Source organism: Pseudomonas sp. Root401 (assembly GCF_001425105.1).
Lineage (GTDB): Bacteria > Pseudomonadota > Gammaproteobacteria > Pseudomonadales > Pseudomonadaceae > Aquipseudomonas > Aquipseudomonas brassicacearum.
The window spans coordinates 459,428-517,098 of the sequence record NZ_LMDO01000001.1 but is presented as its reverse complement, the minus strand read 5'-3'; the positions used below and the strand labels follow the sequence as shown (position 1 = coordinate 517,098).

The window sequence follows — 57,671 nt, the reverse complement described above, 5'->3', positions numbered from 1 at the left end:
GTGTCTTCGAATCCGGCTCGATCCTGTTGTACCTGGCGGAAAAATTCGGCGCCTTCCTGCCCACCGACCTGGCAGGCCGCACCGAAACACTGAACTGGCTGTTCTGGCAGATGGGCTCTGCCCCCTACCTGGGTGGCGGCTTCGGGCATTTCTACGCCTATGCGCCGGAGAAACTCGAATACCCGATCAATCGCTTCACCATGGAAGCCAAGCGTCAACTCGACGTCCTCGATCGCCGCCTCGGCGAAAGCCAATACCTGGCAGGCGATGACTACACCATCGCCGACATCGCGGTCTGGCCCTGGTATGGCCAACTGGTGCGCAACAACGTGTACGGCGCCGCCGAATTCCTGAGTGCCCACGAATACACCCATGTGCAGCGCTGGGCCGAAGAGATTGCCAAGCGCCCCGCCGTCCTGCGCGGACAGCGGGTCAACCGCACGTGGGGTGACGAAGCGAGCCAAGTGCCGGAGCGGCATGAGGCTGGGGATTTGGGCTGAGGGCAGGTCCCATGCCGGATCGCTGGTAAACCCCGGCTTTTTTTGACCAGCACAGCCCCCCTGTGGGAGCGAGCTTGCTCGCGATGGCGGTGGGTCAGTTGGCATCGATGCTGAATGTGCCGACGTCATCGCGAGCAGGCTCGCTCCCACCGTTTCTTGCGGTCCGCGATAACCTGCTCGGTTTCTTACAGGCATCCAACACCGTCGCCTTATGGGCAATACCGTATGCCTTGGCCCCCCTGCGCCATCAACCCGCAGTTAGTTGACAGTCATAGTCTTCAAACCAAACGCAAGAACCCGGGCATCATCGCCCAAGCCGAGCTGCTGCGGACTTATCGCATCCGCAAATTGCAAATGCATCCTCAAGAAGCCCTGATCCGCAATGCGTTGCTGCATCGAGGGTGTAACAGGTATTTCGAGGATGTTGCCTTCCGACTTTTCAAGCGTATGGGTCGATGCCGGCAGACCATTGATCAGAACGGTGACTTTCTGCTGCGTATGCCCCGGCACAACAAAGGCTGAGGCTTCCAAGCGAATGGAATGCACGAGGGTCGTCACTCGCCATACAAGTTCCGCATCGCTTCCCTCGGTCCAGGTGCCCCATTGCTCCGCGTCCGCCCACCCCTTCGCCAAATACGCAGTACCTGAATCACGTTGATCGAATCGCACGGTATGCCCAAGCTCAAGTGGGGCAGCTGTCGGCGCCTGTTCATGTGTCAACTGAGGGCATTCGCTACACCGCTTCCAACCAGGCGCAAGCACGGTAAAGCCATCGATTCTGGCGAAAAGATCAACGGAGGTATCCACGGTGCCCAACGCACGCAACATAGCCCGGTTGTCCATCAAATACAGCGAATCCGGTTCGTACTTTCCCGAGGCTAAGACCAGGGTGGCTTTTTCGTCAGCCTGTAGCCATTGCTTCATACTCATCCGCCCAAGGTAGGGGGCATCCGTGGACAAATGATGGAGGCCTGCAAAAGCTGAAACAGAAAGCCAATGCGGGGAGAGATTCTGCGGCACTATCCATCGAACTTTCTGGTAATGAGATGCAGCGCTCTTCCAAAATGGATCGACAAAGGGTGTCGCCCATTCGGATGCCGGCTTGACCATGAATTTCTTTCTGACGTCCGACCAGCCACTGTGAGTGTCGAAAACTTGTATCAGCAGCGCCATTCCCAGTAGACACGCGGCGACTCTTGACGTGTGGGCGCGAACGATCAGGAAAATAATGACAAAGATCACAACGTAGTAAATCGGCCAGAACATTCGCCCTGAGGCACGGAAGATGTTCGCAATGGAAATCACTTGAGGGGGCAAGGAATAACCAAGCTCGAACGAACCGATTGCGACATGGTTCGAGAACGAGAAAATGGTCAGACCGATCAACGCCAGCCCTAGCATCGGCCGTTTATACAGCGCGGACCCAAGCCCTGTATTACCGCGCAACCATCCTGCAAAGGCACAAATCGATAAAACAATCAGGCCCGTCCCCAGGAAAGCGAAACCGTCACTGTCCCCCGGTACACCCGGGAGATTTTTCAACGCATACGACCAGTTCTGGGGATTGAACAGCGTCAAGACGTTTGCCCGGTACAGACCGAATCCGGCAGAAGTAACGCCTGCGCGCTCGACGGTGAAATAACCGGCCTGCCAGCAACAGGCGGTGACTAGGGAAAACAACACCCCCAACTCAACGACCGCGGAGCCAAGGGACAGCCGGCGTTTAAAGTATTTAGCGGCAACATCGGCCAACCAGATCAGCGCAATCATCGCCAGAAAGTAGGCATGGATCAGCGCAGCCGCCGCCAACAATGCCCCCCAGGCCATACGTCTTCTGCGTAAGGCTGGGTGCAGGTTCAGGTACAACGCCGCAAGGACCAAAAAATGCCCGCCCAAAGACAGATGTACGGTCATGCGCAGGATCATGGGAGGCACAAAGAGGAACAGCGCCGCGCCGAGGGCTCGGATAGCAATACTGGGCGTAATCAATCCCACCAGTTTCCAGGCAAACCATGCCTGAAGCATGAAACAAGCCAGCAGCCAGAGACCAAAATACTGAAAAGGTTCAGGCAGCAACGACGCGAAGGGTTTGAATACAAAGGCCAGGAGCGGATTGGAATCCGAAAAGATGATGCTGTTGCTCAGTTCAAGCCCGTAGGATGGATTCAGACCGATAGGAAACGACCAGGGCGATTGCCTGAAGAACAACCAACCTAAGTAATGAGTGGCCGGATCGCCATTTCCCAACCAGGCGATATTTCGCGGGTCCAACACACGCGGCCCGATGACCATGAAAAATGCCAATGCGCCAATCAACAAAGGCAGCAGGTTCAATATCCTGCCCTGGCCTAGCGGCTTCATTGCCTCGCCTGCGGCGCGATACAACACAGCGATCAAATTGCGGTTTACAAGTGGTCGTGGCGTCCAAGTGCGCCTAGTTTGCGTACCGTGCTGATGAGTCAATTGTTTTACTCTTTTTATAGTGTTTTTTAACAATCCGCCGATCCACGGTAGCCGCCGCAGCCGGCTTTTTCACCGGTGATCCAGCACCTCGCTCCACCGATGCTACCAGCTATCCCCGGCCATTAATCTTGCATGGCTTATCCGAATGTTTTTCAACGACGAGTAGGTTCGTCTCACGTCAAGGATGGCTGTGGAGGGCACAGAGAGTAGCAAGAGGCCATCACCAAAGCACAGCGGTGTCTTTTTTTGTCCAGCGTCAGGGACTGTTTTTTCATTGACCTACTTGGGACCGATACGAAAGTCGCTAACCAACAGACGTAGTAAACCCCAACCAAAAGCCCTGTGTATTGCCCCCGCAAATAGCACAAGCTCACGCCCATACAAGCCCCCAGCCGTGACCACTACAGAGAAAGGACTCCGCACGCATACCTCGTACGCGTCACGTCGCGCTCAACCGAGTCCAGCCATGAACCTACTGAACCTCTTCGACACTGCCCGAGCCCGCACTCAAGGGGCTGTAAGCGTGGCCTGCACCTCTGCTGAGCTGGACCAGGCGTTGGCCGACGCACGTATCACCCCAGTATTGATCACCGGGTTCGTCTCCCCCCACCTGGACATCGATCAGGTCGCCGCCAAGATCAAGAAGCGCTTCGCCCACAGCACCATCAGCCTGTGCACGACGTCAGGTGAGCTGTGCAACGCTGCAAACACGCTGTATTGCCAGACCGGCGAGACCTGGGACCGGGTGGTGCTGCAGCTGTTTGACGCCAGTGTGATTGTGTCGGCCGAGGTGGTGATGGTGCCGCTGGAGTGCGAGGACATTCGCGGTGGCGGCAAGCGCTTGGCCATGCGTGAGCGAATCGCCAGGTTGGTGACTAACATCAAGCAGGCGCAAGTGAGCACGCCCATTGACCACCGCGATACCTTGGCCTACGTGGTGTTCGATGGGCTTTCGGCTTCCGAGTCGTTCTTCATGGAGGCGCTCTATGAGTCGGGACGTTTCCCTTGCCTGTTCGTCGGCGGCTCGGCCGGTGGCAAGACGGATTTCAAAAAGACCCTGATCAGTGATGGGCAGCGCAGTTATCAGAACCACGCGCAGATTGTCTTCCTGAAAACCGCGGCGGACGTGCGCTTCGGGGTGTTCAAGAGCCAGAACTTCCAACCTGCCGGGCTGACGTTCAGCGTGCTGACCGCGTCGGTCGAAGACCGCACCATCGACCAGGTCATCGACAGCCGTGGCAACATCAAGAGCATGGTCCAGGCGCTGTGCGAGGCATTCGAGTGCAGTGCCCAGGCACTGGAAAAGAAGCTGGCCGATTATTCATTCGCCATCCGTGTGGGCGATGAGCTGTTCGTCCGCTCCATTGCCCGTATCGACTATCAGCAGCAAATCATCCAGCTGTTCTGCGACGTGGCGCCCGGCGAAGAGCTGGTGATGGTCAAGCGCACGCCCCTTCGCGAGGCGACCCGCCTCGACTACGAGAAATTCCTCAAGGGTAAAGGGGGTCGACCGGTGGCCGCTATCCTCAACGACTGCATCCTGCGCCGGCTCAACAACAGCAGCGACCTGGGCAGCATGGCCGGTATTTTCGGGGATGTGCCTTTGGCCGGTTTCTCGACGTTTGGTGAAATCCTCGGCCTGAACCTTAACCAGACGCTCACGGCGATTTTCTTCTTCCGAGTCACCAAGGGCGCCGGTTTTGTCGATGAGTATGTCGACAACTTCATCGCCCACTATGGCGAGTTCAAGGCGTTTTTCCTGCGCCGCCAGATCAAGAAGCTGGCGGGCCTGAACCATGTTGTGGTCAAGCAGATCATGGCGTTCAAGATGAATGACTTCAGCAGCGCCCTGGACACTCGCGGCCTGGACAACACCATCCTGCCGGTGTTCGACGGCCTGACGGACCTGGGTCAGGTATTGGCCCAGGCCAGCCAGCAGCAAGCGCTGATGGCGACGCAAATCAAGCATTACTCAGGTGAGCTACACCTGTCGATGGATGACCTGACGGGCACGATCGACCGGCAAAACAGCGTCGCCGAGCAGGCCGGCACGACCGTCGAACAGCTTGCCACCCAAGCGGGTGAAGCGGTGGTCGGCGCCCGTGCGCTCGCCAGTTCGAGCTTGCGTATTCAGTCGATCGTACAGGTCATCCAGCAAATTGCAGGGCAGACCAACCTGTTGGCCCTTAACGCGGCCATCGAAGCAGCGCGTGCCGGTGAGATGGGCAGAGGGTTTGCGGTGGTGGCTGATGAGGTCCGCAAGCTCGCGGAAATCACCCGCAAGAATGCCGCGGAAATCGGCGTGGACATTGACCTGCTCTCGACGGAGATCCAAGGCGTCGCCCAACAGATCGAAGACCAGTCCGTCGCCGTCAGCGCCCTGCGCGAGATGCTCGATGCCCTGGAAGACTCGAGCCGCACCACCGAAGGTACGGCGCAACGCACGAAGGCCATCGCGGACACCCTGACGGGGCTGACCCACGCCAGTGCTTGAGTAACTGCCACAGGGTTTGGTGTTGAATCCGGATGCTGTGGGCGCCCGCAATCCCTTGTGGGAGTGGGCTTGCTCGCGATAGCGGTGGGTCTGCTTGTGGTGATGTTGGATGTGCCGCCGTCTTCGCGAGCAAGCTCGCTCCCACAGGGGGGCCGGGGTGATCAGGGGGCCGGCGTTCGCCACAAATCCCTGTGGGAGCTGAGCTTGCTCGCGATGGCGGTGGGTCTGCTTGTGGTGAGGTTGGATGTGCCGACGCCTTCGCGAGCAAGCTCGCTCCCACAGGGGGGCCGGGGTGATCARGGGGCCGGCGTTCGCCACAAATCCCTGTGGGAGCTGAGCTTGCTCGCGATGGCGGCGGGTCTGCTTGTGGTGATGTTGAATGTGCCGCCGTCTTCGCGAGCAGGCTCGCTCCCACAGGGGGGCCGGGGTGATCAGGGGGCCGGCGTTCGCCACAAATCCCTGTGGGAGCTGAGCTTGCTCGCGATAGCGGTGGGTCTGCTTGTGGTGATGTTGGATGTGCCGGCGCCTTCGCGAGCAAGCTCGTTCCCACAGGGTTTGGTGTTGTGTCTGGATGCGGGTTCGGACCTGGATGATCAGCCTGCGGGGTGCTCGTTGATTGTGCTCGCGGCCTGGAACAGGATTTTCGCGACGAAATCGATTTCCTGTTCGGTGATGATCAGCGGCGGCAGGAAGCGTACGGTCGCGCCGTGGCGTCCGCCCAGTTCAACGATCAAGCCGTGCTTCAGGCAAGCCTGCTGGAACGCCTTGGCCCGGGCCGTGTCCACCGGCGGATGGCCCTGTACGTCTGGGGTGCCTTGCGGGTCGACGATTTCCATGCCGAGCATCAGGCCGCGTCCACGCACATCGCCGATCCAGGCGAACTCGTTTTGCAGCGCCTGCAATTGTTTTTGCAGGTGGGCACCCACCGTTTCGGCGTGCTGGACCAGGCCTTGATCACGGATAAAACGCAAGGTCGCGGTACCCGCCGCCATCGCCAGTTGATTGCCGCGGAATGTGCCGGCGTGGGCACCCGGCTGCCAGACGTCCAGCGACTCGTGATAGACCATGACCGACAGCGGCAACCCGCCGCCGATGGCTTTGGACAGGGTGATGACATCCGGCGTGATGCCCGATTGCTCGAAGCCGAACATCCGTCCACTGCGGGCAATGCCGCACTGGATCTCGTCGACGATCAGCGGAATGCCATGGGCCTGGGTCAACCGGCGCAACTCCTGCAGCCAGCGGTCCGGTGCGGCAATCACCCCGCCCTCGCCCTGGATCGGCTCCAGGATCATCGCCGCCGGTGCGGTCACCCCGCTTTCCGGGTCGTTGAGCAAGTGCTCGAGGTAGCGCACGTTCAAGGTGACCGCCTGATCGCCGGCCACCCCGAACGGGCAACGATAGTCGTGGGGGAACGGCAGGCGCTGCACGCCTGGCATCAATGCACCGAGGGCATTTTTCGGCGACAGGTTGCCGCTGATGGCCAGCGTGCCCAGGGTCATCCCGTGATAGGCCCCTTCGAATGCCAGGACCGAATGCCGTCCGGTGGCGGTACGGGTCAGCTTGAGCGCGGCCTCGACCGCATCGGCCCCACTCGGGCCGCAGAACTGGATGCGTGCATGGCGAGCGAACTCGCTGGGCAGGCAAGCGAAAATCTCTTGGACGAAGGCGTCCTTCACGGGGGTCATGAGGTCCAGGGTGTGCATCGGCACACCGGCTGCCATGACCTGGGTGATGGCTTCGATGATCACCGGGTGGTTGTGCCCCAGCGCCAGGGTCCCGGCACCGGCCAGGCAATCGATGAACACTTGCCCTCGGCTGTCCTGCACATAAATGCCATGGGCCCTTTCAAGCACCAGGGGAATGCGTCGCGGGTAACTGCGGGCGTTGGATTCCTGCTGTTGCTGACGTTCCAGCAGTGGTGTCGAATCGAGGCAGTAAGGATTCGACAGACCGGTGTGCAACAGGCGTAGCTGTTGCGCGCCACCCGCTGTGACATTCGAAAAAGCACTCATGATTTCCTCCATGGAGGCTGGGTTTGGAAGGGAACGAACAGCCTGGAAACAAACATCCGAAACGTTGCAGGACAGACGCGGGGAGATTGCCTCCCCGCGCCCGTGGTTTTTTTTACATGTCGTAGCGCAGGATCATCCCCACCGTGCGCGGTGCGCCGACGTCGATGATGTCGTCGTTGCGATTGTTGGTGACGTACTCCTTGTCGAACGCATTCTTCACGTAGGCGGACACTGCGACGTTCTTGGTGACTTTGTACTCGGTGTTGAAATTCACCAGCACATAGGCATCGCTCTTACGCTCACCAGTGACTTTGCCGTTTGAGTCGAACTCGTACTCCGAAGGCGCGGTGCTCTGATAGACAATGTCCGTGCCGAATATCAGGCGATCGTCGAAGCGATAGACACCACCCACCGAGGCCTTGTATTTAGGCGAGTAGAGGAACGACTCGCCGCTCCTGTCCTGACCATTGTCAACGACGAAGTCCTTGTATTTGCTATCGGTAATGGCGCCGCCGACGTTCAAGGTCAGTTGTTCGGTGATGTCTTTTTCGACGAAGACTTCCAGGCCCTTGATCTCACTGCGACCAGCGTTGTAGATATCAATGACGGTGCTACCGGGCTGCCGCACGCTGACCTGCTGATCTTTCCAGTCGGTGTAGTACAGGTTGGCGCGGGTACGCAGGGTCTTGTCGAAGAACGAACCGCGATAGGACAGCTCGTAGTTGGTGGTGTATTCCGGGTCGTAGGCTTGGTGACCGCTACCGGAACGCAGGTTGACACCGCCACCGCGATAGCCCTTCTGCACCGTGAAACCGAGGTACTGGTCCGTTGCCAGTTCGTAGTCGATGCCGAGTTTCGGCAGCACGGCATCAAACGACTTTTTGATTTTCTCGGGCACGAAGCGGCCATCTGCTTCGATGTCGGTATCGTTCGTCTCGTGGTCGTAACGCAGGCCGGTGATCAAGGTCCAGCGCGGCGCGAACGTCCAGTTCACTTCACCGAACACCGCCTTGTTTTCAATCTTGGTATCACCTTTGACGGTGCGAACCAGTACGTCATCGAACAACAACCGGTCGTGGAAGGCGTTGGTGTTGTGGCCATAGTAGGCGCCGACGAAACTCTTCACCGTGTCCGAGTCGTAATTCAGACGCAGTTCCTGACTGAACAGGTTGCCGTCTTGTTTACGCAGAACGACCTCGTTGTCCACCGCTGTCTGGTCAAAGTCCAGGCGGTTGCTGTAGTCCGTACTGGTATTGGCGGTCATGCTCGTCAGCGACCAGGCATCGTTCAGGCGGTAGTCCACCTTGGCGCTGAAAGTGTCTTGCTTGAGGTTGTCGAAGGCCTCGGTATTGGACGCGATGTCGTAATAGCTCGGCTTGCCATCGGCGCCGCGCATCGTCGAGCGGTCACCCTGGCGATGTTCGTTATGGGCATAAGTCAGCAAGACGTCAGTGTCGTCATTGGGCAGGATCAGCAATTTACCGCGGACGTTGCTGGTGCGATGCGGGTTGGCGTCTTTATCGAGCGTGGTGTTGCGGATGTAGCCGTCACCGTCGGAATAATCCACGGCGATACGCCCGGCGATCTTGTCATCGACGATGGCCCCGCCACCCGCCACGGCCGCACCGTGCTCACCGTAGTTGCCCACGCTGGTCTGCGCCGAGAAGCTCGGTTCGAAGGTTGGGTTCTTGGTTCGGATAACCACCGCGCCGGCCAGGGAGTTACGGCCCTGAGTGGTGGATTGCGGGCCAAGGAAAACCTCGACCTGCTCGGCATCCCAGAGCGGGACCGGGCTGAGGGTCAGCGCGCGGTTGGGCTGCACGGCACCGTCGACATACACCGACACGGCCCCGTTGAGGGCCGCCGGGCCCTGGTCGTCAAAGCCGGACACCGGCACGCCACGAATACCCCAGTTCTCATTGCCGGCCTGGCTATAGACGCCGGGCGTGCGGGCAAATACATCCACCAGGTCCTTGTCGCCGTGTTCACGCAGGTTCTTGTCGGTGACGACCACGACGCTGGACTGGGTCTTATCGAGAGGACGGTCGATTTTTTCACCCGTCACGGTGATCGGAGCGATCTCCATCTTGCCGGCTTCTTCAGCCGCCCATGCGCCGTTGCTCAGGCCGATGGCCGACCCTACAGCCAACGCAATTGTGTTCTTTTTGAAATTCACGCCCCGCTCCCCTGCGACAGATATTTTTAGGTTTTTTGAGCTGGCCGAAGGCTGCTTGGCGCCAGCGGAGCGGAGTCTAATCCAAAAAAAAAATTAAATAAATAGTATTGATAATCCATCTCATTTGTACCTAGTATGTCGTCTTGTATCACCTTACATACATTACAGACGAGTCCTACATCGCTGACCGCTGCCCTGCTTTCATGGTCTTGTGACTGGTCGAAGAAGCTATAAGAGGATGCACAAGGATGACCTCAATCGAACACCTGAACGGGCGTTCCGAGCTGTTTTCAATGGCGCCCACGGATGCAAGCGCCCAATCGCTACCCGTGCTGGTGCAGGGGACATCGGGGCAGTCGATCCACGATCTGGACACCTCGATCCGCGACAGCCTGGCCCATCTCCTGAGCACCGTTGGTGGCGTGTTGTTTCGCGGTTTCACCGTCGCCACGCCCATTGATTTCAAGCGCTTCGCTGCCAGCTTCAGTGCACCGCTGGCCAGTTACGAATTCGGCTCCACACCGCGCAGCAAAGTCTTCGCCGGGGTCTATAGCTCCACCGAGTACCCCGCCCATCAATTCATCCCGCTGCACAACGAACAGGCCTACACCCGACCCTGGCCTTCGCGCATCTGGTTCCACTGCATCAAGGCCAGCGAAACCGGTGGCGAGACCCCGATTGCCGACAGCCGCCTGATCTACCAGCGCATGCCTGGCGAGATTCGCGAGCTGTTCGCCAGCCGCGAGTTGCTCTACGTGCGCAACTACAGCGGCGCCCTGGACCTGCCCTGGGAAAAAGTCTTCAACACCCAGGACCGCGCCCAGGTCGAACGCTACTGCCAGGACAACGACATCGAGTGGGAGTGGAAAGCCGATGGCGACCTGCGCACCCGCCAGCGTTGCGCCGCCGTGCAGCAGCATCCCGATACCGGTGAATGGGTCTGGTTCAACCAGGCGCACCTGTTCCATGTCTCGGCCATCGAACCGAGCGTACGCGCCAGCCTGCTGGCGGCGGTGGGTGAAGAGAACCTGCCGCGCCATGTCTATTTCGGCGATGGCTCGCCGATTGCCGACGGCATGCTCGACACCGTGCGCGAGGTCTACCGCGAGACTGCCATCAGTTTCCCCTGGCAGCCCGGCGATATCCTGATGCTCGATAACCGACTGGTCGCACACGGTCGCAATCCTTTCACCGGTGACCGCAAAGTCATCGTGGCCATGGCGTGAATTGCACATGTTTTCATTCGAACACTGGATCGACGTGCTGGAAGCCAACGCCCAGCACTTCCCTCAGCGCGCGGCCCTGAATTTTCTGCCGGACGGCGTAGAGATCGGCGAAACCCTGACCTTTGCCCAGTTGCACGAGCAATCCCAATCCCTGGCGGCCGCGCTGCAAGCACGTTATGCACCGGGTGATCGGGTGCTGTTGATGTTGCCCAGCAGCCTCGACTACGCCCGCACTTTCTGTGCCTGCCTGTATGCGGGGCTGATTGCCGTGCCGTTGTTTCCACCGCCGTCGCGCAAGCCGCGCCACCTCGATCGCGTCCGTAACGTGGTGGTGGATGCCGAACCGGCGCTGATTCTTGCACCGGCAGATTATTGCGAAGGCTTGCTGGAACTGGTGGAGGGCCGCGTCGATGTGCTGACCGTCCAGGACCTGGGCACGCCAGCGGCCAGCCAGTGGCAACGCCCGGCCATCGACGGTTCTACCGTGGCCTTCCTGCAATACACCTCCGGCTCTACCGGTTCGCCAAAAGGTGTCGAGGTGCGTCAACGCAACCTGATCGCCAACGTCGAACTGATGCGCCAGGCGTACGCTTTCGACGAGCACGGCGCCATGGTCAACTGGCTGCCGCTGTACCACGACATGGGCCTGATCGGCGGCATGCTGGCCCCGCTCTACAGCGGCATGCCCTGCTACCTGATGGCGTCCCAGACGTTCGTCAATGCGCCGTCGACCTGGTTGCAGGCGTTGAGTCGCTACCGCGCCACCGCCAGTTTCGCCCCCAACTTCGCCTATGCCCTGTGCAACCGCGTGGTCAGCGACAACCTGATCGCGCAGCTCGACCTGAGCGCCTGGAAACACGCGATCAACGGCGCCGAACCGATCCACCCTGGCACCCTGGAAGCTTTCGCCCAGCGCTTTGCCGCCTGTGGCCTGAACCCGTTGGCCATCAGCCCCGGGTATGGCCAGGCCGAAGCGACCCTGTGCGTCAGCGCCACGCCGGCCGATGCACTGCCAGTGGTGCTGCGCCTGGACAAAGCCGTGCTGGAGACCGGTCGCGTGGCCCTGGCGACGGCCGATGCCGCCGCCGTGGAGTTCGTCGCCTGTGGTTACCCGCAAGCCTTGCACAGCATCGCCATCGTCGACCCGCACACCTTCGAACGCTGCGCCGCCGACCGCATCGGCGAAGTCTGGCTCAAGGGCCCGAGCAACGCCGAATCCTACTGGAAGAACCCCGAAGCCACTCGTGAAGCCTTTGAAGCACGGGTTGTCGGTTCATCGGAGCATTACCTGCGCTCCGGCGACCTGGGCTTCATCCACGAAGGCCAGGTGGTGATCTGCGGACGCCTCAAGGACCTGCTGATTCTCAACGGACGCAACCTCTATCCCCACGACATCGAATTCGCCATCACCGACGCCGAGCCGGGCATCCGTACCGGACGCATCGCTGCTTTCTCGGAAATGGACCCGGCCCTGGGCCGCGAGAAACTGGTGATCGTCGCCGAGCCGCAACGCAAGTTCGTCGACCCGGCCCATCACCCAGCGCTGTTCGCGTCGATGCAAAACGCCGTGCGCGAAGCCGCCGACTGCGGCATCGACCAGATTGTGCTGGTGCAAGCCGGTACCATCCCGATGACCACCAGCGGCAAGATCGCCCGTCAAGGCGCACGCAAACAACTGGCCGCGGGCACGTTGAGCATCATCGCCCAGAGCGGTGGCCAGCATGCCTCGAACGGCGAGACCCTTGACCTTGCCCAGTTCAAGCGCCTGGTGGCCGAGACGCCGCAACAGGCCCAGGTCGCCTGCCGCCAATGGCTGGAACAGACGCTGCACGCGGTCAACCCGTATCTGTCCGCCCATTTCGAACGCAGCCTGATCGGCCAGGGCCTGGACTCCATCGGCGTGGCCGACTTCGCTGCGCGCCTGCACCGGGACCTGGGCTGGAACCTCGAGACCCAGGACTTGTTCGGGGAAATCACCCTGGGGCAATGGGCGCTGGCGCTGCAAGACTTCATGCATCAGCCGGCACTGACGGTCGAGATCTCAACCGAGCAGGCCAACCTCAGCCAGGGCCATCAATCGTTCGCCCAACGTCGCCTGTGGTTCCTGCGCCAACTGAACCCGGACGACACCCGCCATAACCTGGTGCTGCATCTGCGCCTGCAAGGGCCGTTGGACATCGAGACGCTGGCCCTGCGCTTGAACACGCTGGTCGAGCGGCATGGTGTGTTGCGCACGGTATACCGCGACGGTGTCGATGGCCCGCAACAACAGGTGTTGCCGGCCACGGCGATAGCGCTGATCCATCATGATTTGCGTGAACAGCATGAAGCGCAGCAAAAGCAGGCGCTGAGTGAGCACCTGGCCCACGAACACGCCACCCCTGTCGATCTGCAAGCCGGCCCGCTGCTGCGAGCGCAGTTGCTTAGCCGAGATGACCAACAGCATGACCTGCTGCTGACCCTGCACCACATCGCCTTCGACGGCCGCTCGGCGCAAATATTGCTGGCGGAACTGGCGGGTTCGGCGGACGCCGCACTCCCGGGGCAATACCTCGATTTCGCCCAATGGGAAGCCCGGCACTGGAGCGAACAGCGGATCGCCACCGAGCAGGACTTCTGGCGCGGACACCTGGCCGGCATGCCGCAAACATTGGAACTCGGTGGCAGCGGCCAGGCCCCGGGCGAACACAGCCTGGACTTCAACGTGCCCCAGATCAGCTGCGAACGGCTGGCAGCACTGGCCCGCGAGCAAGGCATGACCTTGTTCATGCTGTTGCTGGCCAGCTACCAACTGGTGCTCAAGCAACTGGGCGGCCAGCAGCAGTTCCTGCTGGGCACCGACGTCAGCGGCCGGCCACTGGCTGAGCACAACGACGTCATCGGTTTCTTCGTCAACCAGTTGACCCTGCGCTGTGACTTGCGCGGCGAACCGAGCCTGGCCGGTTTCCTTGAGCGGGTTCGTGATGAAGCGCGCCTGGCCTATGCCCATCAAGGCCTGCCTTTCGACCTGGTGGTCTCGGCCCTCGCGCCGCAACGCCGTCCCGGTCACTCGCCGCTGTTCCAGGTCAAGCTCAACTATCAACCGTCACGGGTGACCCCGACCGCCATCGCCGGCGCGCAGCTGTCCGCGCTGGACGTGGCCCAGGCACCGGGAGATTTCCACCTGGTGCTCGACCTCGTGCACGGCAGCGAAGGCCTCGCCGCGACCCTCAAGTATCGCGGCGAATACTTCGACCAGCAGCGTGCCCTGCGTCTGCAACACCTGTGGACGGGCCTGCTGGAACAGCTACACACCCTGTTGGACGAGCCGCTGCCGGCATTGGCCGAGCGCATCGACAACTGGGACCAGGCCTTTGCCCGTGAGCGACAACAGTCCCAGGCGCTGGCCGGTCGCAGCCAGATGATGCAAGCCAAACGTCGCTCCTTGTCCCTTTAACCGAGTCGGATGCCGTTATGTCTATCGTGCCCCCATCGCCACGCGCCCTCGGCGCCGTGCGTCGCAAAGCCATGAACGTCTCGGAACAACAGTTGGTCACCGAGCGCCTGCTCAGCCCGGACCACGCCCTGCCCCTGGTGATCGAGCCGGCGGTCAGTGGCGTCGACCTGATCGCCTGGGCCACCCGGGAACGCGAGTCGCTGGAAAAGAAACTGCTGGAGTACGGCGCCCTGCTGTTTCGCGGCTTCAACGTCGCGTCCGTCGAGCAGTTCGACCAAGTGATCGCCGCCCTCTCCCCCGGCGCTCTGGAATACATGTTCCGCGCCTCGCCCCGGACACGGGTCGGCGGCAACATCTACACATCGACCGACTACCCGGCCGACCAGATGATATTCCCCCACAACGAGCACTCCTATTCGCCGCGCTTTCCGCTGCGGCTGTTCTTCTACTGCCAACTGCCGTCGGAAACCGGTGGTGAAACACCGATTGGCTCGACCCGCGCCGTGAAGGCCAGGATCAGCCCGCAGATCGAAGCGCGGTTCCGGGATAAAGGCGTGCTGTACGTGCGCAACTACGGCGACGGTTTCGGCCTGCCATGGCAGACCGTGTTCCAGTCCGAAGACCGCGGCGAAGTGGAGGCCTACTGCGCCAGCGTCGGCATCGAAGTGGAATGGAAAGACAACAATCGCCTGCGCACCCGCCAACGCGGGCCGGCCGTGGTGCGCCACCCGCGCACCGGCGAAGAGGTCTGGTTCAACCACGCCACGTTCTTCCACATCAGCACCCTGCCTGAGCGAATCCGCGATTCGCTGCAAAGCAACTTCAACGACCTCGACCTGCCCACCAACACCTTTTATGGCGATGGCGAACCGATCGAGCCGCACGTACTGCAATCGCTGCGTGCGGCCTACCTCGATTCGCTGGTGCGGTTCAGTTGGCGACAGGGAGACGTGTTGTTCATCGACAACATGCTCGCCGTGCACGGTCGCGAACCCTTTACCGGCAAGCGCGCCATCATGACCGGCATGGCTGAAGCCCTGCTGTCGAGCGACGTTGCCGTCTGACATTCAACGGGTCCACCCGCCGTTCGCAGGAGGCTTGCCTGACACGTGTCCAGCAAGCCCCGACGTCTGTGCGGTGATCCAGGCTCAAGCCCTTTTCCAGTCGAGATGAACATGAGCGGACTTCAAGGTTTTCGTATTTCGCCGCAACAGGCATCGGTTTACCCCCACATCAACGGCGCGGCGGAGCACCCGTTCAGCTGCCATCTGCAATGGTCGCTGTCACAGCCGCTGGACGTCGCTGCACTGAACAACCGCTTGCAAGCCCTGGTGGCCGGCAGCGAAATCCTGCGCACGCGCCTGATGCCCGTGCCCGGCCTGCGCCACCCGGTGCAGGTGATTGACGAAGCCGGCTCGCTGGCGGTGAATCTCCAGGACTTGCGCCAGCACAGCCGCGTCGACCAGGACGCCGCGCTGGCCCGGCTCGCCGACCAGCCCCGTGACTGGACAACCCCACTGTGCGTGACCCTGGTGCGCCTGTCCGATGAACAAGCGATCCTGGACCTGGCGGCGGCCAGCAGCCACTTCGACCTCGTCAGCCTGAAATGGCTGGCCGGCGCACTGCTGCAAGACAACCCCACGGACCTGTCCGACACCTTGCAGTACGCCGACTACGCCGAATGGCGCTGGAGCCTGGTTGAAGACGCACCGGACCATCCGGGCGTGAGCTTCTGGAAACCCTCAGGCGAAACCGAACAGGCCACCTTGCAGCTGCCGCTCGAAGTGGCCCTCGATGGCGGGTTCGCGCCGACCCGGCTGGACCTGACCCTGCCGAGTGACCTCGCCCGTCACTCGGCCCTGACCCCGGAGCTGCTGCTGGCGGCATGGGCAGCAGTGCTGGGACGATTGGCCGGCCAGCAACAGGTGCCGCTCACCCTGATCCATGAAAGTCGCGGCGCGGAACTGGAAAGCACCCTGGGCCTGTTCGAGCAGTGCCTGCCCGTGAGCATCGAACTGGATGCCCAGGCGACCCTGCTGGAACAAAGCACGCAAGTGGCCGCCACCCTGGAACGGGCCGTCGGCTGGCAAGACTATTACACCGGCCACCTCAATGCCGGATACGCCTTTGCCTGGCGCTCGGGCGATGCCCGGGAACGCCATGCCAGCGCGGTGATGAACCCGCTGAAGGCGTGCCTGAACATCCGCCAGTTGCCCGACAGCCTTCGCGCGCAACTGGTCTACGACCGCCACGCCCTCAGCGCCGAAGCCGCGGGTTGCCTCGCCGAGCAATGGCTGCGACTGCTGCAAGGCGCCGTGGCTGAACCGCAACGGGCCTGGGCCCAACTGCCCCTGGGTGGAACGCTGCAATCGCAGTTGATCGGCACCCGCACGAGCGCGCCGGCCATCGAACCGGTGACGCTGGTGGAATTGATTGCCCGTCAGGTTCGCCAGCAACCGAACGCCATCGCCCTCAGCGACCAGAACGGTGACCTGAGCTACAGCCACCTCGACGCCTGCGCCACGCAACTGGCCCATCGACTGGTCGCGGCCGGAATCGGTCCTGGCGTGCCCGTCGGCATCCTGTTCGCCCGCAGCAACGCGGCCATTGTCGCCATGCTCGCCGTGTTGAAAGCCGGCGGCGCCTACGTGCCGATCGACCCGACCTACCCAGCCGACCGTCGCGCCTACATGCTCGCCGACAGCGCCATTGCCCACATCGTGGTCAGCAGCGAACTGGCCGACAGCGTGCCGGCCACCCTGCAACGCTTCGTGCTGGATGACCTGGCAGCGCCGGACCTCGGCGATTGGCCGGCGCTGCCGTTGCCGGACGCGAACGACCTCGCCTACTTGATCTACACCTCGGGCTCTACCGGTGCGCCAAAGGCCGTGGAAATCAGCCACGGCGCACTGAGCTTCTCGACCCAGGTGCGCATGGCCGCCTATGAGACTCCGGTGCGCGCCTACCTGCTGCTGTCGTCGTTCGCCTTCGACAGTTCGGTCGCCGGGATTTTCTGGACCCTGGCCCAAGGCGGACGCCTGGTCTTGCCCGCCCCGGGTGAAGAGCTGGAAATGTCCCGCCTGGCGCAACTGATTGCCCAGCATCAGGTCAGCCACGGGCTGTCGCTGCCGTCGCTGTACCAGGCCCTGCTCGATCAATTGCAGCGCAGCGCAGGCACCGACAGCCTCGCCTGCTGGATCGTCGCCGGTGAAGCCTGCCCGCCATCGCTGATCGCGCAACACAGCAAGACCCTGCCCCACGCCCGGCTGGTGAACGAATACGGTCCCACCGAAGCCACCGTCTGGGCCACCTATGAGGTGTTGGAGCCAAACCGCAACGTCAGCATTGGCCGCCCCATCGCCGGCATGGACCTGCGCCTGCTGAACGAGTTCGACACTGCCTGCGGCATTGGCGAGCCAGGGGAAATCGTCCTCGCCGGCCCGACCCTGGCCCGCGGCTATCGCCACAAACCCGAAGAAACCGCCAAGGCCTTCGTCACCCTGGCCGACGACACTCGCGCCTACCGTACGGGCGACTTGGCGTGCTGGTTGGCCGACGGGCGCCTGGCGTTCCTGGGGCGCAAGGACCATCAGGTCAAGGTGCGCGGCTACCGCATCGAGCTGGGTGAAATCGAACGCCAGTTGTGCAGCCACAGCGACGTGCGCGAAGCCGCGGTGATCGTCCAGGAACACGCCGCCGGCAAGCGCCTGCTCGCCTACATCCTCGCCGCCCACGGCTACGCACCAGACTCCGAGGCGATCAAGCGCTTCCTCGGCGAACGCCTGCCGTCATACATGGTGCCGGCCCTGGTGCTGACCCTGGCGAGCTTTCCGCGCACGCCCAACGGCAAGCTCGACACCCGCCAATTGCCCGACCCTGACTCGTTCGATGAAAGCGCCCACGTGGCGCCGCGCAACGCCATGGAAACCGCCCTGCAAGCCATCGTCGCCAAGGTCTTGAAGCTCTCGACGGTGAGCGTCACCGACAACTTCTTCGCCATCGGCGGCGACTCGATCCTGAGCCTGCAAGTGGTGGCCCAGGCCCACGAGCAAGGCATCGCGCTTTCGGCCAAGCAAGTCTTCGAACGCCAGACCATCGCGGCCATGGCCGAGGTCGCGCAACCGCTGGCGCCGAGCGCCGCCGAGCCGCAAGCCGAGAGCACCGAGTTCAGCGCCTCGGGCCTGTCCGATGACGAAATGCAAGCGCTGATGGCCGAACTGGACGAGGCCGACCTGTGAGTGGCTCGTCCCATCGCCCCGCCATCACCGTTGCCCCTTTTTACGCAGGACGCTTTCAATGACCACCGAAAAAACCACCGGTAACCCGATCGAAGACATTTACCCGCTGTCGCCGCTGCAGCAAGGGATGCTGTTCCACTCCCTGCTGCACGAAGACTCCGGCGTGTACCTGATGCAGGATCGCTACCGCATCGGCGGGGCCATCGATGAAGGGGCGTTCCTCGAATCGTGGCGCCAGGTGGTGGCGCTGCACCCTTCCCTGCGCGCCAGTTTCCAATGGAAAAGCCAGAAGCAACCGGTGCAGGTGATCCATCGCCAGGTCAAGGTACCGCTGGACACCCTCGACCTGCGCGGGCTCGCCCCCCATGAACAGGAAGCGCGAATCCGCACGCTGCTGGAAGACGAGCAGAAAGTCGGCTTCAACCTGTCGAAGCCACCGCTGATTCGCTTCCGGCTGGTCCGCCTGGGCGATGAGTCCTACGAATTCATTCGCAGCTTCCACCACATCCTGATGGACGCCTGGTGCATTTCCCTGGTGACCGTGGACTTCCTCAAAGTCTACGAAGCGCTGTGCAACGACCGCACGCCGGAGCTGAAAAGCCCTCGGCCGTTTCGCGATTACATCCAGTGGCTGCAACGCCAGGACGCGGGCAAGGCCGAACAGTTCTGGCGCGGCCAGTTGCAAGGTCTCAATGCTCCCACGCCGCTGACCGTGGACAACGGCGTGACCCGCGACCGCTACACCGATGCGGTGCTGGTGGACGACCAACTGATTCACCTCGACGAACAGGAAACCCAGGCACTGGCGGCGTTCTGCCGCAGTCGCCGGATCACCCCGAACACGTTCTTCCAGGGCGTCTGGTCGCTGCTGCTGTCACGCTACAGCGGGCAACAGGACGTGGTCTTCGGCGTCACCGTGGCCGGGCGCCCGGCCGACCTGACTGGCGTCGCACAAATGATCGGCCTGTTCATCAACACCTTGCCGCTGCGGGTTTCGGTGGACCCGAACGCCTCGCTCGGCAGTTGGCTGGGCGACCTACAAAAACTCAACGTCGACATGCGCGACTTCGAGCACACGCCCTTGACCGATATCCAGGGCTGGAGCGATTTCCCCCGGGGCGAGACCCTGTTCGACAGCATCCTGGTATTTGAAAACGCCCCCATCGACGAACAGATCCTCGAAGGCGGTTTCCAGTTCAGCCTCGAAGGCATGGACCACAGCGTGCACACCCACTACGGCTTGACCGTGGTGATCCTGCCGGGCGAACAGCTGGGCATCCGCGTTTCCTATGACCGCGAACGTTTCGAAGCCGCCACCGTGCAACGCCTGCTGGGCCACATCGCCAGCCTGGTGCGCAGCATGCTCGCCGCACCCGAGGCGCCGCTGGCCAGCTTCGAGCTGCTGGCCGCCGAGGAACGCCAGCAGTTGCTGGGCGAGTGGGCGCGCAACCCGCATGATTTTCCGCTGGATCAAAGCTACGCCGAGCTGTTTGCCGCCCAGGTCGCTCAGCGCGGCGAACAGATCGCCGCGACCTGCGACGGGGAGTCGCTGACCTACGCCGAGCTGGACCTGCGCTCCACGCGCCTGGCCCACGCCCTGCGCGAGGCCGGCGCCGCTGAAGACCAACTGGTCGCGCTGGTGGCCCCCCGTGGCCTGGCGCTGTTGAGCATGATGCTGGCGGTGTTCAAGGCCGGTGCGGCGATGCTGCCCCTTGAAGTCAATCACCCGCCCGAGCGCCTGCGGGAAATCCTCGGGCTGTCCCGCGCCCCGCTCCTGGTCGCCAGCGAAACCTGCAGCGGCCTGCTCGATCAACTGCTCAGCGGCCTCGACCAGGCACCCGAGGCGCTGTTCGCCGAAGCCTGCTGGACGTCCGGCAACGACACGCCACTGCCGGTGCTCGCCAGCCCCGACAGCCTGGCCTACGTGCTGTTCACCTCGGGTTCGACCGGCACGCCGAAGGGCGTGATGATCGAACAGCGCGGCATGCTCAACAACATCTTCGGCAAAGTACCGGCCCTGGGGCTCAGCGCCGCCGACCGGATTCCCCAGACCGCCTCGGTGGCGTTCGACATTTCGGTGTGGCAGTTCCTCGCCGCGCCAGTGCTCGGCGCCACCGTGCACATTCTTCCGGATGAAGTCGCCCACGACCCGCAACGCCTGTTGCAAGTGCTCGCCAGCGAGCGCCTGAACGTGCTGGAAATCGTCCCGAGCCTGATGCGCACCTTGCTCGCGCTGTGCCCGTGCGACTTGCAACTGCCGGACCTGCGCTGGGTGTTGCCTACCGGCGAAGCCCTGCCGCCGACCGTGGCCCGCGACTGGTTCGCACGGTTCCCCGACATCGCCCTGATGAACGCCTACGGACCGGCCGAATGCGCCGACGACGTGGCCTTCCAACCGATCCTCAAAGCACCGGGGGCCGAGGTCAGCCACATGCCCATCGGCCAGCCGACCGCCAACAACCGCCTGTATGTGCTGGACGAATCCCTGCGCCCAGTGCCGGTGGGCGTGGCCGGGGAAATCTGCGTCGGTGGCGTCGGCGTTGGCCGCGGTTACCTGCTCGACCCGCAGCGCACCGCTGACGCGTTTATCGACCACCCTCAACTCGAAGGTCGCCTGTACCGCACCGGTGACCTGGGACGCTGGCGTGCAGACGGGGTGATCGAATACCTCGGCCGCCGCGACCAGCAGGTAAAACTGCGCGGGCACCGGATCGAACTGACGGAAATCGAACACCGTCTCGCCCAGCACCCCAACGTACGCGAAGCCGCCGTCCTGCTGCGGGAAAACACCGTCGGCGAAGCCTGGCTGGTGGCGTACTGGTCGGCCCATGACGAAACCCTGGGCAGCGACGACCTGAGCGAACACCTGCGCACGCAACTGCCGCCGTACATGGTGCCGGCGGCCTTCGTCTGCCTGGACAAACTGCCCCTGAACAACAACGGCAAGGTCGATCGCAAAGCCCTGGCCGCCCGGGAGCTGGACTGGCAGGCCGACACCCAGCAAAGCATCGCCCCGCGCAACGCGCTGGAAACCACCGTCGCGTCGATCTGGGCCGAGGTCCTGGGACGCGACACGGTGGGCGTGGAAGACAACTTTTTCACCCTCGGCGGACACTCGCTGCTGGCAACCCAGATCGTTGCCCGCCTGCGCACCCAGTTCAAGCTCGACCTGCCGTTGCGGGTGCTGTTCGAACAGCCGACCGTGGCCTCGCTGGCCGTGGCCATCGCCGCACGCCAGGCCGAGGCCGCCGCGCCGCAAGCCAGCGCGATCAGCGTGCCCAAGGCCCAGCCACGCCCGGCGCTGCTGCCACTGTCGTTCTCGCAACAACGCCTGTGGTTCATCGAGCAACTGACGCCGGGCACCACCCTGTTCAACATCCCGTTCGCCCTGCACCTCAAGGGTGAACTCAATGTCGAGGCGCTGCACGCCAGCCTCAACGATCTGCTGCTGCGCCACGAAATCCTGCGCACCGGCATCCACAGCACCGACGGCGCGCCGTGCCAGCGCATCAGCCCAGCGCTGGACATCGCGCTGCCCTTCGAAGACTTGTCGGGCCTGACCGCCACCGCTCGCGCCGGCGCGCAGTTCAATGCCCTGCAAGACACCTTCGAGCAGCCGTTCGACCTGACCTGTCCACCGCTGCTGCGTGCGCGTTTGCTGCGCCTGGCGCCGGACGAGCACGTACTCGGCATCGCCCTGCATCACTTGGTCTCGGACGCCTGGTCGGCCACCATCGCCCTGCGCGAATTGGCCCTGGGTTATGAAGCCCGTTGCAACGGCGTCCCCGCCGAACTGCCGGCCCTGCCGCTGCAATACGCCGACTTCGCCCTCTGGCAGCGCGAGCACCTGCAAGGCGCCGAACTCAAGCGCCAACTCGACTACTGGACCACCACCCTCGACCGGCGCGACAGCGACGCCAGCCCGCTGCTGGCCTTGCCCACCGATCATCCACGGCCGTCGGTGCAAAGCTACCGCGCCGGCATCGTGCAGCGTGAACTCAGCGCCGACCTCAGCGCCCGGGTACAGGCCTTTGCCAGTCGCCTCGGCACCACGCCGTTCACCGTCCTGTTCGCCGGCTTCGCCGTGCTGATGCACCGTTTGAGCGGCGATGCCACGGTGCTGGTCGGCACCCCGGTCACCCATCGTGAACAGCCGGGCACTGAAGGCCTGCTGGGCATTCTGCTGAACAACCTGGCGATCCGCGCGGACTTCGAGCCGCAAACCGGTTTCACTGCCCTGGTCAAACAAGTGGCCGAGCGTCTGCGCAGTGGCCTGCTGCACCAGGACCTGCCCTTCGAGCAACTGGTGGACAGCCTGCAACTGCCACGCAGCCTCAGCCATGCGCCGCTGTACCAAGTGATGGTCGCCCAGCAACTGGCCATGGAATCGCGGTTGCGCTTCCCCGGGCTGGCATTCGAAGCCCTGGACACACCGCTGCGGCACTCCGAATGCGATCTGGATCTGCACGTGCTGTGCCCGGCCAACGCACCGATCCAGCTGAATCTGTTGTTCGCGCTGGATTTGTTCTCTGCCGACAGCGCCCGCCAAATGTTGGCGCGTCTGGAGCAGTTACTTGAGGGGATGATCGCAACACCACAACGGCCAATCGCCGAGTTGCCTCTGCTCAGCGCTGCGGAGCATCAGCGCACGCTGATTGATTGGAACGCCACCGACCGTCACTACAGCGGCCCAACCAACCTGCACACCGCCCTGAGCCAGCAAGCCGCCCTGAGCCCCAACGCCCCGGCGCTGGTGTTCGAAGGCCAGCGCCTGAGCTACGCCGAGCTGGACCAGCGGGCGCAAGCCGTCGCCCGTGCCCTGCGCGCCGCCGGTATAGGCACCGACAACATCGTGCCGCTGTGCATGGAGCGCTCGGTGGAAATGGTTGTGGCCTTGCTCGGCATCGTCCATGCCGGCGCCGCGTGGCTGCCGCTGGATCCCGAACTGCCTGCCGCGCGCCTGGCATTCCTGATCGAAGACGCCGACGCCCGGGTCACCTTGACCCAGGCGCNGGCGCCGCGTGGCTGCCGCTGGATCCCGAACTGCCTGCCGCGCGCCTGGCATTCCTGATCGAAGACGCCGACGCCCGGGTCACCTTGACCCAGGCGCAGTGGCTGTCGCGCCTGCCCATTGGGCATGATGCCTGGACGCTGGATGCGTTGCCGAACGCTGAAGCCGGAGAGCCGATCAACGTCGAAGCCAATGACCTGGCCTACGTGCTCTACACCTCCGGCTCCACCGGCCAACCCAAAGGCGTGATGAACCAACACGGCGCCTTGATGAACCGCCTGCACTGGATGCAGGACGCCTTCCCGATTGGCCCGAACGACCGTGTGCTGCAGAAAACCCCGTACAACTTCGACGTGTCGGTGTGGGAGTTCTTCTGGCCGCTGATCACTGGCGCGACCCTGGTGGTTGCCCGCCCGGACGGGCATCGCGACCCGGCCTACCTCAGCCAGTTGATCCAGCAGGAGCAGGTCACAACGTTGCACTTCGTGCCGTCGATGCTGCGTGCCTTTGTCGAGGAGCCGAGCCTGGTCAACTGCCACAGCCTGCGCCAGGTGTTCGCCAGTGGCGAAGCCTTGCCGATGGACCTGGTGCGGCGCTTCATGGGCCAGCACCCGGCAGCGCTGGTCAACCTGTATGGCCCGACCGAAGCGGCCATTGACGTCTCGGTCTGGCGTTGCTCGGCGGACGATGTGATCGTGCCAATCGGCAAGCCCATCGCCAACCTGCGCTTGTACATCCTCGACGAGGCCATGCAGCCATTGCCGATTGGCAGCATCGGCGAGCTGTACATCGGCGGCGTCGGTGTGGCCCGGGGTTACCTGAAACGCCCGGACCTGACCGAGGAACGCTTCCTCGCCAGCCCGTTCGTGGCCGGTGACCGCCTGTACCGCACCGGTGACCGTTGTCGCTTCCTGGCCGACGGCAACATCGAATACCTGGGACGTCTCGACCATCAGGTGAAGTTGCGCGGCCAGCGTATCGAACTGGGGGAAATCGACGCTGCGCTGCTGGCGCAGGCCGGTGTTCGCGACGCCGCCACTGGACCAGCGTCTGGTGAGTTTCTGGTGCGGTGACGCCGATGAGGTCACCCTGCGTGCCGACTTGAGTGACAGCCTGCCCGCGCACATGCAGCCAAGCCTTTTCGTGCAGCTCGATAACCTGCCGCTCAACAGCAACGGCAAGCTCGACCGCAAGGCCCTGGCGGCTACCGCACTGCCAAACATCGACGACAGCCAACCTCATGTGGCACCGCGTAACGCCACCGAAGCGGTACTGAGTAGGCTGTTCTGCGAAGTGTTGGAACGCCCGGATGTCAGCGTCCACGATAATTTCTTCAGCCTTGGCGGTCACTCGCTGTTGGCCGCGATGCTGTTTACCCGCTTGCGTCAACGGTTCACTCGGGTACCCCCACTGCGTAGTCTTTTTGAAAACCCGACACTGTCTGCCTTCGCGAGCCAGCTCGGCGATCCTTTGGATGCTCCGGCCTCCACTTGGACCGGAGTGCCAAGACCCAGCCGCCTGCCGCTGTCGTTCGAACAGCAACGCTTGTGGTTCCTTGAACAACTGAGCACCGGCGGTGGCGAGTACAACGTGGTCAGCGCCGTGCAACTGGACGGCGCACTCAACGTCCAGGCCCTGCGCACGGCCCTGAACAGCGTGGTCCAACGCCACGAGATCCTGCGCAGCCGCATCGTGCGCGATAGCGACGGCGAGTTGGCGCTGGTGATCGAACCCCAGGTCGATATCAGCCTGCAGGTGACGGCACTGCATGCGACCAGCGACGAGCAATGGCAGCAACTGACCGACGCGGCGATCCACGCAGAAACCGGCCGCCGCTTCGACCTCGCTGCCGAAGTACCCGTCCGTGCCACGCTATTGCAACGCAGCGGCGCAGCCCAGTCGCTGCTGTTGCTCAACGTGCACCACTGCGCCACCGACGACGCCTCCAGCCAGAACCTGCTGGATGAACTGCGACAGCTCTACACCGCCCAGTGCCAGGGCGCCCCGGCAGCACTGCCAGAGCTGGCGCTGCAATACCCCGATTACGCCCTCTGGCAGCGCGAGCCCGGTCAACAGACCGCGTTCAGCAGCCAACTGGAATACTGGCGCGACCAACTGGAGGACGGCGACTACCTGCTGGACCTGCCAACCGAACAGGGCCGGCCAAACCAGCTCGCCCCGGCGGCCGGCGCGGTCCAACTGCAATTGCCGACCGCCCTGGTGGAACGCCTGCGACAGTTCGCCCAGCAGCGCGGTGCCACGCTGTACATGCTCATGCTCGGCGCCGCGCAGTTGCTCTTGGGCCGCTACGCCAACCAGCGTGATGTGCGAGTTGGCAGCCCGGTGGCCCAGCGTCCATTCGCCGAACTGCAGCCGCTGATCGGCTGCTTCGTCAACACCGTGGTCATGCGTGCCGACCTCGATCCGGTGATGGACTTCGAAGGTTTGCTCGACCAGGTGCGCAACCGTGTACTGGATGCCCAGCAGCATCAGGACGTGCCGTTCGACCAGGTCGTCGAGCATTTGAAGCCTTCGCGCAGCCTCGGCCAGACGCCGCTGTTCCAAGTGCTGTTCGCCATGCAGAACGCCGACTCGTCGAGCCAGCCATGGCCGCAGTTGCAGGTCAGCGAACGCGCCGTGACCGCCCAGGCCACCAAGTACGACCTGAACTGGGAAGTGCATGACGGCGAGGTGCTGTCGGTGTTGCTGGAATACCGCGCCGCGCTGTTCAGCGAAACCACGGCCCGGCGTTGGCTGGAACAATGGCAACAACTGCTGGAAGCCATGCTCGAAGCGCCACAAACCCGCCTCAGGGATTGGACACCGTTGCCGGCGGCCGAGCGTCATCGCCAGTTGATCGAGTGGAATGCCACTGAGCGTCACTACAGCGGCCCGACCAACCTGCACACCGCCCTGAGCCAGCAAGCGGCCCTGAGTCCCAACGCCCCGGCGCTGGTGTTCGAAGGCCAGCGCCTGAGCTATGCCGAGCTGGACCAACGAGCACAAGCCGTCGCCCGTGCCCTGCGCGCCGCTGGCGTGGGCAGCGACAGCATCGTGCCGCTGTGCATGGAGCGTTCGGTGGAGATGGTCGTGGCCTTGCTCGGCATCGTCCATGCCGGCGCCGCGTGGCTGCCGCTGGATCCCGAACTGCCTGCCGCGCGCCTGGCATTCCTGATCGAAGACGCCGACCGGCGCCGCGTGGCTGCCGCTGGATCCCGAACTGCCTGCCGCGCGCCTGGCATTCCTGATCGAAGACGCCGACGCCCGGGTCACCTTGACCCAGGCGCAATGGCTGTCACGCTTGCCGGTCGGGCATAACGCCTGGACGCTGGATGCGTTGCCGAACGCTGAAGCCTTCGAACCGATCAACGTCGAAGCCAATGACCTGGCCTACGTGCTCTACACCTCCGGTTCCACCGGCCAACCCAAGGGCGTGATGAACCAACACGGCGCCTTGATGAACCGCCTGCACTGGATGCAGGACGCCTTCCCGATTGGCCCGAACGACCGTGTGCTGCAAAAGACCCCGTACAGCTTCGACGTGTCGGTGTGGGAGTTCTTCTGGCCGCTGATCACCGGTGCGACCCTGGTGGTTGCCCGTCCGGATGGTCATCGCGACCCGGCCTACCTCAGCCAGTTGATCCAGCAGGAACGGGTCACGACCTTGCACTTCGTCCCGTCGATGCTGCGTGCCTTTGTCGAAGAGCCNGATCACCGGTGCGACCCTGGTGGTTGCCCGTCCGGATGGGCATCGCGACCCGGCCTACCTCAGCCAGTTGATCCAGCAGGAACGGGTCACGACCTTGCACTTCGTCCCGTCGATGCTGCGTGCCTTTGTCGAAGAGCCGAGCCTGGTCAACTGCCACAGCCTGCGCCAGGTGTTCGCCAGTGGCGAAGCCTTGCCGGTGGACCTGGTGCGGCGCTTCATGGGCCAACACCCGGCGGCGCTGGTCAACCTGTACGGCCCGACCGAAGCGGCCATCGACGTCTCGGTCTGGCGCTGCTCGGCGGACGATGTGATCGTGCCGATCGGCAAGCCCATCGCCAACCTGCGCTTGTACATCCTCGATGAGGCCCTGCAGCCGTTGCCGATTGGCAGCATCGGCGAGTTGTACATCGGTGGCGTCGGTGTGGCCCGGGGTTACCTGAAACGCCCGGACCTGACCGAAGAACGCTTCCTTGCCAGCCCGTTCTTGGCCGGGGATCGCCTGTACCGCACCGGCGACCGTTGCCGCTTCCTGGCTGACGGCAACATCGAATACCTGGGGCGTCTCGACCATCAGGTGAAGTTGCGCGGCCAGCGTATCGAACTGGGGGAAATCGACGCTGCGCTGCTGGCGCAGGCCGGTGTTCGCGACGCCGCCACNCGTCTCGACCATCAGGTGAAGTTGCGCGGCCAGCGTATCGAACTGGGGGAAATCGACGCTGCGCTGCTGGCGCAGGCCGGTGTTCGCGACGCCGCCACTTTGTTGCTGGACCAGCGTCTGGTGAGTTTCTGGTGCGGTGACGCCGATGAGGTCACCCTGCGTGCCGACTTGAGTGACAGCCTGCCCGCGCACATGCAGCCAAGCCTNGACCAGCGTCTGGTGAGTTTCTGGTGCGGTGACGCCGATGAGGTCACCCTGCGTGCCGACTTGAGTGACAGCCTGCCCGCGCACATGCAGCCAAGCCTGTTCGTGCAGCTCGACCACCTGCCGCTCAACAGCAACGGCAAGCTCGACCGCAAGGCATTGGCCGCCACGCCGCTGCCACAGAGCCAAAGCGAGCAGCCGCGCACCGCGCCGCGCACGGTCACTGAAACCGTGCTCTGCGAACTGTTCAGCGAAGTGCTGGGTGGTTCGGAAGTCGGCATCGAGGACAACTTTTTCCAACTCGGCGGCCATTCCTTGCTGGCCACCCGCCTGGTCAGCCGGGTCCGTGAGCGCCTGGGGGTTTCCCTGCCCTTGCCGCTGGTGTTCGCCCAACCGACGGTCGCGGCCCTGGCCGAGCATCTGCGCGCGGCCATGCCCGGTGAGTCGATCAGCGCACAACCGCGCCCGGCGCAATTACCGCTGGGCCTGGCTCAACGCCGGTTCTGGATGCTCAGCCGCCTGGTGCCGGAGTCCCGCGAGTACCACATGCCATTCGCCCTGACCTTGCGCGGCGAGTTGCAGGTCGAGGTCTTGCGCGAGGCCTTCGAGCAGGTCAGCCAGCGCCACCTGGTGCTGCGCAGCCGTATCGTCGAAATCGACGGCGAGCCGCAATTGCTGATCGACGACCACGGCCCGGCGCTCGCGGTCACATCCGTTGCGACCCAGGACTGGGCAGCGACCTGCGCCAACGCCCAGGACGAACTGATGACGCCGTTCGACCTCGCCGCCGCAGCGCCTTGGCGTGCGCACCTGTTGCAACGCCAGGGCAGTGACGAAAACCTGCTGCTGGTGTGCCTGCATCACAGCGCCACCGACGGCTGGGCCATGCAGTTGCTCATCGACGAACTGACCCAGGCCTACGCCGCCGGCCTGAACGGGCAGTCGCCCGCCTGGACCCCGCTGGAGATCGACTACGTCGATTTCGCCCTGTGGCAACAGCACCCGGACACCCAGGCCCGGCGCAATGACAGCCTGGACTACTGGAAAAACCACCTGGGCCAGGACGACTACCAACTCGACCTGCCCATCGACCATCCACGCAGCGCCGAAGCCAATCGCCGCGCCCGGCAACTCAGCGTGCGCCTTGGCACCCAGCGCGCCGAAGCCATCCGCCAGTTCGCCCGTCAGCGCGGCACGACCACCTACGTGGTGCTGGCCACGGCCCTGAGCGCGCTGCTGGCCCGCTACAGCGGTCAGCGGGAGATTCGTCTCGGCACCCCGGCGGACCAGCGTGACCATGGGCAAACCCAGACGTTGCTGGCCTGCCTGGTCAACACCCTGGTGATCCGCAGCGACGTCGACCAACGGGCCCCGGTCGAGCAACTGCTGGCCAGCCTCGAGGCCGACCTGCGTGCAGCCCAAGCCCATGCTGACCTGCCCTTCGCCACCCTGGTCGGCGCTATCGCACAAAACCGCGACTTGAACCGTACGCCGCTGTTCCAAGTGCTGTTCTCCCTCAACTACGGCCGCATCGACAGCAGCCAATGGCCGGGGCTGAACGTCGAAGAACAGATGCTGCCGGTGATCGACGCCAAGTTTGAACAGAGCTGGGAAGTCCAGGACGACGGCAGCGACATGACGCTGGCGCTGGAATACCAATCGGCTTTGTACGACGAAGCGACGATGCAACGCTGGAGCGCGCAGTGGTGCGCGCTGCTTGACGCCCTGGTGGCAAGCCCTGGACGCACCCTGGTCGAACTGTTCCCGCAACAGCAGGATCAGCAGCAACTGGACCGCTGGAACGCCACCGACCGTCACTACAGCGGCCCGACCAACCTGCACACCGCCCTGAGCCAGCAAGCGGCCCTGAGCCCCAACGCCCCGGCACTGGTGTTCGAAGGCCAGCGCCTGAGCTACGCCGAGCTGGACCAGCGGGCACAAGCCGTCGCCCGCGCCCTGCGCGCCGCTGGCGTGGGCAGCGACAGCATCGTGCCGCTGTGCATGGAGCGCTCGGTGGAAATGGTTGTGGCCTTGCTCGGCATCGTCCATGCCGGCGCCGCGTGGCTGCCGCTGGATCCGGAACTGCCTGCCGCGCGCCTGGCGTTCCTGATCGAAGACGCCGACGCCAAGGTCACCTTGACCCAGGCGCAATGGCTGTCACGCCTGCCCGCCGGGCATCAGGCTTGGACCCTCGACGCCCTGCCCCAAGCACCCGCCTTCGAACCGATCAATGTCGAAGCCCACGACCTGGCCTACGTGCTCTACACCTCCGGTTCCACCGGCCAACCCAAAGGCGTGATGAACGAACACGGCGCCTTGATGAACCGCCTGCACTGGATGCAGGACGCCTTCCCGATTGGCCCGAACGACCGTGTGCTGCAGAAAACCCCGTACAGCTTCGACGTGTCGGTGTGGGAGTTCTTCTGGCCGCTGATCACTGGTGCGACCCTGGTGGTTGCCCGTCCAGACGGGCATCGCGACCCGGCCTACCTCAGCCAGTTGATCCAGCAGGAACGGGTCACGACCTTGCACTTCGTCCCGTCGATGCTGCGTGCCTTTGTCGAAGAGCCGAGCCTGGTCGNCGGCCTACCTCAGCCAGTTGATCCAGCAGGAACGGGTCACGACCTTGCACTTCGTCCCGTCGATGCTGCGTGCCTTTGTCGAAGAGCCGAGCCTGGTCGATTGCCAGAGCCTGCGCCAGGTGTTCGCCAGTGGCGAAGTCTTGCCGGTGGACCTGGTGCGACGCTTCATGGGCCAACATCCGGCGGCGCTGATCAACCTGTACGGCCCGACCGAAGCGGCCATTGACGTCTCGGTCTGGCGCTGCTCGGCGGACGATGTGATCGTGCCGATCGGCAAGCCCATCGCCAACCTGCGCTTGTACATCCTCGACGAGGCCATGCAGCCATTGCCGATTGGCAGCATCGGCGAGCTGTACATCGGCGGCGTNGATCGGCAAGCCCATCGCCAACCTGCGCTTGTACATCCTCGACGAGGCCATGCAGCCATTGCCGATTGGCAGCATCGGCGAGCTGTACATCGGCGGCGTCGGTGTGGCCCGGGGTTACCTGAAACGCCCGGACCTGACCGAAGAACGCTTCCTTGCCAGCCCGTTCGTAACCGGGGATCGCCTGTACCGTACCGGCGACCGTTGCCGCTTCCTGGCCGATGGCAACATCGAATACCTGGGGCGTCTCGACCATCAGGTGAAGCTGCGCGGTCAACGCATCGAGCTGGGGGAAATCGACTCAGCCCTGCTGAACCTGCCTGCCATCACCGGTGCCTGCACCTTGGTCATCGACAACCGCCTGGTGGCGTTCTACAGCAGCAGCACCGCGCAATCGGACCTCGACACCCAGCTCGCGGCCGAGCTGCCAGCCTACATGGTGCCGGCGGTGTGGGTGCAGATCCCGGCCCTGCCCCTGAGCACCAACGGCAAGATCGACCGCAAGGCCCTGGCCGCCCTGCCGCTGCCGAACACCCAGAAGGACTACGCGGCACCGCGCAACGACCTGGAACGCCTGCTCTGCCAGTTGTTCGGCGAACTGCTCGGCGAAACCTTGACCGGCGGCCGTGAAGTCGGCACCTCGGACAGTTTCTTCGCCCTGGGCGGTGACTCGATCCTCGGCCTGAAACTGATCTCGCGCTTGCGTGAACAAGGCTATTCGCTCACCCCACGGGACTTGTTCCGTTCGCCGACCCCGGCGGCCCTGGCCCATGTGACCACGGCGCTGCTGACCCAGGCCGAACAAGGTGACGTGACCGGACCGATGCCGCTGATGCCATTGCACCAGTGGTTCTTCGACCAGCAGCAGGTCCAGGTCGCGCACTGGAACCAATCGGTGCTGGCCGACAGCGACCGTCGCCTGGAGCCGGCCATCGTGCAAGCCACGCTGGATCGACTGGTCGCCCACCACGACGCCCTGCGCTTGCGTTTCACTGACGTCGACGGCCAATGGCAGGCGCACATCGCGCCGGTGGCTCCGGCGCAACTGACCTGCTGCGAGTACCCGGAACAACTGCTGCAAGTCGCCCAGGGCCTGGACCTGCAACACGGCCCACTGTTTGCCGCGGCGCTGCTGGAAGGCACGCCGCAGCGCCTGTACCTGGTGGCTCATCACCTGGTGGTCGATGCGGTGTCCTGGACGCCGCTGCTGGAAGATTTCCAACAGCTGTACCCGGCACTGGAGCGTGGCGAGAACCCGACGTTGCCAGCGAAAACCACCTCGTATCGTCAATGGGCCGAACACCTGCAAGCCCATGCCGCCAAGGTTACTGCCGAGCATCGCTACTGGAGTGCCCAGATCGGCGCAAACCAGCCGCCCATGGCCACGGTCGCCGAGCGCCAGACACTGTCGGCCCGCTGGGACGCCAGCCGCACGCACCAATGGCTGACCGAATCCCATGCGGCTTACCGCACGCAACCGGAAGAACTGCTGATCGCCGCCCTCGCCGCGACCCTGGCCGAGGTCGAACAGCGCAGCGACATCGTCGTGGACCTGGAGCGCCACGGGCGTGACGCACCGTTTGCCGGGCTGGACGTCGGCCGCACCGTCGGCTGGTTCACCACCCTCTACCCACTGCGCGTGAATGCCAGCGGCGCCGCGGGCGATCAGGTGCGCAACGCCAAGCAAGCCTTGCGTGACGTACCCGGCCTGGGCCTCGGCTACGGCTTGCTGCGCCAGCGCGGCGAGTTGCCGGGTAGCCATGGTGATGTGCTGTTCAACTACCTGGGGCATGAGCAAACGCCAGAGGGCTGGTTGCGCGCCAGCAGCCTGACCCCGCCGCCGAACGTGGCCCCGGCGAACCGAGTGACCCACGCCCGTGAAGTGGTGGCCTGGCTGGAGGACGGCGTGTTGCGTGTCGAGTGGCACAGCGTCACGCCAAACGCCGACAGCCGCTTGCCCGCTCGCCTGCTGGAACGCTTGCAGGCGCTGGTCGAACACTGCCTCGACCCGCAGGCCGGTTCGCTGATGCCCGCGGACTTCCCGCTGGCCAAGGCGCTGAACCAGAAATCCCTGGACAAGCTGCTGGGCAAGCTCAAGACCAAACCCAATTCCCAAAGCTAGCGAGCGGTGCGGCGCCGGCGCAGGTCTGAGACCTGCGCGGCGCCTTGATCGACTCACTTGAGTTTTCAAGACTTTGAAATGGACCAAGCAAGCATGAACAACATCGAAGACATCTACTCCCTTTCGCCGACCCAGCACGGTCTGTTGTTCCACAGCGTCTATGAGCCGGATTCGCGGGTTTATTACCAGCAACTGAGCCTGGACATGAACGGCCCGCTGCAACTGAGCGCGTTTCGCGCTGCCTGGCAGGCGCTGATGCAGCGCCACGCGGTGTTGCGCAGTGCGTTTCTCTGGGAAGAATTGGACGATGCCTATCAGGTGGTGCAACAGGAAGTGCCATTGCCCCTGACCGAACTGGACTGGCAAGACCGCGCCGCGCCACAGGCCGCGCTGGAACAGTTGGCGCTGGAACAGCGGGCGCAACCCCTGGAGCTGAATGACTCGCCGCTGATGCGCGTGTGCCTGGTGCGCCTGGCCCCCGAGCGCTGGCACCTGATCTGGACCTTCCATCACATCCTCATGGACGGCTGGAGCGTCGGCATCGCCGTCCAGGAGTGGCTGGCGCTGTACTACGAACAAGCCCATGGCCGTCCCGCCGACCTGGCGCCGACCCGCCCTTATCGCGATTACATCGCCTGGCTGGCGGAGCAGGACATGGCCGCCACCGAAGGCTTCTGGCGCGAGCAGTTGCAGGACGTCAGCGAGCCGACCCCGCTGCCCACCTTCGCCGTACGCCAGGCAGCACCGGCAGGGGCGCCATTCGCCGAACGGGAAAGTCTGCTGGCGGCCAGCGAAACCGAGCAACTGGCGCACTTCGCCCGCCAGAACGACCTGACCATCAACACCCTGATCCAGGGCGCCTGGGCGCTGCTGCTGGGCCAACACGCCGGGCGTGACGACGTGGTCTATGGCGTCACCGTCGCCGGGCGGCCGGAGAACCTGGCGGCGGTGGACAGCACCGTCGGGCTGTTCATCAATACACTGCCGTTGCGTGTGCAATGGGCTGACGAGCCGACGCTGGTGACCTGGCTGCAACACTTGCAGCAAGCCAACAGCGATCTGCGTCACCACGCCTATTTGCCGCTGGGCAAGCTCAAGTCGATGACGCGCATCGCCGCCGAACAGGCGCTGTTCGACTCGATCCTGGTGTTCGAGAACTTCCCGGTCACCGACGCGCTCAACCAGGACACCGGCGGCTTGAGCTTCAGTGCCCCGAGCAACGACCAGCAGGCCGACGGCATTACCCTCACCCAAGGCCGCAACCACTTCCCGCTGTCGCTGATCGTGGTGCCGGACAAACAACTGCACTACCTGATCAGCTACGACCGCAGTCGCTTCAGCGACGCCGAGGTCGCGGTGTTGTCGGCACAATTGCGCGCCATCCTGTTGGCGATGGCGGCGCAAGCGCAGTGCCGGGTCAGCGCGCTTGAGTGGCTGAGCCCTGAAGAACGCCAGCAACTGCTCGTGCAGGGTCGCGGCGTGCAACTGTCGGTGCCTGAGGCGTGCCTGCACCAGCGCTTCGAACAACAGGTGGCCGCTCACCCGGAACACCTGGCGGTCCGCGACCGTCAGGTCGCCCTGACCTACCGTGAACTGGACCAGCAGGCCAACCGCCTCAGCCAGTACTTGCGCGCCCAGGGCATCGGCCACGATAGCGTCGTGGCACTGGCCCTGGAACGCAGCGCCGAATTCGTGATTGCCCTGCTGGCCACCCTCAAGGCCGGCGCCGCCTATCTGCCCCTGGACCTCAAACAACCGGCCGGGCGCCTGGCCGATGTGCTGGTGGACAGCCGCGCCGCGCTGCTGATCGGCGCGGCCGCCTCGCCCCTGCTCAAAGGCCTGGCCGAGCACACGCCGACGCTGTGGCTGGCGGAACAGGCCGAGACCATCGCCTCCCAGCCAGACACCCCACCGGTCGTGGCCCACAGCCCGACTGACGCCGCCTACGTGATCTACACCTCGGGCTCCACCGGCACCCCCAAGGGTGTGGTGGTCGAGCACCAGTCCATCGTCGATTACCTGACGGCGGTGCACGCAGTACTCAACCCACCGCTGGCGGCCCGTTACGGCTTGCTGTCGAGTATCGCCGCCGACCTGGGCCACACCCAACTGTTCGGCGCCCTGTGCAGCGGCGCCAGCCTGTTGCTGGTGGATGAAGACAGCGGTTTCAGCCCCCTGGCACTGGCCGAACTCTTCGAGCAACACCCAGTGGATGTGCTGAAGATCACCCCAAGCCACCTGGCCGGTCTGTTGCAGGCGCTTCCCGATGCCCGCCTGTTGCCCCGCGCCCTGTTGGTCTTCGGTGGCGATGCCCTCAGCCCGGCGCTGCTGGAGCAGGTCAACCGCCTGGCGCCAGGGCTCAGGGTGTTCAACCACTATGGGCCAAGCGAAGCGACGGTCGGGGCGATTGCCACCGAACTGCCCGCGGGCCTGCGCAGCATCGCCCTCGGCCGACCGCTGCCGAACCGCCGACTGCAGGTGGTGGATGCCAACGGTCGGCTGGTGCCCACCGGGGTGTCCGGTGAGCTGCTGATCAACGGCGCCCTGGCCCGGGGTTACCTGCACCGCCCGGACCTGACCGCTGAACGCTTCCACCTCGACGCGGATCAACAACGCTGGTATCGCACCGGCGACCGCGTGCGCTGGCAAGTGGACGGCCAATTGGCGTTCCTCGGTCGGGTCGACAGCCAGGTCAAGATCCGTGGCAACCGCCTGGAGCTGGGCGAAGTCGAGGCGCAGCTCAAGCGCCTGTCGCCGCTGATCGAACAGGCGCTGGTCCGCGCCGTGGAACTGGACGGCAGCCTGCGCCTGGTGGCCTACCTGATCGCCAGCCAGTCGCTGTCCGCCACCAAGCTGCGTAACGACCTCGCAGCGCGGGTGCCGGACTACATGGTGCCGGCGCACTTCATCACCCTCGACGAACTGCCCCTGACCCGTAACGGCAAGGTCGATGTCCAGCGCCTGCCGCTCCCGCAAAAGCCCACGGACGACAGCGCCACCCACGTTGCCCCGCGCAATGAAGTCGAAGCGCAACTGGCCGCCATCTGGCAGGAGGTGCTGAAGCTTGAGCGTGTCGGCGTGCATGACAACTTCTTCGCCCTGGGCGGCGACTCGATCATCAACTTGCAGATCATCGCCCGCGCCAACCAGCAAGGGCTGAAACTCACACCCCGCCAGCTCTTCGAAAACCGCACCATCGCCGACATCGCCCGGGTGCTGGGCGCCGATGCCAGCCAGGGTGTGGCACAAGACATTACCGATGGCTATGAACTGCCGCTGGCCGCCGGGCAACTGGCGCGCTTGCAACAAGGGCCGTTGCACGCGACTTGGCGTTGCGTGGCGCTGACCCAGGCGATCGACAGCGAGCTCCTGAGCCAGGCCATCACCGCCTTGCAGCAACACCACCAGGCCTTGCGCCTGGCGCTCAAGGCCCTGCCGGAGGGCGAGTGGCAGCAACGGGTGCTGGTCGCGGCCAAGGCCCCGGTCGTCACCGCCGAAAAACTGGAGACCTGCGCCCCGGCGCAACTGCAAGCCCTGGCCCGGGCCGGTGTCGACGCGCTGGAACTGGACGCCGGCCAAACCCTGCACGCCAGCTTGCTGGAGGTAAACGGCAAACATTCGCTGTTGCTGGCCGCTCATCCGCTGTGCCTGGACGAAGCGTCCTGGGCGCTGCTGCTGACTGACCTCAACCTGGCCTTGGCGCAACTGCGTTATCAGCGGCCGGTGCGCCTGTCCTACGCCGGTGGTGACTTCACCCAGTGGACACGGCACCAGCAGGCTCACGCACAGGGCGATGCCCTGGACGACGCCTGGGAGCACTGGCTGCAATACGCCGGTCTGGAACCGCTGCAACTGCCTGACAGCCAGCAGCCGGCCAGCGTGATCGAACAGACCCTGGCGACCGCCACCTCCGGCGAACTCAAGCGCCTGGGCGAAGTGCTGCAACTGGACTGGAACAGCCTGTTGGCCGCAGCCGTGGCCGAGCAGTACCGTGAACTGTGCGGCAATGGCCTGATCGCGATGAGCGTGCACGGCGCCCGACCGAGTGTCGAGCGCTTGCCGGTCGCGGCGCCGATTGCCGTGGCCGACCTCGACCCGGCACGCATCATCGGGCCCTTGGCACTGGCGGTGCCTTATTTCCTTCAGCCCGAAGGCGACAGCCTGCTGCAACGCTTGCAGGCACTGGCCGCGCAGATGCGCGCCTACCCGCAACACGGCGTCGACTATGGCGCCCTGCGCTACCTGTCGGACAACACCTACCTGCAAGAACCGCTGCGTGACCTGCCGACGGCCTCGGTCGCCATTCGCTGGCTGGGCAACCTCGACAGCCATCGCGAAGAGCGCGGCATCCTGGCCCAGGTCGAAGCCGCAAGCCCATCGGCGGCTTCGCCTTGCCCACTGACCCTGGACGCCTGGTGGCAGGATGACTGCCTGCACCTGCGCAGCCAGGGCACCCTCGCCGCCGACTGGGCACCGCGCCTTGCTCAACGCTTGAGCGAACTCGCCGGACTCGTCGCCACACCGGACCTGCGCCCTGCCAGCCAGGCGTTTCCACTGTGCCACAAGCAAGCGGCGACCCTGGCGGCCGAGCCGCTGGACTGGTTGAACATCGAAGACGTCTACCCGTTGTCGTCGATGCAACAAGGCATGCTCCTGCACACGCTGTTGCAACCCCACAGCGGCATCTACCTGATGCAACAACGCTACAGCTGGGACGGGGTATTGCAACGCCCCGCGATGGAAGCTGCGTGGCAGCTGTTCCTCGAACGCCATCCGATGATGCGGACCGCCTTCTGGTGGCAGGACGATCATGAGCCGCTGCAATGCGTGTACCGCCAAACCCACCGGGCGTTCGATTGGCAGGACCTGCGCCATCTCGACGAAGAACAGCAGCGCCTGGCCATGGACCAGGCCCTCGAAGCACAACGCCTGCAAGGTTTCGACATGGCCGGTGCGCCGCTGACCCACCTGCGGGTGTTCCAGCTCGATGAACGACGCTTCGCCGTGGTGCGCAGCTTCCACCACATCCTGACCGACGCCTGGTGCTTCGGCCTGCTGATGGAAGACCTGTTGGCGATCTACCAGGCCATCGTGCGCCAGGAGCCGGTGGCCCGTCCGCGCTTGCGCTCGTTCCGCGGCTACATGAGCTGGCTTGAGCGCCATGACATGGCCGCCGCACACGCGTTCTGGCAGGCCGAAATGGCCGGTTTCAGCGAGCCGACGCCACTGCATGTGGACAGCCCCGTGGCCGGCCCGGAACAGGCGCCGGAACAGGTCGGCGACTTCGACCAGACCCTGAGCATCGCTCAGACCCAGCGTCTGCAGCAGCTGTGCCAGCAATACCAACTGACCCCCAACACCTGGATCCAGGGTGCTTGGGCGCTGTTGCTGTCGCGCTACAGCGGCAACCGCGACGTGTTGTTCGGCGTGACCGTCGCCGGCCGCCCGACTGACCTCGCCGGTGTAGAAGAAATGGTCGGGCTGTTCATCAACAGCTTGCCACTGCGCATCGATGTCGACCCACAAGCGCCAGTGGCCGACTGGTTGCAGGCGCTGCTGTCCCACAACGCGCAATTGCGCGAACACGAAAGCGCGTCGCTGGTGGACATTCAGCGTTGCAGCCAAGTGCCACGCGGCCAGCAGCTGTTCGACAGTCTGGTGGTGTTCGAGAACGCGCCACTGGACATCAGCAGCGTGCAACTGGATGCCTTCAGCATCGACATCTATGAAGACCGGGTGCACACCAACTTCCCGATGACGGTGGTGTTGTACCCCGGCGACCGCCTGGGCATTCGTTTGTCCTACGACAGCATGCGTTTCAGCACTGACACCGTGCAGCGCATGCTCGGGCACCTGGTGCAGCTGCTTTCGAACATGCTGGAGACACCGCAAGCGCCCCTGGGCAGCCTGCACATGCTGCCCGAGGCGGAACGCCGGCAGTTGCAGATCGACTGCAACCGCAGCGACGTCGACTTCCCACTGGAGCGCGGCTATGCAGCGCTGTTCGCTGAACAAGTGCGCAGTCGCCCGCAGCACCTGGCCGCGGTATGCCAGGGGCAATCGCTGACCTACGCCGAACTGGACCGCCGCGCCAACGCCATCGCCCATGCGTTGCAAGCCGCCGGTGCCGGCCCGGAAACCCTGGTGGCGCTGTTCGCTGAGCGTGGCCTGGCCTTGCTGACGATGATGATCGCCACGCTCAAGGCCGGTGCCGCGTTCCAGGCGTTGGATATCCAACAGCCTCACGCACGCCTGGCGGAGCTGCTGGACCTGGGCGAAGCGCCGCTGTTGCTGGTGTGCGAGCACGCAACCTCAGCACTGGACAACGTCCTGCCGCAGATGCGCCAGCAACCCACCTGCCTGATCGCCCAGGCACTCTGGCAAGGCCGTGAACAGCCATCGGTGAGCTATGCGCACAACCCGGATCAACTGGCCTACGTGATCTTCACTTCCGGTTCCACCGGCACGCCCAAAGGTGTGATGGTCGAACAACGCGGCATGCTCAACAACATGTTCGGCAAGGTCCCGAGCCTCGGCCTGGGTGAGCACGACCGGATTGCCCAGACGGCTTCGGCGGCGTTCGATATCAGCGTGTGGCAATTCCTCGCCGCACCGCTGTTCGGCGCCACCGTGCACATTCTTCCCGATGCCCAGGCCCACGACCCTGTGGCCTTGCTCGATGCGGTTCAAGAGCAGCAACTGACGCTGCTGGAAACCGTGCCGGCGCTAATTCGCGGCATGCTCCAGGAAAGCCAGGCGCACCACAACCTGGCGAGCCTGCGCTGGCTCCTGCCTACCGGTGAGGCATTGCCACCGGCCCTGGCGCGAGACTGGTTCGCACGCTTCCCGGCCATCCCGTTGATGAACGCCTACGGTCCCGCCGAATGCTCCGACGACGTCGCCTTCTACCCCATCACCCAAGCCCCGGCCGACGACTGCCTGCACATGCCCATCGGCAAGCCGACCGCCAATAACCAGGTGTTCGTCCTCGACTCGGCGCTACGCATGGTCCCCATCGGCGTACCCGGCGAGTTGTGCATCGGCGGTGTCGGCGTAGGTCGCGGCTACCTGCGCGACCCGCAACGTACCCGCGAAGCCTTTGTGCCGCACCCGTTCCAGGCCGATGCGCGCCTGTATCGCAGCGGTGACATCGGCCGGATGCGTGCCGACGGCGTGCTCGAGTACCTCGGCCGTCGCGACCAGCAAGTGAAGATCCGTGGCCACCGCATCGAACTGGGCGAGATCGAAAATCGCCTGATGCAACACCCGGCGGTGGACAGCGCGGCGGTGCTGGCACTGCCCGACGCCCGCGGTGCGTTGCAACTGGTGGCCTGGTATGTGCTCGACGAAGCGGCCGACCTGGGCGGTGAGTCCGCACAACAAGTCTTGAGCGCTTACCTGGGCCAGCAACTGGCAAGCTACATGGTCCCGGCCCGTTGGCTGGCCCTTGCGCAATTGCCGCTGAACGCCAATGGCAAGGTCGACCGCCGCGCCCTCGCCGCCCTGGGTGTGCCCCAGGACGAGACCGCGCAGGCGCAAGGCATCGCACCGCGTACGCCAACCGAGACAGTGCTCGCCGAACTCTGGCAGGAAATCCTCGGCCTGGACAATGTCGGCGTGCAGGACGACTTCTTCGCCATCGGCGGTCACTCGCTGCTGGCCACCCAGGTGTTGTCGCGGATTCGTCGCCGGTTGAACGTGAACCTGCCACTGCGCACGCTGTTCGAGCGTGGCACCCTCGAACAATTGGCCGAAGCGGTCGATCAGCAGCGCAACGCCCAGACCGAAGCCGACAACGACAGCGAGATGGCCCTGGCGCCGCGCAACCAGCCGTTGCCGCTGTCCTACAGCCAGCAACGGTTGTGGTTCCTGGATCGCTTCGAAGGCCCCAGCGCCGCCTACAACATGACCACCACCGTCAGGCTGCGTGGCGCGCTGGACATCGCGGCGCTGCAAGCGGCGTTGCAGGCAGTCTTCGAGCGCCATGAATCCTTGCGCACGGCGTTCCACCTCCACGGCGACCAGCCTTGCCAGGTCATCAACCCGGCGCCTGTGGTGGACTTGACGCCAACCGAGCTGAGTCACCTCGACAGCGAGCAGCAGGCTCAAACCCTGCAACGCCTGATCGATGAACAGGCCGCACGCCCGTTCGATCTGCAACAGGCACCGATGCTGCGCGCCAACCTGCTGCGCCTGGGGGCCGATGATCATGTGCTGCAACTGGTGCTGCATCACATCGCCACCGACGCCTGGTCCATGGGCATCCTGATGCAGGAGTTGATCGTCGGGTACCAGGCCCGCACCAGCGGCTCGACACCGGTGCTGCCGGTGCTGCCGATCCAGTTCGCCGACTATGCCTATTGGCAACGCAGCGAAGCGCAACAGCGCCTGCTGGCAAGGGCCATCGACTACTGGCGCCGCCAGCTCGACGGCGCGCCAACGCTGATCCCGCTGCCGCTTGACCAGCCACGCCCGGCGCGCCCCGACTACCAGGGCGCGGCGCTGGAGCAACGCTTCACCGCGGCCCAGACGCAGGTGCTCAAGGCCTATGCGCAAGCGCAACGGGCGACGCTGTTCATGGTCTTGCTCAATGCCTTCAACAGCCTGTTGCAGCGGGCCACCGGAGCCAACGATTTCATCGTCGGCACCGACCTGGCCAACCGCGAACATCCGGCCCTGGAACATCTCATCGGCTTCTTCGTCAACGTGTTGCCGATCCGTGCCCGCCTGAGCGAGGGCGAAACCTTTGACGTCCGCCTGCAACGCTTGCGCGAGGATTGCCTGTCGGCGTTCCAGCACCAGCAGGTGCCGTTCGACAAACTGGTCGAGGAGTTGCAGCCGCCGCGTACGCCGGGGGTCAACCCACTGGTCCAGGTGCTGTTCGTCATGCAGAACACACCCAGCGGCAATGCCAGCCTGCCGGACCTTGAGGTGGAGCACTTGGTATCGCCCCAGGAAAGCAGCAAGTTCGACCTCGCTGTGTTCGTCGAAGAGGACGAGGAACAAGGCCTGAACGTGCGCTGGGTGTATCGCACCAGCGTGTTGCAGGCGCAGACCCTCCAGCGCCTCGAACAAGGCTTCGAGCACCTGCTGGAGCAGCTCGTCGCGGCCCCGGCGCAGGCGCTGGACCTGTGGTCGTGGCGCCTTGAAGGCAGCAACGCTGGCGCCACGCCTGATTCGCCGCTCGACGACGCCTCGGCCCGTAGCGCGCGCAAGCAGTCGAAACTGAGCAAGCTCAAGCAGACTCGTGCAACCGCCGTGAGCCAGGTGGCCCACGAGCAGGTCCGTACCCGCACCCTCAACGCCGGGCAAGCCTTGCCCTTGGTGATCGAGCCGTTGCTCGGCGACCTGGACCCGGTGCACTGGGCGCTGCAAGCCCGGGAATGGATCAATGCCCAGTTGCTGACCCACGGTGGCCTGCTGTTCCGGGGTTTCAACCTGCCGGACGCTGGCGCTTTCGAACAATTCGCCCAGGCCATCGAACCCGACCTCTACGGGACCTACGGCGACCTGCCGAAAAACACCTCGGGCAAGAACATCTACCACTCCACGCCGTACCCGGAACAGCACATGATTCTCTTCCACAACGAGAGCTCCCATCTGCCGCAATGGCCACGCAAGCAGTGGTTCTATTGCGAAACGCCGGCACCGCGCGGCGGCTGCACGCCCATCGTCGATTGCCGGCAAGTGTTGGCGCGCTTGCCCGAGGATATCGTCGCTCGCTTCAAAGCCCTGGGGCTGCTGTATGTGCGGCACTTCACCGACAAGCTGGATGTGCGCTGGCAGGACTTCTTCAAAACCGAACAGCGCGAGGAAGTCGAGCGCCAATGCCTGGCGTCGGGCATGCGCTGGGAATGGCTGGGGGCCGACAACCTGCGGATCGCCCAGCATTGCCCGGCCATCGTCGCGCATCCCGAGACCGGTGAACTGTCGTTCTTCAACCAGGTGCAACTGCACCACACCGCCTGCCTGGAGCCGGAAGTGCGCAGCAACCTGATCAGCCTGTTCGGCCCCGGGCACCTGCCCCGCAACGTGTACTACGGTGACGGCAGCGTGATCGAAGACGCGGTGATGCAAGTGATCGGCGAAGCCTATGAAGACTGCGCGGTACGTTTCAGTTGGCAAAAGGGTGACATGGTGATGCTGGACAATATGTTGGTGGCCCACGCCAGGGATCCCTTCGAGGGCGAGCGCAAGATCTGTGTCGCCATGGGCCAGATGATGCGCCGCGAACAACTGACCGGGTGCCTGCCCGAAGCACAGCCGGTGCCGGCTGCGGAGGTGCAGGCATGAGCGCCTTCGAAAAACGTGAAGAAGCCTTCGCCCTCTCGCCGCAACAGCGCAGCCAATGGTTGGCCGGGTTGCCAGCGGCGCGCCTGGAACTGGAAGTAAAAGGTCCGTTGGCCCTGGAACGTCTGCAGCAACGGCTCGTCGCCCTGAGCGCTTGCCACGAGGCCCTGCGCCTGCGGGTGCGGCCTGAGCCGGGCCTGCTGATGCCATTGCAGGTGGTCGAATCCACCGTCATGGCCGCGGACGCCATCAGCGTCGAGGTGCAAGCAATCGGCGACGATCGTCACCGGGTGACGCTGCAACTGCCGGCACTGAGCGCCGATCGCGGGACCTTGCTGCGCCTGGCACAGGCATTGGCCTCGACCGATGCACCATCGGTGGATGACGAGGCCATGACCTATACCCAGTACAGCGCCTGGCTCTACGAACTGCAGGCCGATGAAGACGCCGAGCCTGGTCGACGCTTCTGGGCCAGCCAGGCCCTGGACGAGCCGGCCGCCAGCGAGTTGCTCTACCGCCAGGTACGCAGCGACCGCCCCGACGCCCCGGTCACCACTCGCCTGGGCGCCACCCCGCCGTTGGGCATGGCCCTGGACAGCTTTTGCCAGCGTCACGACGCATCGCCCGAGCAGGTCTTGATGACGGCCTGGGGCGTGCTGTTGCAGCGCCTGAGTACCGGCGACAGTCCGGCACTGACCTTGAACTGGGTCCACGATTGCCGCGACGACTATGAAGAACTCGCCGATTGCTGGGGCTTGTTCGCCAAGCCCCTGCCCCTGCGCTGGCAACCGGCGGCGGATAGCCATTTTGCCCAGGCGCTGGCGAACCTGCAGGTGCTCTGCGAGCAAGCCACGGAATGGCAGGAATACTGCGGCGTCAGTGCTGCGCTGCCGGCCGACGCCTCGCAGTATGGTTTCCAGTGGGGTGGGCAGTTGCCTGATCGGCTCGACACCTTGGGCAGCCTGGCATCGACGCTCACCGTGCTGGACGCACAGGCCATCCCCGCGGGCATGGAGCTGCTGCTGGTGGCCGAAACCACCGCTGGCGGCTATCGCTTGAACCTCTGCCACCTGCCGAGCCGCTACAGCGAGCAAACCGCCCTGGTCTTGCTGGAGCAGTTCCAATCGCTGCTGCTCGATGCCCTCGCCAATCCGGACAAGCCCTTGGCCGAGCTGTCATTGCAGTCGCCGAGTTTCACCGCGACGCTGGCCGCCCTGCAGGCGCCAGGCGACGTCGCGGCGCTGCCGTTTACCAGCGTGCCGGCGCGCTTAGATGCGTGTGCCGCGCAGTTCCCCGAGCACTTGGCCCTGCGCGACCACAACGGGCAACTGAGCTACGCCCAATTGCAGGCCCGCAGCAACCAACTGGCGCATTACCTGCGCGCCCAAGGCGTGGGTCGCGAAGATCGCGTGGCCTTGTACCTGGATCGCTCGTCGCAGATGGTCCTGGCCATGCTCGCCGTACTCAAGAGCGGCGCGGCGTTCGTTCCCCTGGACGTGCACCAGCCGGCACAGCGCTCCCTGGCCATCCTGCAACAGGCGCAGCCGGTCTTCGTCCTGAGTGGTTCGGCCGGCAGCGCCCCTGCATTGCCCGCCATCGGCAGCCTCGACCTGCGGGATGAAGCGACCTGGCAGCAAGCACCCGTCACGCCAGTCGACGTCGAGATCCAAGCCCAGGACGCAGCTTACGTGCTGTTCACCTCCGGCAGCACCGGCACGCCCAAAGGCGTTATCGTCGAGCATCGGCAGCTCGCCAGTTATGTCGCCAGCGTGTCCCGCCGCCTGGCGCTGGCGCCCGGCGAACGCAGTGCGGTGGTCACTTCCCTGGCGGCCGACCTGGGCTACACGTTGCTGTTCCCGGCCCTGCTCAGCGGCGGCGAATTGCACCTGCTGGACAAGGAAACGGCGATGGATGCCCAGGCCTGGGCTGCCTGGCAGGCGCAGTACCCGATCGACCACCTGAAGATCGTGCCGTCGTTGCTTGAGGCCTGGCTGATTCACGCCCAAAGCGCTGCCGTGTTGCCACGCAAGCAATTGATCCTCGGTGGCGAAAGCTGCTCGCGGCGCCTGTTGCAAAGCATTCGCGGCCTCGCACCGACACTGGCGCTCTTCAACCATTACGGCCCGACCGAAACCACCGTTGGCGTGGTGATGCACAAAGCCGAGCCGGCCATGGATTATCGCCGCCTGCCGCTGAGCGACCGTCTCGACGGCATGCGCCTGTACCTGCTCGACGAGCAGCAAGCGCTGGCCGCCCCCGGCCAAAGCGCCGAGCTGTATATCGCCGGCCCGCAACTGGCCCGCGGTTACCTGGACGCACAACAAAGCGCCGGACGTTTTATCGAACTGGCGCAACTGCCTGGCGAACGCCTCTATCGCACCGGCGACCTGGCCCGCTATCGCCATGACGGTAGCCTGGAAATCACCGGACGCGCAGACCGCCAGGTGAAAATCCGCGGTTTCCGCGTAGAGCTCGACGAGATCCAGGCGCAGCTGAGCGGCCTTCCCGGTGTAGCCCAGGCTGCCGTGGAATGCATCCCTCGGGGCGAGCTCGGCCAGCAACTGTTCGCGTTCATGACCCTGGTACCCGGGCATTCGACCACGGTCGCCCGGCTGCATGGCCAAGCCCAGGATTGCTTGCCGGACTACATGCTGCCCACCCTGCGGATCGTCGAAGCCTTGCCGTTGATGGGCAACGGCAAGCTCGACCGCAAGACCCTGCAGCAATGGGCCGATAAAGTCCTCGACACGGTCGGCAGCGCCTTGCCGCGCACACCGCTGGAAGCCCTGCTCGCCGACGTCTGGGCACAGGTGCTGGGCCTGGAGCGAGTGGGCATCGACGATGACTTCTTCGAGCTGGGCGGCCACTCCCTGGCAGCAGTGACCCTTGCCAGTCGCTTGCAGACCGCGCTGTCGGCACCGGTGACGGTCAATGCGGTGTTCAATGCCCCGAGCGTCTCGGCGTTTGCGGCGCTGGTACAGGCCGAGCTCAAGCTCTCGCCGCTGGTCCGGCTGTCGGCGCCCAATGCCGTTGAAGCCGCCAACCTGTTCTGCTTCCACCCGTCCACCGGCCACGTGCAGGATTACCGCACGCTACTGACACCGCTTTCGGGCTGGCATCTGTGGGGCTTGCAGGCGGCCTACCTGACCGACGACAGCACAGCGCTGGGCGGCGATATCGAGAGCCTCGGCGCGCTTTATGTCGAACACCTGCGCCAGCAGCAACCGCAGGGGCCATATCACCTGCTGGGCTTCTCCCTTGGCGGCCTGCTCGCGATTGCCGCGGCCGCTCACCTGGAAAGCCAGGGTGAAGAAGTGGCGTTTCTCGGTATCATTGACTCGCAATACCAGCATCAGGCGCCGGAAGACAGTGTCGAAGCACTGCTGGAATCGGCTTCCCAAGCACTGACACCGGACAGCCAGGCGGTGTTGCGCCAGTTGCCGCCGCCGATCATGGCCGCGTTGCTGGCGCAACTGGACGCCCTGCCACCGGTGGCACGCCTACCGGAACTGGTCCAGTGGGCACGGCAACAAGGCCTGCAACTCGATGGTGACAGTTGGGAGCATTTGCAAACGCGGCTGCGCTACCAGCAGCATACGCAGCATCTGCTGGCCACGTTCAAGCCCGCACGGTTGAGCTGCCCGGTGCATGTCTGGTGGGCCAGCGATACCCTGGCCGAGGCGGCCTTCGTCGACCCACATTGGGAAGAGCTGAGCAGCGGGCCATTGACCCGCGAGGTCATCGCAGCACAACACCTCACTATCCTTGAGCAACGCGCCTTGCATGAACAATTGGCGGCGCGCCTCACGGCCATTGCTACACACGGAGCGGTTTGAAATGGATCTGCTGTTACTCATGGCTAAACGCTCATGGCGCGCGCTGCTGGTGGCGACCCTGACGGGGCTGACCTGCGGCCTCGCGGCGGCCGGCCTGATCGCCAACATCAACCACAGCCTGGAGGTGTTCGATAAGCTGCGCCCAGTGGATGGCCTGCTCTTCGCCGGCCTGGTGGTGTTGGTCGCGGTGTCGCGGATAATCTCCGACATCAGCCTGCTGCGCCTGGGCCAGGCCGCGGTCAACGACATGCGCCTGCACCTGAGCGCCAAGCTGATCGACACGCCCTACGCGCAATTGCAGCGCCTGGGCAAACATCGCCTGCTGGCGATGCTCACCGACGATACGCAAACCATCAGCCAGGCTGTGGAGTTGGTGCCGATCCTGCTGGTCAACGTCGGGATCATCGTCGCATGCCTGGGCTACCTGGGCTGGCTCAGCATGCCGCTGCTGGGCCTGACGCTGCTGCTGATCGCCCTCGGTAGCCTGAGCTTTCACTGGCCGCAACGCCGGGCACTGACCTCGATTTCCCGCGCTCGCGAGCTCAAGGACCAGTTGTTCAATCAATACCGCCTGCTCACCGATGGCAGCAAGGAACTGCAACTCAACCATCCGCGCCGGCAGCACTTCTTCACCCGCCTGCTGATACCGGTGAGCCAGCAATATCGCCGCGATTTTGTCCGGGGCATGAGCATCTACGCCCTGGTCCTGAACTGGGGCAATGCGGTGTTCTACATGCTGATCGGCGTGGTGCTGTTCGCCGCGCCGCATTTCATCGACCTGGGCGTGAGCCTGGTCACCGGCTATATCCTGGCGATCCTCTACATGATCACGCCGCTGTCGGAACTGATGCACGCCTTGCCGACCCTCGGCCGGGCCAGCGTGGCGCTGAACAAGATCCGCGCCCTGGAAGGCGAGATGCAAACCGCCGACGAGGCCCTCGACACGATCTCGCCGACCCAGGTTCGCAGCCTGGTGTGCCGCCAGGTCACCCACACCTATTACCGCGAGCGCGAGGACGGTCATTTCACCCTGGGCCCCATCGACCTCTCCCTCAATGCCGGCGAAGTGGTGTTCATCACCGGCGGCAACGGCAGCGGCAAGACCACCCTGGCGCTGTTACTGACCGGGCTATACCGGCCGGAAAGCGGCGACATCATGCTCGACGAGCAAGTGTCTTCGAGCAATGACAACCACCATTACCGGCAGCACTTCTCGGCGATCTTTACCGACTTCTGCCTGTTCGAAAACCTGTTCGATGGCGACGATCCGCACCTGGTGAAACAGGCGCAGGACTACCTGGTGCACTTGCAACTGGACCACAAGGTGAAAATCGAGGAAGGCAAGCTGACGACGCTGGCGCTGTCCACCGGGCAACGCAAGCGCCTGGCGCTGCTCAGCGCGTACCTGGATGATCGCCCCTGCTATCTGTTCGACGAATGGGCCGCCGACCAGGACCCGGTGTTCAAGCACTTTTTCTACACCCGGATCCTGCCGGACCTGCGCGAGCGCGGTAAATTACTGATCGTCATTTCCCATGACGACGCCTACTTCGGCCTGGCCGACCGGCTGATCCGCATCGAACATGGCAAGCTCAGCGAAGTCGCCCCGCAGACTGATGCGATGCCGGTGGCCGAAATGCTGTCTTGAGGAGGCCCTGAACATTGTGGGTAATGCTGTTCACTTGTTCGGCCATCGTGGTTTAACGGGGCGTCCAGATCAAGATCTAAAGCAAAGCGAAAGCGGGGCATGTCCAGCATCTATGTGACTGCGCCACGGCTATCGCGAGCTGGCTCGCTCCCACAATGGGCCGCAGTGAACACAGAACTCATGAACACCCAAGATCACCTGTGGGAGCAAAGCTTGCTCGCGATGAGGCCAGCAAACCCAACATCCATGTGACTGAGCTACCGCCATCGCGAGCAAGCTTTGCTCCCACAGTTCTGATGGGTGTATGACCGGGAGAGCCAGGTCGGCTATAAGGCCGCCTCGGCGTGGACGTTGATCTCGGGCGCCCCGTTAACCACGATGGCCGAACGCAGGCATTGTGGACGCGCTCCCCCCTACCCATAGATGTAATGCAGGTAGCTCACCTGCTCTGCCACCGGCAGGCGGTGCAGCTTGGGGCAGGATTCGCAGAGCACTGGCGGTTGGCCTTCGACCGGCTCATGCAACTGGTAATGCAGGCAGCAATGCCGGCGCAGGGGCAAGCACGGGCAAATCTGCGGCGCCGGTGATTCGACCATGCGCTGCAGGCCTCGCAGCCTCAAGCGTCCGTTGTTCACCGTGACGTGTTCCAGCCACTGGTGCGCCTCGGCGAAGCCGTCCCTGGACAGGTCGGGGTCCAGCCTGGCGAACGCACCGTCCCAGATAGCGACGAAGTTGCCCCACAATATCTTCGGGGCCAGGCCACCGGCGGCGGCCAAGGTGCTGAACAGCGGCGCCAGGTGCTCGTGGATCAATCGCGACCAGTACGCGGCACGATCATCCGCGCCCAAGGCCGACAACCCGGTAGCCAGGCCCAGTGCCGCAGGTTGACCGTCATCGTGCAGCAGCGCGTCCTCGCCCCAGAACTCGATGGCGCAGTGACGCGTCAACACGCAGGCCAGGGTGGCCGGCAGGACAATGCTCATGTAGTTCATCGACCACTGCGAGACCACGGCGGCGCGGTTCACCCCCGGGTAACGCAGGGCAAACCGGCTCAGCAAGGGTTGCAGTACGGCAGGGTCGGCAAGCTGGCTCAACGCGATGGCAGGCTGGTCGCCAGGTGCCTGCCGGATAACCCGCTGTATCGGCGGCCAGGCCTGGTTAAGCCATTCTGGAAATTCGATAACGGGGCTCCCGTGGCTTTCCCTAATTAATGCAAACGATTAGCATTGGCTGATCCTATCCTCCCGCCCCTGCAAACTCAACGTCGTTAGCGACCAGGCTTACCAAGACCACATGCACACACTTCGTAATTTCTGGCGTCTCGCGCGGCCTTTCTGGGCCTCCGAGGAAAAGTACCCGGCCCTGTTGCTGCTGTTGGCCACCGTGCTGATGACCCTGTGCCTGGTCGGCGTCAATATCCTCACCAATTTCTGGAACCTGCACTTCTATAACGCCTTGCAGGCCTTGGACTATCACGGTTTCCTGATCGGCAGCCTGCAATTCATCCTGCTGCAGATCGGCACGGCCGCCTTTACCGTGGGCGCATTCCACTTCCAGCAAAAGCTGACCATCCGCTGGCGGCGCTGGGCGACCCGCAACATGCTCGATCAATGGCTGGGCAGCCAGCGCTACCAGAAGCTGAAGCAGACCGAGACCGACGTCGACAACCCCGATCAGCGGATCGCCGAGGACATCGACCTGTTTATCGTCAAGTCGCTGAAGTTGAGCCTGGGCCTGTTGACGTCGGTGGTGTCGCTGTTTTCCTTCCTGCATATCCTCTGGCAGGCCTCCAGCCTCGTCAGCGTGCCGTTCAACGACCAATCGATAGTCATTCCGGGGCTGCTGGTGTGGGTCGCCCTGGTGTATGCGCTGGCGGGCACCGGCTTGGCCTTCTGGCTGGGCCGCGCGCTGCCCAGCCTCAATTTCATGCAACAGCGGCGTGAGGCGGATTTTCGCTTCTCGCTCATTCGCCTGCGGGAGAATGCTGACTCGGTGGCGCAATACCGGGGCGAAGTCGTGGAGAACGAACGCTTCAACCATCGCCTGGAGGCGGCGCTGGAGAACTTCTGGGCGCTGGTGAAGAAACAGAAGCTGATCATGGGCTACTCGACCTTCTACTTGCGCAGCGCGACGGTCATCCCGATGTTCATCATGGCCCCACAGTTCTTTGCCGGCGCCTTTCCCCTCGGCCGCCTGACACAAATAAGCGCGGCCTTCGGCGAAGTGCACGCGGCCATCGCCTACCTGGTAAGCGTGTTCCCGGAACTGTCGGAATGGAAGTCGGTGATCGACCGGCTGGTCGGTTTCCAGGAGCGCCTGGATAACGTCGAGGTCAAGTCCCAGGTCAGGCACGAGCAACAGGCCAGCGGCCTCGACATCAAGGACCTGGACATCTGGCTGCCGAACGGCCGGCCATTGTTCAAAGGCTTCAACCTTTCCCTCAAGCCCGGCGACAGCCTAATGATCAGCGCGCCGTCCGGCTACGGCAAATCGACGCTGATCCGCACGATTACCGGGCTTTGGCATCACGCTCGCGGTTCAAGTAGCTATGACCGTGAGCGCGCCCTGACACTTTCGCAAAAACCCTACCTGCCGTTGGGCAGCCTGCGCGAGGCGCTGTGGTACCCCAAACCGCCCCGCCGCGAAGAAGATGCGGCGCTGCGCCTGATCATGGAGCAAGTCGGCCTGCAACACCTGGCCGATCAGTTGGAGCAGGAACGGGACTGGGCGCAGACCCTCAGCGTCGGCGAACAGCAACGCTGTGCATTCGTCCGGGCCCTGCTGACCCGCCCTGCGGTGCTGTTTCTCGACGAGAGCAGCTCGGCGCTGGATGCGGCAAACGAAGCGCGCTGCTATCAACTGCTCAAGCAAACGCTACCGGACACGATCCTGATCAGTGTCGGGCACAGCGCCTCCCTGGAGCACTTCCATTGGCAAGTCCTTGAATTGCGGGACGAGGCGCAGTGGGTGCATCGCAAGGTCAGACAAGCGGTGTAAGAGCGTAGAAGCGTAGGAACGTAGGAACGTAGGAACGTAGGAACGTAGGAGCGTAGGAGCTGTCGAGTGAAACGAGGCTGCGATCTTTCCAAGATCAATTGAGTCGAGAGCGAAAGATCAGATCAAGATCAAGATCAAGATCAAGATCAAGATCAAGATCAAGATCAAGATCAAGATCAAGATCAAAAGATCGCAGGCTTCGCCAGCTCCTACAGAGTCCAGCGAAAACAAGCCCCCCTTCCTGCGCGACACAACATCCCTGTTCACATACTGGCATGCAGGTTTTGTGGTCTATAGTTCCTGACAGATCCAGAGTTTCGCTCGGGCCATAGGAGCAACACCCCCTCGAGCCGTAACCATGTCGGATGCCCACCAGCCTTCGGTAGTGAATAATGCAGGGAGCACACCATGCCGATCCAGCGGCCTGAGACACTGAGGTTGGCCCCTGGCCCTGCCCATCATGCAGCGATTGATGGCGACACCGAGGCCGGCGTGTTTCGGTTCGGCTTCGACCAGGCCAAGGAAGCCTACATTCTGTTCCCGTTGCTGGCCGCGCTGCTGTTGCTGGCCATCTGGACCGCGACCCTGTACCTGATCAAGATTGAACATGCCCGCGCGCAGCAGAGCGCCGCGACGGCAAGCCTGGAGATGGGCGCCACCTACGAAGCGCAAATGTTGCGCGCCATTCACGAAATCGATCAAACCCTCAAGCTGGTCAAATACACCTACGAAGCCGAGGGTGAGCCCAATCCCCTGCGTCGGCTCCAGGAACGGGCCTTGTTGCCGCCGGCCTTGGTATTTGACGTCAGTGTGGTCAACCCGGACGGCAGGCTCGTGGCGAGCACGCGGGTCAACGACCGGGAAAACATCGCTGACCCGGATGAGCAGCAAACGCTGCGCCATAGCGACTCACTGTCCATCAGCCATCCGTGGAAAAGCCCGGTCACCGGGGAATGGCGCCTGCGCTTCAGCCGGCGACTCGACGCGACGGATGGCAGGCTTTCCGGGATCGCCAGGGTCGAGGTCGATGCGGCCTATTTCGTCAGCAGCTACGACGCCTCGAAACTCGGCGACCAGGGTGCGCTGGGACTCCTTGGCACCGACGGCATCTTCCGCGTACGGCGCACCGGGGAAATGGTACTGGCCGGCGATACAGTCGATTACAGCGCCGTGGTGCCAGACGCCGAAAACACCGAGGCCGTGCTCTCGGTCAATGGATGGGACGGGGTGCGGCGCTACACCAGTGCCCGCCAGCTCTATGACTTTCCGTTGGCGGTGATTGTCGGCTTGTCCGAGCAAGAGCAACTGGCCGCGGTGAACCAGCAAGCGCGTACCTATCTCTGGCGCGCCGCGGGCGGCAGCCTGGTGCTGGTGCTGTTGGTGAGCCTGCTCGCCCGGATGAGCTGGCAACTGGCGCAAAGCCGTTTGCGCGCCGCCGAAGCCCAGACGCAACTGGCCGCGGCCGCCCGCCAGGCCGGCATGGCCGAAATCGCCACCAACGTCCTGCACAACGTGGGCAATGTGCTCAACAGCGTGAATATCTCCGCCGACCTGGTCACCCGCAAGCTGCGCACCAGCAAGGCCCTGGGGCTCGGCAAGGCGGTGCAAATGATGAACGAGCATGCCGAGGATCTTGGCGACTTCATCTCCCATGACGAAAAAGGCAAGCTGCTGCCCGGCTACCTGAACCAACTGGTGGACGCGCTTGCAATCGAGCAACAGAGCATGACCGAGGAACTCGGCCAACTGACTAAAAGCGTTGATCACATCAAGGAAATCGTTTCCGCCCAGCAATCGTATGCGGGCACCTCCACCATTGCCGAAACCGTGCAGATAAAGGAACTGATCGAGGATGCCCTGCGCATGAACGCCGGCATCATCGCAGCGCGCCAGATAACCGTGGTGCGAAACTTTGCCGAAACACCCTTGCTGCTGTTGGACAAGCACCGGGTGCTGCTGATCCTGGTCAATTTGATAAAAAATGCCAGCAGGGCGATGGATGACAAGCCGGAGCTTGCCCATCAAATCATCCTTCAGAGTGAGCTGCACCCAGGAGACACCCTGGTGATCAAGGTCATCGACAATGGCGAAGGCATCGCGACCGAGAACCTGACACGGATCTTTGCCCACGGCTTTACCACACGCAAGGATGGTCATGGTTTTGGTCTGCACAGCTGCGTCCTGGCGGCCATGGAGATGGGCGGTTCGTTGGAAGCCCACAGCGATGGGCCGGGAACAGGGGCGACCTTTACGCTCAAATTGGCGATCTAAGCTACGCTTCGGTGGTTTCACGCAGCTTCAGCCAACGTTACAAGGAACAGACGAATGGCGATCCATGCAACGAGGTCACGTTGACCCTATGGCGACAAGACCCAATACCCTGGCCCTGGCCGTCGTGACGCTGTATGCCGGCGGGGCCAGCGCCGACGCAGCCGATACGTCGATGTTCTCGCTGAGCAGCTTCGGCACGGTGGGGATCGTCCACTCCAGCGAGAAAAAAGCCGACTTCACCTCCAGTATCTTCAAACCCAACGGCGCCGGTCATTCACGCAACTGGAGCGCCGACGTCGACAGCCTGATCGGCGCCCAGCTGACCGCTACGTTTACCCCGCAGCTGTCGGCCGTGGTGCAGGTCATTTCAGAGCAGCGCTACGACAACAGCTACCGGCCCTTTGTCGAGTGGGCCAACATCAAGTACCAGTTCACACCGGACTTCAACGCACGCATTGGTCGTACCGTATTACCGACTTTCCTGGTCTCCGACACTCGAAAAGTGGGCTACACCCTGCCCTGGGTGCGGGCGCCCATGGAGGTCTATAGCCTGGTACCGATTTCCAGCAGCGACGGCATCGATGGCAGCTACCGGTTTAATATCGATGAAATCACCGATACCGTGCAGGCTCACTACGGTCAGACCGACAGCCGACAGCCTGACGGCGCTGGCAAAGCATTGGCGAGAAATTTCTGGGGGATCACCAACACCACTGAGTTCGGCGTCCTGACCACGCGCATCACCTTCATGAAAGCCGACCTGACCCTGGAGCAGTTCAACTCACTCTTCGATACGTTCAGGGAGTTTGGTGCAGAAGGCATCGCCATCGCCGATCGCTACGACTCCGATCACACGCCCGTCGAATTCCTTGGAGCAGGCGCCAGCTATGATCCGGGTGACTGGTTCGTCATGAGCGAATGGGGGCGCCTCAATAGCCGTTCCGGTCTAGGCAGGACCAGCGCCTGGTACATCAGCGGCGGGTACCGCATTGAAGCGTTCACCCCCTATGTCACCTACGCTCGGTCCAAGACCGAAACAGAAGTCTCCAGCCCGGGCTTGACGACATCGGCCTTGCCACCGGAACTGGCGGGTACTGCCGCGCAGCTCAACGGTGCGCTCAACTCGGTCCTGGGCTCAAACGAAGGCCAGCAGACCCTTTCCCTGGGCGTGCGCTGGGATTTCACCAAAAACATGGACGCCAAGCTGCAATACGATCACACACGTTTCAAGGGCAACTCGGTCGGTCCGTTGATCAACCCCCAATCGGACTTCGAGCCTGGGGGCTCATTCAACGTCATCAGCCTAGCTGTCGATTTTGTATTCTGATGGAGCGGGCCATGTGGTTTGTGAGGCTCATCGGATTCGCCGCAGCGGGACTCGCCATGTGCGCAGCCAGCGCTGCCGTCAAGGCCGACGTGGTCGTGGTCGTCGCCACGTCCAGCCCGGTGAAAGCGCTCGCGCGTAATCAGGTGTCGGATATTTTCCTCGGCAAGACCAGTCGCTTCCCCGACGGCGGACAGGCAATTCCCATTGATCTGACGGAAGACTCGCCGACCCGCGATGAGTTCTACACAACGTTCACAGGCAAGTCTGCTTCCCAGCTCAAGGCGCACTGGTCGAAAATCATCTTTACCGGCAGAGGCCAACCGCCCCAGGCTGTTTCAAGCAGTGCGGAGGTCAAGAAGCGTGTCGCAGAGAACCCTGGCACCATTGGCTATATCGATGCTAGGGAGGTGGATGGCAGCGTCAGGGCGCTGCCGCTTGACCCGCAATAAGCACGTAACGCCGTTCACTTGAGAAAGCAGATGAATCTGTGGCGAGGGGATTTATCCCCGCTGGGCTGAGCAGCAGCCCTAAAATCTGAAATCCCAGTTTGCCTAGTAAATTGAATCGGCACTGTTGGGGCCGCTTCGCGACCCAACGGGGATAAATCCCCTCGCCACAATGAGTACGGACCTTTACGTATCGAGATCCGTGTCAGCCGCCTGGGCTTGCAGCAATACCTTGAACTGATCGGCGGGAACCGGTTTGTTGAAGTAGAAGCCCTGGAACTCGTCGCAGGCATTGTCGCGCAGGAAATCGGCCTGTTCCTTGGTTTCCACGCCTTGGGCCACCACAGTCAGGCTGAGCGTCCGGCCCATGGCGATAATGGCCTCGGTCAAGGCTTTGTCCTCCGACACGCTGCTGGTATCGCAGATACACGAGCGGTCGATCTTGATGACGTCGAGCGGAAACTGCTCGAGGGCAGAGAGCGAAGAATAGCCAATGCCGAAATCATCGATGGCGATGCGGACCTTCAGGTGCTTGAGCCCGGTCAACACGCTCAACGCTCTCTTGACGTCCTGCATGAGCAGGCTCTCGGCGATCTCCAGCTCCAGCAGACGTGCATCCATACCGGTTTCGGCCAATATCTCAGCCAGGTCCGTGAGCAGGTTCTCATCGGCAAACTGCCGTGCCGTGAGGTTCACGGCGATTCCCAAGTGCGGCAACCCCTGTTGCTGCCAGGCCACGTTTTGCTGGCAGGCGGTCTTGAGTACCCACTTGCCGATCGGCACGATCAAACCGGTCTCTTCCGCGACGGGGATGAACTGCATCGGTGCCACGACACCCAGGTCCGGATGATTCCAGCGCAGGAGCGCTTCCATGCCGGTAATGCGGCCACTGCCGATATCTCGCTTGGCCTGGTAGTGAAGCTGGAACTCGTGGCGCTCCAGCGCGTGGCGCAAGCTCAACTCCAGCGTCAGCCGTTCCAGTGAGTCCGCGTTCAGCTTCGCGGAGTAGAACTGGAAGTTGTTCTTGCCACGTTGCTTGGCCTGGTACATCGCGATATCGGCGTTTTTCTTGAGTGTCTGCTCGTCCAGGCCATCCTGTGGGAAGACACTGATGCCGACGCTGGCGGTCACCCGGAACTCCTGGCCCTGGAGGTTGAAAGGTCGGGCGATGGTGCCCAGGATTTTCTGGGCTGTGGTTGCCACGTCCTTGTCATCGGACAGCTCCGGCAGCAGGATCACGAATTCGTCGCCGCCCAATCGAGCCACCGTATCGCTGGTGCGCAGACACGTATTGAGTCGCAGTGCGACTTCCTTGAGCAATTGATCGCCGGCATCGTGTCCAAGCGTATCGTTGACTTGCTTGAAGCGGTCGAGGTCAAGGAACAGTACCGCCAGTTGCCGATGATAACGACTCGCCTCGCCGATGCTCTGGCTCAACAGCTTGCTGAACAGACTGCGATTGGGCAACGCCGTAAGGCCGTCGTGATAGGCCAGGTACTCGACATTTTCGGCGTAGGCAATTTTCGCTTCGCCAGCGCGCAGGCGGCTTTGCAGCAGTTGCCAGCTCATCCGGGCAAGCAGCCCCGCCAACAACACCAGCAACAGGCTGCCGCCCGCGGTCCGCCAGAGGTAGGTGCGCGCTTGCCGCTTCACCGTG

21 protein-coding genes and 7 pseudogenes (2 of these 28 running past the window's edge) are annotated in these 57,671 nt (G+C 63.6%); 23 read left to right on the top strand and 5 right to left on the bottom strand.

Translation table 11 applies throughout. From position 1 onward, the window contains the following. Window positions 1-500 carry the 3' portion of a glutathione-dependent disulfide-bond oxidoreductase gene (gene yghU / locus ASC85_RS02080; protein WP_057448044.1) on the top strand. The gene continues 340 nt to the left of window position 1, outside the view, so only the last 500 of its 840 coding nucleotides appear in the window; the start codon falls outside the window, past its left edge; it ends in the stop codon at window positions 498-500. Window positions 501-758: 258 nt separating this feature from the next. Here the strand turns inward: yghU and ASC85_RS02075 are convergent, their stop codons facing one another. After that, entirely contained in the window at window positions 759-2,861 is a 2,103-nt protein-coding gene (locus ASC85_RS02075) for a DUF6311 domain-containing protein (RefSeq protein WP_057448043.1), read from the bottom strand. A gap of 286 nt (window positions 2,862-3,147) precedes the next feature. Between ASC85_RS02075 and ASC85_RS33690 the strand changes: the two are divergent. Then, a pseudogene (locus ASC85_RS33690) lies at window positions 3,148-4,584 on the top strand (FIST signal transduction protein); the annotation flags it as partial. A 195-nt stretch (window positions 4,585-4,779) separates the two neighbouring features. Beyond that, window positions 4,780-5,457, top strand: a complete 678-nt coding sequence (locus tag ASC85_RS33685; protein ID WP_371916742.1) for a methyl-accepting chemotaxis protein — start codon at window positions 4,780-4,782, stop codon at window positions 5,455-5,457. Window positions 5,458-6,050: 593 nt separating this feature from the next. On the opposite strand, the gene ASC85_RS02065 is transcribed toward ASC85_RS33685, so the two are convergent. Both ASC85_RS02065 and ASC85_RS02060 read right to left on the bottom strand, forming a co-directional pair. Then, complete coding sequence (locus ASC85_RS02065) at window positions 6,051-7,472, bottom strand: diaminobutyrate--2-oxoglutarate transaminase (RefSeq protein ID WP_082534291.1); 1,422 nt, start codon at window positions 7,470-7,472, stop codon at window positions 6,051-6,053. Window positions 7,473-7,584: 112 nt separating this feature from the next. After that, window positions 7,585-9,648 carry a TonB-dependent receptor gene (locus ASC85_RS02060; protein ID WP_057448041.1) on the bottom strand — a complete coding sequence of 688 codons (2,064 nt, stop codon included), beginning with the start codon at window positions 9,646-9,648 and terminating at the stop codon, window positions 7,585-7,587. Between the two features lie 248 nt (window positions 9,649-9,896). On the opposite strand from ASC85_RS02060, the gene ASC85_RS02055 reads away from it, so the two are divergent. From ASC85_RS02055 to ASC85_RS02015, 16 genes and pseudogenes are all read left to right on the top strand, one after another. Next, window positions 9,897-10,874, top strand: a complete 978-nt coding sequence (locus ASC85_RS02055) for a TauD/TfdA family dioxygenase (RefSeq protein WP_082534290.1) — start codon at window positions 9,897-9,899, stop codon at window positions 10,872-10,874. A 7-nt stretch (window positions 10,875-10,881) separates the two neighbouring features. Continuing rightward, window positions 10,882-14,310 (top strand): condensation domain-containing protein, encoded by a 3,429-nt coding sequence (locus ASC85_RS02050; protein ID WP_057448040.1) that lies wholly within the window; start codon window positions 10,882-10,884, stop codon window positions 14,308-14,310. 17 nt (window positions 14,311-14,327) lie between these two features. Then, window positions 14,328-15,374 carry a TauD/TfdA family dioxygenase gene (locus ASC85_RS02045; protein ID WP_057448039.1) on the top strand — a complete coding sequence of 349 codons (1,047 nt, stop codon included), beginning with the start codon at window positions 14,328-14,330 and terminating at the stop codon, window positions 15,372-15,374. Window positions 15,375-15,485: 111 nt separating this feature from the next. Beyond that, the gene (locus ASC85_RS02040; RefSeq protein ID WP_057448038.1) at window positions 15,486-18,548 is read left to right on the top strand and encodes a non-ribosomal peptide synthetase; all 3,063 of its coding nucleotides are present in this window, start codon (window positions 15,486-15,488) and stop codon (window positions 18,546-18,548) included. A 58-nt stretch (window positions 18,549-18,606) separates the two neighbouring features. Beyond that, window positions 18,607-23,560 (top strand): annotated as a pseudogene (locus tag ASC85_RS32855) (amino acid adenylation domain-containing protein); the annotation flags it as partial. 1 nt (window position 23,561) lies between these two features. Continuing rightward, window positions 23,562-24,632 (top strand): amino acid adenylation domain-containing protein (locus ASC85_RS32850; protein WP_236712306.1); only part of this gene is annotated, 1,071 nt, incomplete at its 5' end. Beyond that, the gene (locus ASC85_RS32845) at window positions 24,580-26,877 is read left to right on the top strand and encodes a condensation domain-containing protein (RefSeq protein WP_236712305.1); all 2,298 of its coding nucleotides are present in this window, start codon (window positions 24,580-24,582) and stop codon (window positions 26,875-26,877) included. The genes ASC85_RS32850 and ASC85_RS32845, both read left to right, overlap by 53 nt. After that, window positions 26,834-27,267, top strand: a pseudogene (locus ASC85_RS32840) (AMP-binding protein); the annotation flags it as partial. The gene ASC85_RS32845 and the pseudogene ASC85_RS32840, both read left to right, overlap by 44 nt. Window position 27,268: 1 nt before the next feature. Beyond that, window positions 27,269-27,925 (top strand): annotated as a pseudogene (locus ASC85_RS32835) (AMP-binding protein); the annotation flags it as partial. A gap of 1 nt (window position 27,926) precedes the next feature. Next, window positions 27,927-28,132, top strand: a pseudogene (locus ASC85_RS33680) (hypothetical protein); the annotation flags it as partial. 1 nt (window position 28,133) lies between these two features. Next, window positions 28,134-30,711: pseudogene (locus tag ASC85_RS32830) on the top strand (condensation domain-containing protein); the annotation flags it as partial. 63 nt (window positions 30,712-30,774) lie between these two features. Further along, window positions 30,775-31,079, top strand: a pseudogene (locus ASC85_RS32825) (AMP-binding protein); the annotation flags it as partial. A 1-nt stretch (window position 31,080) separates the two neighbouring features. Continuing rightward, window positions 31,081-33,199: condensation domain-containing protein (locus tag ASC85_RS32820; protein ID WP_442966191.1), on the top strand; the 2,119-nt coding region annotated here is incomplete at its 5' end. Between the two features lie 93 nt (window positions 33,200-33,292). Further along, window positions 33,293-43,492, top strand: a complete 10,200-nt coding sequence (locus ASC85_RS02025; protein WP_057448036.1) for a non-ribosomal peptide synthetase — start codon at window positions 33,293-33,295, stop codon at window positions 43,490-43,492. Continuing rightward, window positions 43,489-47,325, top strand: coding sequence for a non-ribosomal peptide synthetase (locus tag ASC85_RS02020; RefSeq protein ID WP_057448035.1), 3,837 nt, complete (start codon window positions 43,489-43,491; stop codon window positions 47,323-47,325). The genes ASC85_RS02025 and ASC85_RS02020 overlap by 4 nt, the downstream gene beginning before the upstream one ends. A 1-nt stretch (window position 47,326) precedes the next feature. Further along, the gene (locus tag ASC85_RS02015; protein ID WP_057448034.1) at window positions 47,327-48,973 is read left to right on the top strand and encodes a cyclic peptide export ABC transporter; all 1,647 of its coding nucleotides are present in this window, start codon (window positions 47,327-47,329) and stop codon (window positions 48,971-48,973) included. A 413-nt stretch (window positions 48,974-49,386) separates the two neighbouring features. Here ASC85_RS02015 and fhuF read toward each other — a convergent pair whose 3' ends face one another. Next, window positions 49,387-50,067: a siderophore-iron reductase FhuF gene (gene fhuF, locus ASC85_RS02010; protein WP_082534289.1), complete on the bottom strand. Its 681-nt coding sequence runs from the start codon at window positions 50,065-50,067 to the stop codon at window positions 49,387-49,389. Between the two features lie 199 nt (window positions 50,068-50,266). Between fhuF and ASC85_RS02005 the strand changes: the two genes are divergently transcribed. The 4 genes from ASC85_RS02005 to ASC85_RS01990 all read left to right on the top strand — a co-directional run bounded on the left by ASC85_RS02005 (window position 50,267) and on the right by ASC85_RS01990 (window position 56,017). Further along, window positions 50,267-51,970, top strand: a complete 1,704-nt coding sequence (locus ASC85_RS02005; protein WP_057448033.1) for an ABC transporter ATP-binding protein/permease — start codon at window positions 50,267-50,269, stop codon at window positions 51,968-51,970. A 408-nt stretch (window positions 51,971-52,378) separates the two neighbouring features. Further along, on the top strand, window positions 52,379-54,241 hold the full coding sequence (locus ASC85_RS02000; protein WP_057448032.1) for an ATP-binding protein: 1,863 nt from the start codon (window positions 52,379-52,381) through the stop codon (window positions 54,239-54,241). Window positions 54,242-54,329: 88 nt separating this feature from the next. Further along, a complete protein-coding gene (locus tag ASC85_RS01995; protein ID WP_057448031.1) occupies window positions 54,330-55,568 on the top strand; it encodes a porin in 1,239 nt (412 codons plus the stop codon). 11 nt (window positions 55,569-55,579) lie between these two features. After that, the gene (locus tag ASC85_RS01990) at window positions 55,580-56,017 is read left to right on the top strand and encodes a substrate-binding domain-containing protein (protein ID WP_057448030.1); all 438 of its coding nucleotides are present in this window, start codon (window positions 55,580-55,582) and stop codon (window positions 56,015-56,017) included. A gap of 183 nt (window positions 56,018-56,200) precedes the next feature. On the opposite strand, the gene ASC85_RS01985 is transcribed toward ASC85_RS01990, so the two are convergent. Continuing rightward, window positions 56,201-57,671, bottom strand: partial view of a putative bifunctional diguanylate cyclase/phosphodiesterase gene (locus ASC85_RS01985; RefSeq protein ID WP_057448029.1) — the 3' portion only. 902 nt of this gene lie beyond the right edge of the window; only the last 1,471 of its 2,373 coding nucleotides appear in the window; its start codon lies beyond the right edge, outside the window — the gene reads right to left on this strand; the stop codon is at window positions 56,201-56,203.

Excerpts from the sequence above, each read along its gene's own strand:
- ASC85_RS01990 (WP_057448030.1), top strand. The coding sequence starts at position 55,580 with ATGTGGTTTGTGAGGCTCATCGGATTCGCCGCAGCGGGACTCGCCATG.
- ASC85_RS02015 (WP_057448034.1), top strand. The coding sequence starts at position 47,327 with ATGGATCTGCTGTTACTCATGGCTAAACGCTCATGGCGCGCGCTGCTG.
- ASC85_RS02000 (WP_057448032.1), top strand. The coding sequence starts at position 52,379 with ATGCCGATCCAGCGGCCTGAGACACTGAGGTTGGCCCCTGGCCCTGCC.
- ASC85_RS02025 (WP_057448036.1), top strand. The coding sequence starts at position 33,293 with ATGAACAACATCGAAGACATCTACTCCCTTTCGCCGACCCAGCACGGT.
- ASC85_RS02055 (WP_082534290.1), top strand. The coding sequence starts at position 9,897 with ATGACCTCAATCGAACACCTGAACGGGCGTTCCGAGCTGTTTTCAATG.
- ASC85_RS02045 (WP_057448039.1), top strand. The coding sequence starts at position 14,328 with ATGTCTATCGTGCCCCCATCGCCACGCGCCCTCGGCGCCGTGCGTCGC.
- ASC85_RS02040 (WP_057448038.1), top strand. The coding sequence starts at position 15,486 with ATGAGCGGACTTCAAGGTTTTCGTATTTCGCCGCAACAGGCATCGGTT.
- ASC85_RS02005 (WP_057448033.1), top strand. The coding sequence starts at position 50,267 with ATGCACACACTTCGTAATTTCTGGCGTCTCGCGCGGCCTTTCTGGGCC.
- ASC85_RS01995 (WP_057448031.1), top strand. The coding sequence starts at position 54,330 with ATGGCGACAAGACCCAATACCCTGGCCCTGGCCGTCGTGACGCTGTAT.
- ASC85_RS02065 (WP_082534291.1), bottom strand. The coding sequence starts at position 7,472 with ATGAGTGCTTTTTCGAATGTCACAGCGGGTGGCGCGCAACAGCTACGC.
- ASC85_RS02020 (WP_057448035.1), top strand. The coding sequence starts at position 43,489 with ATGAGCGCCTTCGAAAAACGTGAAGAAGCCTTCGCCCTCTCGCCGCAA.
- ASC85_RS33685 (WP_371916742.1), top strand. The coding sequence starts at position 4,780 with ATGGCGTTCAAGATGAATGACTTCAGCAGCGCCCTGGACACTCGCGGC.
- ASC85_RS02075 (WP_057448043.1), bottom strand. The coding sequence starts at position 2,861 with ATGAAGCCGCTAGGCCAGGGCAGGATATTGAACCTGCTGCCTTTGTTG.
- ASC85_RS02050 (WP_057448040.1), top strand. The coding sequence starts at position 10,882 with ATGTTTTCATTCGAACACTGGATCGACGTGCTGGAAGCCAACGCCCAG.